This is a genomic window from Streptomyces globisporus C-1027, from assembly GCF_000261345.2.
GTDB classification, from domain to species: Bacteria; Actinomycetota; Actinomycetes; order Streptomycetales; family Streptomycetaceae; genus Streptomyces; species Streptomyces pakalii.
Genome location: NZ_CP013738.1, coordinates 7357680 through 7414987 on the forward strand (window position 1 = coordinate 7357680; position 57308 = coordinate 7414987).

The 57308-nt window shown below is 71.3% G+C and carries 54 protein-coding genes (2 of these 54 cut by a window edge); 30 read left to right on the top strand and 24 right to left on the bottom strand.

Going from position 1 to position 57308, the window contains the following annotated elements:
* From WQO_RS32500 to WQO_RS37095, 12 genes are all read left to right on the top strand, one after another.
* Positions 1–825 carry the 3' portion of a type III polyketide synthase gene (locus tag WQO_RS32500; protein ID WP_010059168.1) on the top strand. Its footprint begins 228 nt before the window's first position, so only the last 825 of its 1053 coding nucleotides appear in the window; the start codon falls outside the window, past its left edge; its stop codon occupies positions 823–825.
* 13 nt (positions 826–838) lie between these two features.
* Positions 839–1366 carry an isoprenylcysteine carboxyl methyltransferase family protein gene (locus WQO_RS32505; protein ID WP_010059169.1) on the top strand — a complete coding sequence of 176 codons (528 nt, stop codon included), beginning with the start codon at positions 839–841 and terminating at the stop codon, positions 1364–1366.
* A complete protein-coding gene (locus WQO_RS32510; protein WP_010059170.1) occupies positions 1363–2379 on the top strand; it encodes an NAD(P)/FAD-dependent oxidoreductase in 1017 nt (338 codons plus the stop codon). The genes WQO_RS32505 and WQO_RS32510 overlap by 4 nt, the downstream gene beginning before the upstream one ends.
* A gap of 129 nt (positions 2380–2508) precedes the next feature.
* Entirely contained in the window at positions 2509–4227 is a 1719-nt protein-coding gene (locus tag WQO_RS32515; RefSeq protein WP_010059171.1) for an MFS transporter, read from the top strand.
* A complete protein-coding gene (locus WQO_RS32520) occupies positions 4206–4670 on the top strand; it encodes a VOC family protein (protein WP_010059173.1) in 465 nt (154 codons plus the stop codon). The genes WQO_RS32515 and WQO_RS32520 overlap by 22 nt, the downstream gene beginning before the upstream one ends.
* A 95-nt stretch (positions 4671–4765) precedes the next feature.
* Complete coding sequence (locus WQO_RS32525; RefSeq protein ID WP_010059175.1) at positions 4766–5164, top strand: DUF6221 family protein; 399 nt, start codon at positions 4766–4768, stop codon at positions 5162–5164.
* A 102-nt stretch (positions 5165–5266) separates the two neighbouring features.
* Positions 5267–6133: a hypothetical protein gene (locus WQO_RS32530; protein ID WP_010059177.1), complete on the top strand. Its 867-nt coding sequence runs from the start codon at positions 5267–5269 to the stop codon at positions 6131–6133.
* A 1-nt stretch (position 6134) separates the two neighbouring features.
* Positions 6135–6575 carry a hypothetical protein gene (locus tag WQO_RS32535; protein WP_010059178.1) on the top strand — a complete coding sequence of 147 codons (441 nt, stop codon included), beginning with the start codon at positions 6135–6137 and terminating at the stop codon, positions 6573–6575.
* Complete coding sequence (locus tag WQO_RS32540) at positions 6572–6889, top strand: hypothetical protein (RefSeq protein ID WP_010059179.1); 318 nt, start codon at positions 6572–6574, stop codon at positions 6887–6889. The genes WQO_RS32535 and WQO_RS32540 overlap by 4 nt, the downstream gene beginning before the upstream one ends.
* A 66-nt stretch (positions 6890–6955) precedes the next feature.
* Positions 6956–7333, top strand: coding sequence for a DoxX family protein (locus WQO_RS32545; RefSeq protein ID WP_010059180.1), 378 nt, complete (start codon positions 6956–6958; stop codon positions 7331–7333).
* Positions 7334–7566: 233 nt separating this feature from the next.
* Entirely contained in the window at positions 7567–7770 is a 204-nt protein-coding gene (locus WQO_RS32550; RefSeq protein WP_003964323.1) for a cold-shock protein, read from the top strand.
* Between the two features lie 165 nt (positions 7771–7935).
* Entirely contained in the window at positions 7936–8064 is a 129-nt protein-coding gene (locus tag WQO_RS37095) for an LPFR motif small protein (RefSeq protein ID WP_003964321.1), read from the top strand.
* A gap of 77 nt (positions 8065–8141) precedes the next feature.
* On the opposite strand, the gene WQO_RS32555 is transcribed toward WQO_RS37095, so the two are convergent.
* Complete coding sequence (locus tag WQO_RS32555; protein WP_010059184.1) at positions 8142–8390, bottom strand: hypothetical protein; 249 nt, start codon at positions 8388–8390, stop codon at positions 8142–8144.
* 356 nt (positions 8391–8746) lie between these two features.
* Between WQO_RS32555 and WQO_RS32560 the strand changes: the two genes are divergently transcribed.
* The 3 genes from WQO_RS32560 to WQO_RS32570 are packed head-to-tail and all read left to right on the top strand — an operon-like array spanning position 8747 to position 10696.
* Positions 8747–8974, top strand: a complete 228-nt coding sequence (locus WQO_RS32560) for a DUF5133 domain-containing protein (protein ID WP_010059185.1) — start codon at positions 8747–8749, stop codon at positions 8972–8974.
* A 27-nt stretch (positions 8975–9001) separates the two neighbouring features.
* Entirely contained in the window at positions 9002–10093 is a 1092-nt protein-coding gene (locus WQO_RS32565) for a glutamate--cysteine ligase 2 (RefSeq protein WP_010059186.1), read from the top strand.
* A 39-nt stretch (positions 10094–10132) separates the two neighbouring features.
* Complete coding sequence (locus WQO_RS32570) at positions 10133–10696, top strand: type 1 glutamine amidotransferase domain-containing protein (RefSeq protein WP_010059188.1); 564 nt, start codon at positions 10133–10135, stop codon at positions 10694–10696.
* 62 nt (positions 10697–10758) lie between these two features.
* Here WQO_RS32570 and WQO_RS32575 read toward each other — a convergent pair whose 3' ends face one another.
* Positions 10759–11787: a S66 family peptidase gene (locus WQO_RS32575; protein WP_032748113.1), complete on the bottom strand. Its 1029-nt coding sequence runs from the start codon at positions 11785–11787 to the stop codon at positions 10759–10761.
* A 224-nt stretch (positions 11788–12011) separates the two neighbouring features.
* Between WQO_RS32575 and WQO_RS32580 the strand changes: the two genes are divergently transcribed.
* The 6 genes from WQO_RS32580 to WQO_RS37440 all read left to right on the top strand — a co-directional run bounded on the left by WQO_RS32580 (position 12012) and on the right by WQO_RS37440 (position 15171).
* Entirely contained in the window at positions 12012–12911 is a 900-nt protein-coding gene (locus WQO_RS32580; RefSeq protein WP_010059192.1) for a siderophore-interacting protein, read from the top strand.
* 138 nt (positions 12912–13049) lie between these two features.
* Positions 13050–13268, top strand: coding sequence for an MbtH family protein (locus WQO_RS32585; RefSeq protein ID WP_010059194.1), 219 nt, complete (start codon positions 13050–13052; stop codon positions 13266–13268).
* A 140-nt stretch (positions 13269–13408) separates the two neighbouring features.
* Entirely contained in the window at positions 13409–13972 is a 564-nt protein-coding gene (locus WQO_RS32590; protein WP_058954180.1) for a nitrobindin family protein, read from the top strand.
* Between the two features lie 87 nt (positions 13973–14059).
* On the top strand, positions 14060–14488 hold the full coding sequence (locus WQO_RS32595) for a DUF4190 domain-containing protein (RefSeq protein ID WP_010059196.1): 429 nt from the start codon (positions 14060–14062) through the stop codon (positions 14486–14488).
* A gap of 51 nt (positions 14489–14539) precedes the next feature.
* Positions 14540–14926: a VOC family protein gene (locus WQO_RS32600; RefSeq protein WP_010059197.1), complete on the top strand. Its 387-nt coding sequence runs from the start codon at positions 14540–14542 to the stop codon at positions 14924–14926.
* Positions 14927–15093: 167 nt separating this feature from the next.
* Positions 15094–15171, top strand: a complete 78-nt coding sequence (locus WQO_RS37440; protein WP_370454205.1) for a 50S ribosomal protein bL37 — start codon at positions 15094–15096, stop codon at positions 15169–15171.
* Between the two features lie 124 nt (positions 15172–15295).
* Here WQO_RS37440 and WQO_RS32605 read toward each other — a convergent pair whose 3' ends face one another.
* The 8 genes from WQO_RS32605 to WQO_RS32640 all read right to left on the bottom strand — a co-directional run bounded on the left by WQO_RS32605 (position 15296) and on the right by WQO_RS32640 (position 23785).
* Positions 15296–16240, bottom strand: coding sequence for a PfkB family carbohydrate kinase (locus WQO_RS32605; protein WP_010059198.1), 945 nt, complete (start codon positions 16238–16240; stop codon positions 15296–15298).
* Positions 16237–17226 (bottom strand): zinc-dependent alcohol dehydrogenase family protein, encoded by a 990-nt coding sequence (locus WQO_RS32610; RefSeq protein ID WP_010059199.1) that lies wholly within the window; start codon positions 17224–17226, stop codon positions 16237–16239. Before WQO_RS32610 ends, WQO_RS32605 begins: the two co-directional genes overlap by 4 nt.
* Positions 17223–18107 (bottom strand): carbohydrate ABC transporter permease, encoded by an 885-nt coding sequence (locus WQO_RS32615; RefSeq protein ID WP_010059202.1) that lies wholly within the window; start codon positions 18105–18107, stop codon positions 17223–17225. Before WQO_RS32615 ends, WQO_RS32610 begins: the two co-directional genes overlap by 4 nt.
* Positions 18104–19069 carry a carbohydrate ABC transporter permease gene (locus tag WQO_RS32620; protein ID WP_010059204.1) on the bottom strand — a complete coding sequence of 322 codons (966 nt, stop codon included), beginning with the start codon at positions 19067–19069 and terminating at the stop codon, positions 18104–18106. The genes WQO_RS32615 and WQO_RS32620 overlap by 4 nt, the downstream gene beginning before the upstream one ends.
* Positions 19066–20430, bottom strand: a complete 1365-nt coding sequence (locus WQO_RS32625) for an ABC transporter substrate-binding protein (RefSeq protein WP_029182157.1) — start codon at positions 20428–20430, stop codon at positions 19066–19068. The genes WQO_RS32620 and WQO_RS32625 overlap by 4 nt, the downstream gene beginning before the upstream one ends.
* Positions 20431–20554: 124 nt before the next feature.
* Positions 20555–21316 carry a DeoR/GlpR family DNA-binding transcription regulator gene (locus WQO_RS32630; RefSeq protein WP_010059206.1) on the bottom strand — a complete coding sequence of 254 codons (762 nt, stop codon included), beginning with the start codon at positions 21314–21316 and terminating at the stop codon, positions 20555–20557.
* A 264-nt stretch (positions 21317–21580) separates the two neighbouring features.
* Complete coding sequence (locus WQO_RS32635; protein WP_029182158.1) at positions 21581–22480, bottom strand: TIGR03620 family F420-dependent LLM class oxidoreductase; 900 nt, start codon at positions 22478–22480, stop codon at positions 21581–21583.
* Between the two features lie 102 nt (positions 22481–22582).
* Positions 22583–23785 (bottom strand): erythromycin esterase family protein, encoded by a 1203-nt coding sequence (locus tag WQO_RS32640; protein WP_010059208.1) that lies wholly within the window; start codon positions 23783–23785, stop codon positions 22583–22585.
* Between the two features lie 58 nt (positions 23786–23843).
* Here WQO_RS32640 and WQO_RS32645 point away from each other — a divergent pair, with 58 nt between their 5' ends.
* A complete protein-coding gene (locus WQO_RS32645) occupies positions 23844–24620 on the top strand; it encodes a TioE family transcriptional regulator (protein ID WP_010059209.1) in 777 nt (258 codons plus the stop codon).
* 10 nt (positions 24621–24630) lie between these two features.
* Here WQO_RS32645 and WQO_RS32650 read toward each other — a convergent pair whose 3' ends face one another.
* From WQO_RS32650 to WQO_RS32660, 3 genes are all read right to left on the bottom strand, one after another.
* Positions 24631–26289 carry an acyl-CoA dehydrogenase family protein gene (locus WQO_RS32650; protein ID WP_010059210.1) on the bottom strand — a complete coding sequence of 553 codons (1659 nt, stop codon included), beginning with the start codon at positions 26287–26289 and terminating at the stop codon, positions 24631–24633.
* A 68-nt stretch (positions 26290–26357) separates the two neighbouring features.
* On the bottom strand, positions 26358–26963 hold the full coding sequence (locus WQO_RS32655) for a TetR/AcrR family transcriptional regulator (RefSeq protein ID WP_058954181.1): 606 nt from the start codon (positions 26961–26963) through the stop codon (positions 26358–26360).
* Between the two features lie 55 nt (positions 26964–27018).
* On the bottom strand, positions 27019–28251 hold the full coding sequence (locus tag WQO_RS32660; protein ID WP_010059214.1) for a metallophosphoesterase: 1233 nt from the start codon (positions 28249–28251) through the stop codon (positions 27019–27021).
* 192 nt (positions 28252–28443) lie between these two features.
* On the opposite strand from WQO_RS32660, the gene WQO_RS32665 reads away from it, so the two are divergent.
* From WQO_RS32665 to WQO_RS32680, 4 genes are all read left to right on the top strand, one after another.
* Positions 28444–28743, top strand: a complete 300-nt coding sequence (locus WQO_RS32665) for a hypothetical protein (RefSeq protein WP_010059216.1) — start codon at positions 28444–28446, stop codon at positions 28741–28743.
* Positions 28744–28971: 228 nt separating this feature from the next.
* Entirely contained in the window at positions 28972–30585 is a 1614-nt protein-coding gene (locus WQO_RS32670) for a S8 family peptidase (protein ID WP_010059218.1), read from the top strand.
* Between the two features lie 212 nt (positions 30586–30797).
* Positions 30798–33668: an ATP-binding protein gene (locus WQO_RS32675; RefSeq protein WP_010059219.1), complete on the top strand. Its 2871-nt coding sequence runs from the start codon at positions 30798–30800 to the stop codon at positions 33666–33668.
* A 276-nt stretch (positions 33669–33944) separates the two neighbouring features.
* Complete coding sequence (locus WQO_RS32680; RefSeq protein ID WP_010059220.1) at positions 33945–34835, top strand: S1 family peptidase; 891 nt, start codon at positions 33945–33947, stop codon at positions 34833–34835.
* A gap of 239 nt (positions 34836–35074) precedes the next feature.
* Here WQO_RS32680 and WQO_RS32685 read toward each other — a convergent pair whose 3' ends face one another.
* Both WQO_RS32685 and WQO_RS32690 read right to left on the bottom strand, forming a co-directional pair.
* Positions 35075–36100: a chitinase gene (locus tag WQO_RS32685; protein WP_010059221.1), complete on the bottom strand. Its 1026-nt coding sequence runs from the start codon at positions 36098–36100 to the stop codon at positions 35075–35077.
* 208 nt (positions 36101–36308) lie between these two features.
* Positions 36309–39443, bottom strand: a complete 3135-nt coding sequence (locus WQO_RS32690) for a discoidin domain-containing protein (protein WP_010059222.1) — start codon at positions 39441–39443, stop codon at positions 36309–36311.
* A gap of 194 nt (positions 39444–39637) precedes the next feature.
* Between WQO_RS32690 and WQO_RS32695 the strand changes: the two genes are divergently transcribed.
* A complete protein-coding gene (locus WQO_RS32695) occupies positions 39638–40339 on the top strand; it encodes an aspartate/glutamate racemase family protein (RefSeq protein WP_010059223.1) in 702 nt (233 codons plus the stop codon).
* Between the two features lie 402 nt (positions 40340–40741).
* Complete coding sequence (locus tag WQO_RS32700; RefSeq protein WP_029182159.1) at positions 40742–41407, top strand: DUF3159 domain-containing protein; 666 nt, start codon at positions 40742–40744, stop codon at positions 41405–41407.
* Positions 41408–41711: 304 nt separating this feature from the next.
* Here the strand turns inward: WQO_RS32700 and WQO_RS32705 are convergent, their stop codons facing one another.
* Positions 41712–42155, bottom strand: a complete 444-nt coding sequence (locus WQO_RS32705) for a DUF2267 domain-containing protein (protein ID WP_010059226.1) — start codon at positions 42153–42155, stop codon at positions 41712–41714.
* Between the two features lie 470 nt (positions 42156–42625).
* On the bottom strand, positions 42626–43060 hold the full coding sequence (locus WQO_RS32710) for an Hsp20/alpha crystallin family protein (protein WP_010059227.1): 435 nt from the start codon (positions 43058–43060) through the stop codon (positions 42626–42628).
* A gap of 126 nt (positions 43061–43186) precedes the next feature.
* Between WQO_RS32710 and WQO_RS32715 the strand changes: the two genes are divergently transcribed.
* Together WQO_RS32715 and htpG are read left to right on the top strand one after the other, a co-directional pair.
* The gene (locus WQO_RS32715) at positions 43187–43837 is read left to right on the top strand and encodes a hypothetical protein (protein WP_010059230.1); all 651 of its coding nucleotides are present in this window, start codon (positions 43187–43189) and stop codon (positions 43835–43837) included.
* Between the two features lie 113 nt (positions 43838–43950).
* A complete protein-coding gene (htpG, locus tag WQO_RS32720; RefSeq protein ID WP_010059232.1) occupies positions 43951–45867 on the top strand; it encodes a molecular chaperone HtpG in 1917 nt (638 codons plus the stop codon).
* 199 nt (positions 45868–46066) lie between these two features.
* Here htpG and WQO_RS32725 read toward each other — a convergent pair whose 3' ends face one another.
* The 7 genes from WQO_RS32725 to clpB form a co-directional block, all read right to left on the bottom strand.
* Positions 46067–48238 carry an FUSC family protein gene (locus WQO_RS32725; protein WP_010059234.1) on the bottom strand — a complete coding sequence of 724 codons (2172 nt, stop codon included), beginning with the start codon at positions 48236–48238 and terminating at the stop codon, positions 46067–46069.
* 145 nt (positions 48239–48383) lie between these two features.
* Positions 48384–49505, bottom strand: coding sequence for a hypothetical protein (locus WQO_RS32730; RefSeq protein ID WP_010059236.1), 1122 nt, complete (start codon positions 49503–49505; stop codon positions 48384–48386).
* Between the two features lie 189 nt (positions 49506–49694).
* The gene (uvrA, locus tag WQO_RS32735) at positions 49695–52157 is read right to left on the bottom strand and encodes an excinuclease ABC subunit UvrA (RefSeq protein ID WP_010059237.1); all 2463 of its coding nucleotides are present in this window, start codon (positions 52155–52157) and stop codon (positions 49695–49697) included.
* Between the two features lie 89 nt (positions 52158–52246).
* On the bottom strand, positions 52247–54007 hold the full coding sequence (locus tag WQO_RS32740; RefSeq protein WP_010059238.1) for an FAD-dependent oxidoreductase: 1761 nt from the start codon (positions 54005–54007) through the stop codon (positions 52247–52249).
* Positions 54007–54270 (bottom strand): UBP-type zinc finger domain-containing protein, encoded by a 264-nt coding sequence (locus tag WQO_RS35440; protein WP_010059239.1) that lies wholly within the window; start codon positions 54268–54270, stop codon positions 54007–54009. Before WQO_RS35440 ends, WQO_RS32740 begins: the two co-directional genes overlap by 1 nt.
* Before the next feature lie 65 nt (positions 54271–54335).
* Positions 54336–54794, bottom strand: a complete 459-nt coding sequence (gene trxA, locus WQO_RS32745) for a thioredoxin (protein WP_010059240.1) — start codon at positions 54792–54794, stop codon at positions 54336–54338.
* Positions 54791–57308, bottom strand: partial view of an ATP-dependent chaperone ClpB gene (gene clpB, locus WQO_RS32750; RefSeq protein WP_010059241.1) — the 3' portion only. It continues 122 nt past the right edge of the window; 2518 of the gene's 2640 nt are visible here — the last part of the coding sequence; its start codon lies off the right edge, out of view; its stop codon occupies positions 54791–54793. The genes trxA and clpB overlap by 4 nt, the downstream gene beginning before the upstream one ends.

Here is a 57308-nt window from a genome sequence, read left to right on the forward strand (position 1 = left end):
GCCGTCGACCTCGGCGCCCAAGCCGTACGCGGGGCGCTGCGGACGGCGGGACTGCGCCCCACCGATGTCGACCTGCTGATGTTCACCTCCGTCACCGGTATCGCCGCCCCCTCGATCGACGCCCGGCTCGTCACCCGGCTGGGCATGCGGTCCGACGTCAAACGGCTGCCTGTCTTCGGCCTCGGCTGTGTCGCCGGAGCCGCCGGAACGGCCCGGCTGCACGACTACCTCCTCGGCCGCCCCGACGACGTGGCCGTGCTCCTTTCGGTCGAGCTCTGCTCCCTCACCTTCCAGCGCCACGACACCTCGCCCGCCAACCTCGTGGCGACCGCGCTGTTCGGGGACGGGGCGGCCGCCGTCGTCGCCCTCGGCGGGCGCCGGGCCGTCGCCGGGCCCGAGATCGTGGCCACCCGCAGCCGGATGTACCCGGACACCGAGCACGTCATGGGCTGGGACATCGGATCCACCGGATTCCGCGTCGTCCTCGATCCCGGCGTGCCCGACGTCGTGCGGCACTACCTCGCCGACGACGTACGGGAGTTCCTCGGCGAACACGGACTCAAACCGAAGGACGTCGCCCACTGGGTCTGCCACCCGGGCGGCCCCAAGGTCCTGGAGGCGGTGACCGAGGTCCTCGCCCTGCGCGAGGGGGCGCTCGACGTCACCTGGCGCTCGCTGGCCGACATCGGCAACCTGTCCTCGTCCTCGGTCCTGCACGTCCTGCGGGACACCATCGAACAGCGCCGGCCGGAGCCGGGCACCCCCGGACTGCTGCTCGCCATGGGACCGGGATTCTGCTGCGAACTGGTGCTGCTGCGCTGGTAGGAAGGAACGGCCCATGACCTGGTACACCGCCCTCGTGCTCGCCGTCGCCGCCGAGCGCCTCGCCGAACTCGTGGTGGCCCGCCGCAACACCCGCTGGAGCCTCGCCCGGGGCGGCGTCGAGTCGGGCCGCGGACACTATCCGGCGATGGTCGCGCTGCACACCGCGCTCCTGGCCGGCTGCCTGGCGGAGGTCCGATTCGCCGAGCGTCCCTTCCCGCCCGTCCTGGGCTGGGTCATGGTCGCCGTCGTCGTGGCCGCGCAGGCGCTGCGCTGGTGGTGCATCCGTACGCTCGGCCCCCGCTGGAACACCCGCGTCATCGTCGTCCCCGGCCTGCTCCGGGTCACCGGCGGCCCCTACCGGTGGCTGAGCCACCCCAACTACGTCGCCGTCGCCGCCGAAGGCCACGCGCTGCCCCTGGTCCACGGGGCGTGGGTGACCGCCCTGGTGTTCACCGTCCTCAACGCCGCGCTCATGGTCGTCCGGATCCGCTGCGAGGACGGGGCGCTGGCCCGCCTCCCGGCCGTGGACGCACGGGCGTGATCGACGTCCTCGTCGCGGGCGGCGGACCGGCCGGCCTCGCCGCCGCGATCCGGGCCGCCTCCGCGGGCCTGGAAGCGGTGGTGGTCGAGCCGCGCACCGCCCCCGTCGACAAGGCGTGCGGCGAAGGCATCATGCCCGGCGGCGTCGCGGCCCTGCGCGATCTGGGCGTCCGGGTGAGAGGCCACGAATTGCGCGGCATCCGTTACACGGACGGCCTGCGCAGCGCGGAAGCGGCCTTCCGGGGCGGCCCGGGCGCGGGCGTCCGCCGCACGGAACTCCACGCGGCTCTGCACGAGCGGGCCGCAGCCCTCGGCATCCGCTTCGTCGCCGCCAAGGTGGGCGAGATCCGGCAGGACCAGCACACCGTCACCGCTGCCGGACTCACCGCACGCTGGCTCATCGCCGCCGACGGGCTCCACTCGCCGCTGCGCCGCGCCCTGGGCCTCGACCACCCGGTCCCCGGCCCCGGACGCTACGGGCTGCGCCGCCACTACCCGCTCGCCCCCTGGACGGACCACGTCGAGGTGTACTGGTCCCGGCACGGCGAGGCGTACGTGACCCCGGTCGGCGAGCGCCTGGTGGGCGTGGCGGTCCTGAGCCGCGACCGCCGCCCCTACGACCAGCACCTGGCCGCCTTCCCCGCCCTCGCGGCCCGGCTCGCGGACGGCCCGGGGGCCACTCCCGTACGCGGAGCCGGTCCGCTGCGTCAGCGGGCGCTGGGCCGACGGGCCGGGCGCGTCCTGCTGGTCGGCGACGCCGCGGGCTACGTGGACGCCCTCACCGGGGAGGGCATCGCCCTCGCGGTCGCCACAGCGACGGCCGCGGTCGACTGCCTGAGCGACGGGCGGCCCGAGGACTACCCCGGCCGGTGGGCGCGGGTCACCCGGCGCTACCGCCTGCTCACCGCGGCCCTGCTGAGCGCGGCGGGCCACCCGTCCTCGGGCCGGCTGATCGTCGCCGCGGCCCACCGGGCGCCCGCCGTCTTCCGCACCGCGGTCCGCGCGCTCCAGTGAGGTCGCGGTGGCGTGTGCGGCAGGCTGCTCGCTCGAATGGCGGACCTCTCATTTCCGGCATAACGTCGGTCGGGTGATCGCCCGCGCTCACGCCGGGCACTGCCCCCGGCACGAGAGACGAACTCCACCATGACGGGCTCCCGCGCGACACCCACCCCCACGGCCACAGCGCACGACCGGCACCGGAGCGGACTGGCGCTGCTGGTCATCGCCTCGTGCCAGCTGATGGTGGTGCTCGACGTCACCATCGTCAACATCGCGCTGCCTCACATGCAGAAGGACCTGGGGTTCTCCACGGAGAACCTCTCCTGGGTCGTCAACGCGTACACGTTGACCTTCGGCGGACTGCTGCTGCTCGGCGGACGCCTCGGCGACATCCTCGGCCGCCGCAGGGTCTTCATCTTCGGCGTGCTCCTCTTCGTCTTCGCCTCGCTGCTCGGCGGACTGTCCCAGGAGGGCTGGCAGTTGCTGGCCGCCCGCTCCCTCCAGGGCGTCGGCGGCGCGATCGCCTCGCCGACCGCCCTGTCGCTGATCACCACCACCTTCCGCGAAGGCCCCGAACGCAACCGCGCGTTCGGGGTGTTCGCCGGTGTCTCGGCGGGCGGCAGCGCGATCGGACTGCTCGCCGGCGGGATGCTGGTGGAGTGGCTGGACTGGCGCTGGGTCCTGTTCGTCAACGTCCCGATCGGCCTGCTGATCGCCTTCGCGACCCCGCGCTTCATCCCGGAGTCCGAACGCCGTCCCGGCCACTTCGACGTGGCGGGCGCACTCACCTCCACCGCCGGCATGGTGTTGCTGGTCTACGGCTTCATCCGCGCCTCCGAAGAGGGCTGGACCGACTCGGTCACGCTCGGATCGTTCGCCGCCGCCGTGGTCCTCCTCGGCACGTTCATCGCCATCGAGAGCCGCTCCAGACAGCCGATCACCCCGCTGGCGCTGTTCCGCGACCGCAACCGGGCCGGCACCTACACGATGATGCTGTGTCTCTCCGCGGCGATCTTCGGGATGTTCTTCTTCCTGACCCTCTTCGTCCAGGACGTCCTCGACTTCAGCCCGTTGCGGGCCGGACTCGCCTTCCTGCCGGTCAGCGCCGTCATCGCGATCAGCGCCGGCCTGGCCTCGCAGTTGCTTCCCCGCTGGGGACCCAAACCCTTCATGGTGGTCGGCGCGCTCCTGGCCGCTTCCGGGCTCGGCTGGCTGACGCTGACCGACGTCCACAGCTCCTACCTGGGGTCGATCCTCGGCCCGATGCTGGTGTTCGGCTTCGGGATGGGCATGCAGTTCGTATCGCTGACCCTGATGGCGGTCTCGGGGATCGCCCCGAAGGAGGCAGGCGCCGCCTCCGGAACGCTCAACGCCTCCCAGCAGGTCGGCGGGTCCCTGGGTCTGTCGATCCTCGTCACGACGTTCGGCACGGCCAGCCGGAACGAGGCGAGCGAACAGGCGCCGCAGTTCCTCCGGGAGGGCACCCCCGCCCAGCTCCAGGAGTTCCGCAGGACCGGCCAGCTGCCACCGCCCTGGGGCGACGAGGTGCTCACCTCGGGCGTCTCCAGCGCCTTCGTCGTCGCGGCCTGCTTCGCCGTGCTCGCCGCTCTGGTCGCCCTGTTCGTCATCCAGGTGCGGTCCTCCGACCTCGCCCGCCTTCAGGGAGGCGGGATGCCGCTCGCGCCCGAGGGCGGAGCGGACGGGGGCGGGGACGGGGACGGGGTGACGGTCGGGGGCCGTGAAGCGGGCCAGGCCCGGCCCGACCCGGACGCATCATCGCCCGACCCGGACGATCCACGGCCGGACCGGACACCGACCGACCCACGAAAGGGCTGTGACCCATGGACTGGACCCTCGAAGTGATCGTGCTTCCCGTGACCGACATCGACCGGGCCCGGGACTTCTACCGGGACAAGCTCGGCTTCCACGTCGACATCGACGACGAGGTGATGCCGGGCGCCCGCGTGGTCCAGCTGACGCCGCCGGGATCCGGCTGTTCGATCGCCCTCACCGACGGGCTGCCCAGCCCGACGGGAACCCCGCAGCCGGGCACGTACCACGGCCTCCAGCTCTGCGTCACCGACATCGCCGCCGCGCACGCCGAACTCGTCGGCCGGGGCGTCGAGGTCTCCGAACCGCAGCGGTACGCCCCCGACGACGGGGGGACCTTCATGCACTTCACCGACCCGGACGGCAACGGCTGGGCGGTGCAGGAGTACCGCCGCCGCGAGACCGAACCCCTGTACAAGCTCCTCGCCGACCAGGCCGCCGGGAACGGGGGGAACACGGGGGACACGGTGGGGTGAACCGGATACGAAGGTGGATCGCCCCGCGTCCGGTCCACCAGAATGCTCCCCGTATCGCGTGCAGAGATCCATCAGCGCAAGGGAGCGGCATCCACATGGGCGGCAACGCAGACATGGTGGCCTTCGTCCAGGCGCGGCTCGCCGACGAGGAACACGTCGCGCTGGCCGCAGGCGGGGACCGATGGCGGTGCCCGGCCGACGTGCCGGGCGAGGTCCACGACCGCACCGGCGGAGTGGCGTTCACGGTGCGGGGCCGGGGCTTCGACCAGCACATCGCGCTCCAGAACCCCGCGCGGACCCTGGAGCGCATCGAGACGAACCGCGTCATGGTCGGCGAGTACGTCGAGGTGGCCGACCTGGACACGGACCGCCCGGCCGAGGACTTCCGCTCCGGCCGTGCGGTGGGGCTCGGCTTCGCCGTACGGCAGCTCGCCGCCGAATACGCGGGCCACCCCGACTACCAGGCGCGCTGGCTGCCCCGGTTCATCCAGTAGCAGCCTCGGTTTCCGGCCGCCCTCGATTCCGCAAGTCCCCGTGTATCGACTTCAGTTGATCGCTAGCATCTCCCCATCGGCCTACCCGGGGGAGTTGCGCGCGTGCCCGACGTCTGGGAGAACACTCGATCGCGGTGGGAGAGCGTCCGGCACGCCGTCGACGGCGGCGGCCCGGGGGCCGCGGTGGGCGCGGCCACGCTGCACGGACGCCTCGGCCTCTCCGTCAACCCCATCGCCGTCACCGGCGAGGCGGGGGCGGGCAAGAGCGTCCTGTACGACGCGCTGACACAATCGATCCGCACGGGCGACGGCGACAGCTCCCGCAGCCCGGACATCGAGAAGCACGCCACGGTCCTGCGCTCCGGAAGCCGCCGCACCCGGGCAGCTGTCACCGTCATCCCGGGGCAGCTGTCCACCCAGCGCGAACGGGCTCTGCACGACACGATGCGGGGCGCGGCCTCCCCGCAGGGCATCGTGCACGTCGTCTGCTGGGGGCACAACAGGATCTGGCAGCGTGGCGCACAGCGCGACGTCCACGACGCGCTCACCGCCGACGGCGTCGTCGACCAGGAAGCCGTCCGCGGCTGGCACCTGCGCAAGGAGGCGGCCGACTTCCGGCTCCTGGTGGACGCGATCATCGACGGGCAGCTGGCCACACGGCTGCGCTGGCTGGTCGTCGTGGTGTCCAAGACCGATCTGTACTGGGACCGGCTGGACGAGGCGCGAGACCACTACATCCCCGGCCCCCCAGGCCGCGAGTCCGCGTTCGCCGCCCTCCTGCGGGACCTGGAGAACGAGACGTCATTGCGCCTGTCCGTCCTCCCGATGGCCTCACGGTTGATCCGCCACCAGTTCCTCCCCGGACTGCCCGCACGGACGTCCCAGCTCGACGACACACAGATCGGTGCGCTGCGCACCCACCTCGGCCAGGAACTCCAGACGCTCATCACGCAGCGGAACGGGGATTGACATGGGCGCGATCGACGGCGGAGCGGCGTTCCTGCGCACGCTGGCAGCCGCCGAACGGCGGTTGGCCGGGCTCCGGGCCCTGACCGCGCGGCGGCGGCGGGTCCGCCGGCCCCGCATCGCCTCGGCCGCGCTGGCGGTGCTGATCCCGGCGGTGCTGGCGCTGGCCGCCGCCACGGGCGACGGTCCCGGGGGTGCGCTCCTGGCCGTCGGCCTGACCGTTGCGGTGCTCTCGCTCGCGGCCTGCGCCGCCCTCCTGCTGTTGGTCGAACGGCCGCTGAACCGCCGGTTCGCGGTGGAAGAGCACGCCATGATCGAAGAAGTGAACCGGATGCGGGAGCTGTTCACCCATGTCGCCGAGCGGGACCGGTGGGAGGAGCGGCTGAAAGGGTCGGTCCGCGAACGTCTCTCCCGCTTTCCCGTGGAAGGAGGGTCGCTGCGGTGATCCGACGCCTGACCGTCCTCTTCGGCCTGGTGGCCTTCCCCGCCGCCCTGTTCACCTCGGGCGGATACGTCCTGGCCACGCGGGAGCCAGGGCCGTACCAGAGGGCGTTCGAGAGCCAGTGGGACGCCATCGTCATCGGAGTCGCCATCACTCTGAGCGGGGCGCTGTTCCTCGGCCACGGGGCGCGGCTGTGCTTCAGCGTTCTCGGCGGATTCCAGCCCGACAACGTACGCCGGGGTGCGCTGGCCCTGGCCGCGGGAGTCTTCGTCACCACGGTCGGACTGCTGCTGCTCTGGCGGCTGCTGGCGCTCTGAGGGGTGCGCCAAGCGAGGGATGCCCGTAGCTTACTCGCAAGTAAGTCCTGTGGCCGAAGGAGAAGCATGTCCCGCCAGAAGCGTTCCGCCGTCCTGCTCGCCGGGTTCGTGGGCGGGGCGGCCGTGCTCCACTTCGCCGTACCGAAAGCCTTTGATTCCATGGTTCCTCGGATCCTGCCCGGAGCGCCGCGTGCCTGGACCTATGGCAGCGGCGTGGTCGAACTCGTCCTGGCCGCGGGTCTTGCCCACCCCCGGACCCGGGCGCCTGCCGCCCGGATGACCGCGGGCCTCTTCGTCGGGGTATTTCCGGCCAATGTGCAGATGGCCCTCGACTGGCGTCACCGGCCCGGGCCGCAGCAGGTTGCGGCCTGGGCCCGCCTGCCCGTCCAGGTGCCGCTGGTCCTGTGGGCGCGGAACGTCGCCAGGGGTGCCGACAGGACCTGAACGGAGTCCGATCGGCAGGGCGCGGACCGGTCACCGTGAAGAGGATCGACACCAAAATGGCGTTGCTCTCTGGTGAGGAGTGATCTCGCCGTGTAGCGTCGCGGTCAGATGTCGTGGTTCGCAGTACCTGCCCGCGCCTGGCGCGGGCGTTTTGCTGTGCAGTGCCTGAGAACCAGGGCGATCACCTCCGGGTCCGCGCGGTGCGGATCCGTTTACTGCTGAGAGGTACAGGCATGGCCAGCGGAACCGTCAAGTGGTTCAACTCGGAAAAGGGCTTCGGCTTCATCGCGCAGGACGGCGGCGGCCCCGACGTCTTCGCGCACTACTCCAACATCAACTCCACCGGCTTCCGTGAGCTCCAGGAAGGCCAGGCGGTGACCTTCGACATCACCCAGGGCCAGAAGGGCCCGCAGGCGGAGAACATCACCACCGCCTGATCCCGGGTTGACCGACCCTGGAGCCCCGGAGCGCGACGCGCTCCGGGGCTCCAGGGCGTTCTGGACCGTGATCCGGCGGATTGGAGTGCCGCTCCACGGGTACGCGGTGGCTCGCGAACCCAACGCCCCTGGAAACCTCTGGGAGCGAGAACGGAGGGCAGATCCATGCTGAAGGCCATCGCGGACGTGCTTCGCTCCATCGGAGGAGCCATCGCCACCGTGGTCACGTTGCCCTTCCGGGCGCTGGCCCGGCTGTTCGGCGGCGCGTCGAGCAGCGCGCGCGGGCACCACTGAACCCACGACATGCCGGTGCCCCAGCCCCTCGGAAGGGGCTGGGGCACCGGCATGTCGCGCGGGACGGAGGCGGCGGGTCAGCCCGTCGCCTCGTCGGGGACGGGGTGCTCCTCGGGGTGCGCGCTCGCGTTGCGCGGCTCGTTCCGGCCGGCGCCCGCCTCGTCCAGATCGGGTTCGTCCTTCTGGCGGGCCACCCGGTCCGGCACCGGTATGTCGAGGGCGTCCTCGCCCTCCTGGTTCTGCTGGTCAGGCATGTCCGCCGGCACGGGGGGCGGGCTGCCGGAAGCCCCGGTGTAGGCGGTGCCTTCCGGCCTGCGGTCGGTCATGAGAGCTTCCTTCCGTACGGCCCCGGAGCGCCCGGGGAGGAGTGATCCGCCCAGGTGGGTACCCGCTGCCGGGCGAAGCAGTCACCCGGCCCGATGAGGCGGGGGACACAGGGGCGCGGCCTCCCGCGCCACGCTCCGGAGAGGCGGATGAGAAGGTGCGGGGCCCGTGTGGTCCGGCCATATTGGGAGCTCCGGGCCACCGGCCCGGCACGTGCCGCGGGAGCCGGCGGTGGAAGCGCCGTCCGCGGAGTGTGACCTGCCCGGGCGTGGGTACCCGGGGCGATGCCCCACCCGGGCACCATGTCGCACCACTCGGTCGCGACGTCACCCGACCGACCCCGCGGAAGGATCCCCGCATGCTGATGGCCCACCCCACGGTGCTGCGCAATCTGATCGAGCAGTACGAGGCCCTGCGCCTGCTGCACGCGGAGAACGGCGGCCAGGAGGCCAGGCAGCGCATGGACGACGTGGCGTACACGCTGTGCGTGTCGACCGGCACGAGGGACGTGGACAGCGCGCTGGTCGCCGCCCGCCATCGGTTGCCCGGCGCCCGCCCCGCGGACGACTCCGTCCTGTCCGCCTGATCTGCCGAGCGTCGAAGGGGAGGCCCCGTGATCCGCACGGTGGGTGTCGAGGAAGAGCTGCTGCTGGTCGACGAGGACAGCGGGGAGGCCCGCGCGCTGTCATCGGCTGTGCTGGCGATCGCCGAGAAGGAGACAGCCGGGGAGTCGCCCTTCGAGGCGGAGCTGCACCGCCAGCAACTGGAGTTCTCCACGCACCCTTGCGCGGACATGGGAGAACTCGCCGACTCGGTCCGCCGGTGGCGTGCGCAGGCGGTCCAACACGCCGCCGACGCCGGCGCGTCGGTCGTGGCCTTGGCGACCTCTCCCCTCCCGGTCAGCCCGAAGATCGGCACGGGGGAGCGGTACCGGTGGATGGCGGAGCGCTTCGGTCTCACCGCCCAGGAGCAGCTGACCTGCGGCTGCCACGTCCATGTCTCGGTGGCCTCGGACGAGGAGGGCGTCGCCGTCCTCGACCGGATGCGCTGCTGGCTGCCCGTGCTGCTCGCCCTGAGCGCCAACTCGCCGTTCTGGCAGGGGCAGGACAGCCAGTACAGCAGTTACCGCAGCCAGGTGTGGGGGCGGTGGCCCTCGGCCGGCCCGGCGGACGTCCACGGCTCCGCCGAGGCGTACCACGCCGGGGTGCGGTCCCTGGTCGCCACCGGAGTGCTCAAGGACGAGGGGATGGTCTACTTCGACGCGCGCCTCTCGCACCGCTACCCCACGGTGGAGGTCAGGATCGCCGACGTCTGTCTGGACCCGGCCGACACCGTGCTGCTGGCCACCCTCGTACGAGGACTGGTGGAGACGGCCGCCCGGGAGTGGCGGGCCGGTGAGCCGCCGTCGGGCGCCGGTACGTCCCTGCTGCGCGCGGCCTCCTGGCAGGCGGGCCGCTCGGGTCTGGAGGGCAGTCTTGTCCACCCCCGGACCTGGCGGCCGGAGCCCGCGCCCGATGTTCTCGCGGCCCTGCTGGACCATGTGCGGGACGCGCTCAAGGACAGCGGTGACCTGGAAGCCGCGGAGAAGGCCCTGGCCGCCGTGGTCCGGCGCGGGAACGGGGCACGGATCCAGCGCGAGACCCTGGCGCGGACCGGGAGCCTGCGCGACACGGTGGCCGAATGCGTCCGTATCACGGCCGGATGAACCACCCACCCATCAACCATCACAGGAACGGAGCAGTCCATGTCCACCACCGCTCTCGACGACCGCCGGATCCTGGCCGTCGTCACCAACTACGGCGTCGAGCAGGACGAACTCGTCGTCCCCGTGAAGCACCTGCGTGACCACGGGGCGCAGGTCACCGTGGCGGCGGTCTCCACCGACGAGATCCGCACTCTCGTAGGCGACCGCGATCCCGGCGAGACCGTGCGGCCCGACACCACCCTCGACGAGGTCGACCCCGCCGCGTACGACCTCCTCCTGGTCCCGGGCGGCACACTCAACGCCGACTCGCTGCGCCTGGAGGACGCGACCACCCGGATCGTCAGCTCGTTCGCCGCTTCCGGCCGGCCGGTGGCCGCCATCTGCCACGGGCCGTGGGCGCTGATCGAGGGCGGCTACGTGCGCGGCAAGACGCTGACGTCGTACGCCTCCCTGCGGACGGACATCACCAACGCGGGCGGCACCTGGGTCGACAAACCGGTGGTCCGCGACGACGCCGAGGGCTGGCCGTTGATCACCTCCAGGAACCCCGGCGACCTCGACGACTTCCTGGGCGAGATCGATGCGGTGCTCGCCGAGGACTGATACGGCGCCGCCACCTAGTGCGGCGCGGTCCGGCCGGACCGCGCCGCCTCCGCCGACGGCCGTCAGCCGAGCGTCTGTGTGACTTCGCTCCGCGTGGCGGTGTGCACGACCCGGCACCGGGCCCCGTTGACGAGCGGCAGGTACGGCGGCACATGGCCGCATTCGACGTCGGCGACGATCGGCACGTGCAGCGGTCCGAGCGCGTCCAGCACGGCCTGGTGCTGGGAGAGCGAGGCGGTGTCCGGGGCCGCCGTCCGGCCGACGAGCACGGCGTTCGCGGCCTCGAAGAATCCGGCCATGCGCATCCCGTGCAGATAGCGGCAGATGGCGAGCGCGTCGTCGCCGGCAGCCTCCACGTACACGAGAAGGCCCTCCGGGGCGTGCGTCCGGGCGAACGCCGAGGTGTCGAGGTACGGCGTTCCGGTGAGGTTGCACATCATCTCGATGCAGCCACCGATCAGCCGCCCCTCGACGTCCACGTCGCCGCTGCTGTCCAGCCGGGTCCACCGGCCCGGGACGCCGAGCGTGAGCGTACGGGCGTCGGGGTGTGCCGCCCAGTCGTCCCAGCCCGAGGCCCGGTGCCGTTCCGGCGGAATCTGGGTGAAACGGTGGCCCGGCGGGGCGGCGACGACGTCGAACCAGGACACCAGTCCCTCCGGCGTCCGGTACGGGGTGTCCATGAGGTTGTTCCCGTGCACGGTCGCCACCCCGGTGAGCAGGGTCAGCGGCGTCATCACCGTCGACATGTCCGAGTAGCCCACCACCCAGGTCGGTTCCGCTGCCCCCACCGCTTCCCAGTCGATCAGCGGCAGCAGGTCGATGGCGGTCTCCCCGCCCCACGGCGGCACCACGGCCCGGATGCCGGGATCCGTCAGCATCGCCGTCAGCTCGCCCGCCCGGTCGGCCACGGGCGCGCTGACATGACCGGAGCCGTCCATGCACCGGCCGACGACGACCTCGTACCCCCGCGCCTCCACATCGCGCACCGCCACGGCGAGCCGCTCACGCAACTCCTCGGGCACTCCGCTCGAAGGGGAGGTGACGCCGACGCGGTCACCGGGGCGCAGGGGGCGCGGGTATCGAACGGGCATGCGGTGGATTCTGGCACGGCGCCCCCGTGCCCCGTCAGGGCACTTCGCCCGGGGCGTGAGCCGGGCGCCACCTGAGCCCCGACTGCGAAGCGGATGCTGCCGTCAGGGCAGTGCGGTCTCGAACCGCTGCGCGCAGAAGGTTAGGCTGACCTAAGTCCAATCGGTTCCCTCGTCCCCGCGGGCGAGGCGCTCAGGCCGACCACGCGTACGAAGGGGCAGTGTCCATGACGATCCACCGAGCCGTCGTCGCCCGAGTGCAGCCGCTCACCCCGAGCATGACCCGCGTCACCCTCCACGGAGAGGGTCTTGCGGGCTTCCGGACCACCGGGGTCGGCGACGAGTACGTGCGGATCTTCCTCCCGCACGGCCCGGACCGCACCGACGTCTCCCTGCCCCGGACCACCGAGCAGGGCGGCTGGGAGACCCCCGAGGGGCAGCCCGTCGCGCCGATGCGCACCTACACGATCCGTGCCGTCCGCCCGGAGGCGGGCGAGGTCGACATCGACTTCGTGCTGCACGAGGGCGGTGTGGCGTCCGGCTGGGCCGCCGAGGCGCGACCCGGTGACGTCGTGGGCGTCAACGACCCCACCGGGCTCTACAGCCCTCCGGACGATCTCTCCTGGCAGGTGCTGGTCGCCGACCAGACCGGTCTGCCCGCCGCCGCCCGGCTGCTGGAGAACACTCCCGAGCATGTCCGGACCCGGGTGGTCCTGGAAGCGCCCGACCCCTCGGCCGTGCTGTCTCTGCGCGAAGCGGCCGACTCCAAGGTGACCTGGACCTACGGCGGAAACGGCCACGGACCGAGCCGCCTGGCCGACCTGGTCGCCGCCGCCGTTCCGCCCGGCACGGACCTCGCGGGCGGGTACGTCTGGGTGGCCGGGGAGACCAACGCCCTGCGTGCCGTGCGCCGATACCTCCGGCGCGAGCTGGGGCTCCCCGCGGACCGCTTCAAGGTCGTCGGCTACTGGATACCGAACTCCGACACCTGGTCCGAGCGGTACGAAGCCCTGCCCGACGCCGTGCGCTCCGAGCTGGAGGCGCTCTGGGACAACCCTGCGCCGGGCGGCGAGGCCGAGGACCTCACCATCCGCTACGAAGCCCGCCTCAGCGACCTCGGGCTCTGACCGGCCAGGCCCCCCGATGGGGCAGTGAAATCCCCAGACGTGCAGGTGAGTTGGGGAATCCGGTGGGGAGATCTCTTAGGGATGGGTAGGGTCGCTTCGCCAAGTAAGGCAGCCTTACCTGAAGTTGTGGAGGAAGCGGTGACCAATCCGTTCGATGACGAGGACGGCACCTACCTGGTGCTCGTCAACGACGAGGGGCAGCACTCCTTGTGGCCGGCGTTCGCCGAGGTGCCTTCCGGATGGACCGTGGCGCACCCGGAGAGTACCCGTCAGGCCTGCCTGGACTACGTGGAACAGAACTGGACCGACCTTCGGCCCAAGAGCCTGATCGAGAGCACGGCGGCCGACTCCGCCTGAGAGCCGGTAGGGGACGCGCCCTCTGTCCGATGGCCCGCACCCCGTGTGCGGGGCCATCGGCGTGCTCGCCGCACCGTGACCCCGCACCCCCTAGGCTGCGACCGGCACCGGCCCCGACGGATTCAGGAGCGCACCCCCGCATGAACCACCCCGTCCGCGACGTCCCCTTTCCCTTCCCCGACGCGCTGAGCACCGACGCGTCCCCCGCGCCGCACCCCCTGCTCGCCCCGGTGACCGGATTCCTCGGCACCTGGCGGGGCACGGGGAGCGGCGGGTATCCGACGCTGGAGGCGGACTTCACGTACGCGCAGGAGGTCACGTTCAGCCACGACGGGCGGCCCTTCCTCGCGTACGAGGCCCGGGCCTGGCTGCTCGACGCGGACGGGAAACCCCTGCGCCCGTCCGCCCGGGAGACCGGCTGGTGGCGGCTGCAGCCGGACGGCCGGGTGGAAGCCCTGATCACCCAGCCCACCGGCATCGCGGAGATCCTGTCCGGCCACGCCCGCGACGGTGCCGTCGGCCTCGCCACCGAACAGGTCTCCGTCGCCCCCACCGCCAAACAGGTCGACGCCACCCGCCGCCACTACACCCTGACGGGTCCGGACACGCTCGCCTTCGTCCACGACCTCGCCGCGGCAGGCCGGCCGCTCCAGCACCACCTGTCGGCCGACCTCCGCCGAACAGCGCCCGGCCAGGGCGGGTAGTCGCCGGAGCGTGACCGAAACGGCGGCATGGCAGAGGGGCTACGGGGCAGGTGGACGGGAAGCCAGGAGAACAGGAGCACCCTCCCGATGTCCCTTCCCTCGTACCCGGATTCCCCGTACTCGGCGCCGCCCGTATCCGACCACGACCCCTACGGCGGTCAGCAGCCCGCCCGGACGAACGGCTTCGCCGTAGCCGCCCTGGTGCTCGGTCTTCTCGCCTGCCTGTTCTTCTGGACCGTCGTCGGCGGACTGCTCCTCGGCCTGCTCGCCGTCGTCTTCGGCATCATCGCCGCGCTCCGCACCCGTCAGGGCCGCGCACCGCGCCGCGTGATGGCCATAGTCGGCGCCGTGTTCGGTGCCCTCGGGCTCATCGGGTCGGCGATCGTCCTCGTGGTGGCCGTCTCCGTGTTCGACTCCCAGGAGTTCAAGGACTTCGAGAAGTGCGTGGACCAGGCCAACGGGCAGACCGCCGAGGACCGGTGCACGGAGGACTTCATCGACGAACTGAGCAACTGACGGATCCCGGAGGAACCGCCGCCCCTCGGGGCGGCGGCGTACGCTCGGCCCATGGTGCATGTACTGGGCAGCAGGATCCTGCTCCACCCCACCGACCCCGACCGTTCCCGCGCCTTCTACGGCGAGGCCCTGGGCCTCGCCGTCTACCGTGAATTCGGTACGGGCCCCGAGCGCGGCACGGTCTACTTCCTCGGCGGTGGATTCCTGGAGGTCTCCGGCCGGGCCGAGGAGCCGCCCTCGTCGGCCGTGCGGATCTGGCTCCAGGTCGACGACGCCGAGGCCGCCCACGAGGAACTGCGGGCGAAGGGCGTCACCGTCCTGCGACCCCCGAAACGCGAGCCCTGGGGACTGGTCGAGATGTGGATCGAGGACCCCGACGGTGTGCGGATCGCCGTCGTCGAGGTGCCCGACGACCACCCCCTGCGCTACCGGCCCTGACCGCCGGTCGCCGCACATCAGTCCACCCCTGCCCGGCACCGCATCGCCGGTTGCACGCGCACCGGGTGTTTGCCACGGTGTGGGTGGGTAGGCGGCCCGGTGATCACCGGGTGACCTCACCCGCCTGACCGTCCGCACCAAGGCACCGAGCAGATAAGGAGGGTTCGATGTCCTCGAAGCGACGTCGTAAGAAGAAGGCCCGCCGCAAGAACGGCGCGAACCACGGCAAGCGTCCCCAGAGCTGAAGGGCCGGGACGCGCAGCGGCCCCGCCGGACCGATCGTCCGGCGGGGCCGCTGCGGTTTCCGTGGGCCGGGGGAGGGCCGTGCGGAACTCGGGTCCACCTCCTGATGCCCGGTGGGCGCCCGATTCACACCCCAAGCGGGGCCGTGGGTTCCGTTCCCGCCCTGGCGCAGACCGAGGCGGCCGTGGCGGCGGCGTACTCCAGCATCGCCCGGGCCTCGGCGCCGGTCAGCCCGGTCCGCCACCCGGTCTCCGCCCCGAGCCAGGCCAGCATCCCCGCCATGAACGCGTCACCCGCGCCGATGGTGTTCACCACCCGCACCGCAAGGGCGGGGACGGAGACCGCCGGAGCGTCCCGGACGTACGCGGTGGCGCCCCGGGCACCCCGGGTCAGCACCACCAGCCGCCCCTGCCCGGCGAGCCTCCGGCAGCTCGCCTCCGGCTCCGCGTCCGGCCACAGCCGCACCAGATCCTCGTCGCTCGCCTTCACGACCCCCGCGAGCGCGCACAGCTCACGCAGCCGCTCCAGGCTCCGTACGGGGTCCAGGGTGCGGTCCTCGCGCACATTGGGGTCCACCGCGAGCACACCGCTCCGTGCGGCCGCCCGCGCGGTGGCGGCCACGACCTCCGCCGCCGACTCGACGACCGCGGCGAGCCCGCCCACGTACACCGCGCCGAAACGCGACACCTCCGCCGTGCGGTCGGGCAGGGCGAAGGTCGCCGTGTCGCCGAGATGGAAGCGGTACGTGTTCCCGTGGTCACCCGGGTCGGCCACCGCGAGCGCGGTGGGCAGCGGCGGGCGGGCGCTCAGCGAGAGATCGACGCCTGCCCCGGTCAGCCACGCCTCGATGCGGCTCCCGAAGGCGTCGTCGCCGAGCCCGCCCACGAAGGACGGTCGCCCGCCGAGCCGGGCCAGACCCACCGCGACGTTCGCCGGCGCACCGCCCGGCTGGGCCACCCGGACCGCGGCGTCCTCCCCGGCCGGCACCAGATCCACCAGCGCCTCGCCGAGCACCAGGACCGAGCGGGGGTCCCGGCGGGGGCCGGGACCCGTGGAGGCGGTGTCCGTCACGGCTCCACCACGATCTTGCGGCCGATCCCCGCCTGGAACCGCTCGATCGCCTGCGGGTACTGCTCCAGCGGCAGCCGGTCGCTGATGAACACCGACGCGTCCAGCACCCCGCTCGCGAAGAGCGCGGCGGCCCGCTCGTAACTGTGCAGGACCGCCATCGACCCGGTGATGGTGATCTCCTGGTTGTAGATCTTGTACGGCTCGATCACCGCCGTCGTGGCGTAGTCGGAGACCCCGAACTGGAGGAACGTCCCGCCCTTGGCGACCCTCCCCAGTCCGTCCTGGATCGCCCCCGCGTTGCCGGTGGCGTCGATGACGACGTCCCAGCCGCCCGGGCGGTCCAGCTCCTCGGCGCGGGCCGCGGCCCCGGTGCAGCCGAGCGTCGTCGCGGTCGCCAGCCGCTGTGCGTTGATGTCCAGCACGTCCACCGAAGCCGCGCCGGTGCGCTTGGCCAGCTCCAGCATCATCAGCCCCATGGTCCCGGATCCGTAGATCAGGACTTGGGCCCCGAGGTTGCCGTTCAGGACGTCGTAGCCGCGCACCGCGCAGGACAGCGGCTCGATCAGCGCCGCGTCGCGGACGTCGATGTGCTCCGGCAGGCGTACGCAGTTGGCGACCGGCGCCACCGCGTACTCGGCCGCGCCCCCGGGCACGGTGACGCCGATCGCCGCCCAGTTGTCGCAGAGGTTGCCCCGGCCGGAACGGCAGTAGCGGCACTCGTGACAGTGCAGCGAGGGGTCCACGGCCACCTTGTCGCCGACGGACAGCTCGGTGACGTCCGCACCGAGACCCACGACCTCCCCGGCGAACTCATGACCCGGCACGATCGGCAGCGTCGGGGCGAACTCGCCCTGGAGGATGTGGAGGTCGGTGCCGCACAGCCCGCACGACGCCACCTTGACGACCACGTCACGCGGGCCGGGGGTGGGGTCCGGGACGGTGGTCACGGAGACCTTGCCGACGGCTTCGACGATGGCTGCCCTCATTTGACTGCTCCCAGCGAGAGGCCCTGGACGAGTTTGTCCTGGGCGGCGTAGCCGGCGACGAGCACCGGCAGGGACACGACCACGGACGCCGCGCACAGCTGGGCGAGGAAGAGCCCCTGGCTGGTGACGAAGGTGGTCAGGTGGACGGGGGCGGTACCGGCGACCACGCCGGTCAGCACCCGTGCGAACAACAGCTCGTTCCAGCTGAAGATGAAGCAGATCAGGGCGGTCGCGGCGATTCCGGGACCGGCGACCGGGGCGACGACCCGGCGCAGCACCGTCGGCAGCCGGGCCCCGTCGACCTGCGCCGCCTCGATGATGGAGACGGGCACGTCCGCGAGGAAGGACTGCATCATCCACACCGCGATCGGCAGGTTCATCGAGGTGTAGAGCAGCACCAGCAGCCAGATGTTGTCCAGCAGCCCCGTGTTCTTCGCGAACAGGTACACCGGCAGCAGGCCGGCGACGACGGGGAGCATCTTGGTGGACAGGAAGAAGAACATCACGTCCGTCCACTTGCGCACCCGCCGGATCGACAGCGCGTACGCGGCGGGCAGCGCGAGCAGCAGCACCAGCACGGTCGAGAAGAACGAGGCCGCCAGCGAGTTGACCAGCGGGGGCCACGGCGTCGGGCCGCCCCCGCCGCCGAAGAACGTGCGGTAGCCGTCCAGGGTCAGCGCGGCGGCGAGCGACGGCGGGTTGGTCGCCGCGTCGGCCTCCGCGTGGAAGGACGTCAGCACCATCCACAGGGCCGGCAGACAGAAGCCGATGCCCACGACCCAGGCGACCACACCCAGGGCCGCCGAGCGGCGACGGGCCTTGCGCTCGGGCCCGGTGGCGGACGACGTGACGGACGGGGAAGTCGCGGTCGAGGCGCTCATGCGCGGCTCGCCTCCTCACGGAAGAGGGAGGAGACCACCCGGAGCGCGAAGGTGGCGATGATGATCGTGCCGATCACCACGACCACGCCCGCCGCCGACGCCAGCCCGTACTCGTGGGCCCGGTAGAAGGTCTCGTAGACGGTGTACGGGAGGTTGGCGGTGCCGAGGCCGCCGGAGGTGATCGTGAACACCGCGTCGAAGTTCTGCACGATGTACACCGACCCGAGCAGGATGCCGAGTTCGAGGTAGCGCCGCAGATGCGGCAGGGTCAGATGGCGGAAGATCTGCCAGGGTCCGGCCCCGTCCAGCCGCGCGGCCTCGATGATCTCGGCGGGGCGGCTCTGCAGCCCGGCCAGCAGGATCAGCATCATGAACGGCGTCCACTGCCACACGAGCGACGCCTCGATGGCGATCAGCGGCATCTCGGACGTCCACTCCGGCTGCGCGATCGACTCGATGCCGAACAGCTCGCCGAACCAGGTGAGGACGCCGTTGAACAGCCCGTACTCGGGGTTGTAGAGCGCGTGCTTCCACAGCAGCGCGGCGGAGACCGGCACCAGCAGGAACGGGGTGATCAGCAGCGTGCGCACGAACCCCCGGCCGAAGAACGTGCGGTCCAGGAGCAGGGCGAAGACCAGCCCCAGCACGACGCTGACGATCACGACCGTCGCGGTCAGGACGACGGTCGTCACGACCGACTCGCGCAACGCCTCGTCGGTGAAGACGGACCCGTAGTTGGAAAGGCCGGTGAAGTGGCGCTTCTCCGGCTTGAGGGAGTTCCAGTCGAAGAGCGAGATCACCAGCGTTGCCACGAAGGGCAGTTGGGTGACGGCGATCAGGAAGATCAGTGCGGGCAGGAGAGGCGCGCGGGTCGCCCAGGCGCGCCGCCGGTCACCGCTGCCAGGCTTCTTCGCCGGAGCCTGCGGGGAGGCCGTGGTCTCTCTCGTTGCGGTGACGGTCATCGGTACTCCTCCGCGACCTTCTCGGCCAGCTTCTGGGAGGCGGCGAGCGCGGCGTCCACCGACTGGCGGCCCGCGATGGCGGCGCTGATCTCCTGCGCCACCCGGGTGCCCAGATCGGTGAACTCCGGTACGCCGACGAACTGGATGCCCGCCGTCGGGCGGGGCTGGGTGCCCGGGTTCTTCGGGTCGGCCTCGGAGATCGCCCGCTCGGTGACATCGGCGAACGCCCCTGCCTCCGCCCGGTAGTCGGGGTTGGCGTAGGTGGAAGCCCGTTTGCCCGCGGGGACGTTGGGCCAGCCGCTGGTGGCGCCGACGAGCTCCTCGTACTCCTTGCTGGAGGCCCAGGAGACGAACTTCCAGGCGTCGTCGGACTTCTTGGACGCCTTCTGCAGGCCCCAGGCCCAGGTGTAGAGCCAGCCGGAGCTCTTGGTCTCCTCGACGGGGGCGGGGACGTACCCGATCTTCCCCTTGACGGGGGAGCCCTTCGCCTCCAGGGATCCGGCGCCCGCCGTGGCGTCGTACCACATGGCGGTCTTGCCCTGCGTCATGTTGTTCAGGCACTCCGCGTACCCGGACTGCGGGGCGCCCAGCTCCCCGTGTTCGCGCACGAGGTCGACGTAGAACTTCGTCGCCTTCTTGAACTCCGGTGCGGTCAGGCGCGGTTCCCAGTCCTCGGTGAACCAGGTCCCGCCCATCGTGTTGACGACGGTGGTCAGCGGGGCGATGACCTCGCCCCAGCCGGGCAGCCCGCGCAGGCAGATGCCCTTCATCCCGCGCTCCGCGCCGTCCGTCCGCTCGGCGAGCTTCGCCACCTCCTCCCAGGTCGGCTTCTCGGGCATGGTGAGGCCCTGCTTCTCGAAGACGTCCTTGCGGTACATCAGGAAGGACGACTCGCCGTAGAAGGGCTGGGCGTAGAGCTTGCCGTCCTCGGCGGTCAGCGACTCCCGCAGCGGCGCCAGGATGTCCTCCTGGTCGAAGGCCGTGTCGGCCTCGGCGTAGTCGTCTAGGGGGTGCAGCCAGCCGTTCTTCGCGAAGAACGGCAGCTCGAAGTTGCTGATGGTGGCGACGTCGTACTGACCGGCCTGGTTGGAGAAGTCCTGGCTGATCTTGTCGCGTACGTCGTTCTCGGGCAGCACCGTGAAGTGGACCTTGATGCCGGTCTCCTTCGTGAAGTGCTTCGCGGTGAGTTTCTGCAGCTCGACCATCTGCGGGTTGTTCACCATCAGTACGTTCAGCGCGTCGCCGCCCCCGAAGGAGGTCCCGCCCGCTCCGGCGCAGCCGGTGGCGAGCAGGGCCAGTGCGGCGGTCACGGCGCACGTCCGCCCCCGCATACGTGGTCGGCGGCGTCCTGGATGAGGCATGGGGGCTCCTGATCAGTCGTAGCGGCTCGGTGATCGGGTGGAACAGGGCATGGCGAGCCACGCCCCGGCGGGTGGGGGAGTGGAGCGGTGGTACGGGCGCCCAGCGAGCGGGCGGTGGGGACGGTCAGACGCGGATGACCTGGGGGCCGAGCAGGGAGTAGCGCTGGGCCTCGGCCGAGGGGAGTCCGGCGTCGGTGACGATCGCCTCGAAGTCACCGACCCCGGCGAAGCGGCAGAAGCTCACCGCGCCGAACTTGCTGTGGATCCCGGCGAAGATCCTGCGCCGGGAGCTGCGCAGAGCCTGCGCCTTGACCTCGGCGACGGCGGGGTCCGGGGTGGTGAGACCGTACTCGCGGGAGATGCCGTTGGCCCCGACGTACGCCAGGTCGATCACGAATTCCGAAAGCATCCGGGAGGCCCAGTGGTCGACGGTCGCCATCGTCGAGCCGCGGACCCGGCCCCCCAGCAGCAGCACCGAGGTCTTCTCGACCGCGGCGAGGGAGGTGGCGACGGCCAGGGACGCGGTGACCACGGTCAGCGGCCGGTCCTGGGGGAGCGCCTCGGCGACGAGCTGCGGGGTGAAGCCCTCGTCGACGAAGACCGTCTCGGCGTCACCGAGCAGATCGGCCGCCGCGGCCGCGATACGCGACTTCTGCGGAACGTTACGGGTGGTGCGGACGGCGAGCGTGGTCTCGAAGCCGGCCGACTCCACCGGATAGGCGCCGCCGTGGGTCCGGCGGACGAGCCCGTGCTCCTCCAGTACGTGCAGATCGCGGCGGACGGTCTCCTTGGCCACCTTGAACAGGTCCGCGAGGGCGTTCACCCCGACGGACCCCTCGCGCCGGGCCGTGTCCAGAATTCCCCGACGGCGTTCCTCGGTGTCCACGGCGCACTTCCCTGGTCGCTGCTGCGCCCGTTTCGGGCGGAGCCCGTCAGTCCGTTCGGGCTCATGTGTCGTTTCTACAAGCAGTGCAGGGGCCACGACCAGCCGCTTCACCGAATCCCCTCGGCCCGTTCGTGCCCGCTTTCCGAGGGTGATCGTGCTGGTCAGGCCCGGACAGCCGCCGTGTCGGCTGTCCGGGCCGCCCGATTTCGCTCGTTCACCGTCCGAATGGTGCCCGAATCGTGGGACGGCGGTGTACGCGGGCTGTCAGAGTTCGGAGCCGAACGCCTCGGCCAGCGCGCGCCATTCGGCGCGCGGCAGGCCGGCGCCGCCCGCGTCGGCGGTGAGGATCTGCAACGCGACATGGTCCGCGCCCGCGTCGAGGTACTCCCGCGTCCGGCGCGTCACCACCTCCGCGTCGCCCAGCGCGAAGAGGGCGTCGAGGAGACGGACGCTGCCGCCACCCTCGAAGTCGCCTTCCGTGAACCCGAGGCGCAGCAGATTGGCCGTGTAGTTGGGCAGTTGGAGATACATCCCCAGCATGGTCCGCGCGGTGGTGCGGGCCCGGTCGAGGTCCGTGTCCAGGACGACGGTCAGCTCCGGGGCGAGCAGGGCGTCGGGTCCGAGCGCCGCACGGGCCTCCGCGGTGTGCTCGGAGGTGACGAGGTAGGGGTGTGCCCCGAGCGACCGGTCGGCCGCGAGCGCCAGCATCTTCGGCCCGAGAGCCGCCAGGACGCGATGGCCGGTGCCCACGAACGGCTCTGCGGCGTCGAGCGCGTCGAGATAGTCCACCATCGCGCTGTACGGCTTCGCGTACTGGGGCACCATCGGGCCGTGGCTGACGCCCAGCCCGAGGACGAAGCGGCGGCGCGCGTCCGGACCGATCGCCGAGACCGCGGCCGCCACCTCCTCCGCTGTGTGGTTCCAGATGCTCAGGATGCCGGTGGCGACGGTGATCGAGCGGGTGGCGGCCACGACGGCGGCGGCGTCGCCGGGCGTCGGACTGCCCCCGACCCAGACGGTGCCGTACCCCAGTTCATCGAGTTCGGCGAGCGCCTCCGCGATCGCCTTCCCGCCCGCGTCGTCCACGCGTGACGCGTGGAGGGCGCTGCTCCAGATTCCCACGCGTCCGAAGGTGCTGCCCGTTCCGGTCGTCTCAGAAGTCATGGTGTGATCAACAACGGCCCGGCCCGACTATTCCTGGGCGGGAGGGCCTTTCACCCGACCGGATGTGCGGGCCCGATCCCGCCGGGGCCGTGAGGCGCAGCCTCAGTCCTCGGGCACGTCCTTCATGAAGACGACCCCGTCGATGCGGGCCAGGTGCGCCGGGTCGAGCGGGGCATAGCCGAAGTACGGGGACGTGCGCCGTGCGGGGCCGGTGGCGGCGAGGGCGGCGCCCGACGCGGAGGCGTCCACCAGACAGGCCTCGGCAGGGAGCGCGTACAGGGCGCCTTCGAGGGTGTCCGGCGGCGGGACGTCGACGCCCTGGTGCCGCATCGTGCCGAAGGCGGTGGCCAGGAAGCCGTACTCCTCAGCCAGGCGGGTGTGCACGATGGCGCCCGCGCTCCACCACTCCAGCCGCTGCCCGCCCATCCGCATCGAGCTGATGTCGCGCTGGAGATGGCTGTTGTGCGCGTGGACCAGGACCGGCCCCCGCTCCGCGAGCGCGAGGAGATTGTCGGCCATCATCTGATCCCGCAGGCCCGTCAGCCGCGCCAGCCGGCTCGGCGAGGCGTCGGCCATCCCGTGGTGGTACCGCAGCAGCCCCGACGCGGCCCGCGCCCACAGCCGCGCCCGGTCGAACGCGTCTCGTGACGTCGCCGCGATCAGGTGGGGCGCCCAGGCGTGGAGGAGCGCCCCCAGATCGTCGGCGAGCAGCCGCAGTTCCCCGGCCTCGGCCGACCGCCCGGAGGACGCGGACGGATCCCACATCGCCGCGGGGTCGGTCCACCGGTCGTCGGGGCCGAGCAGGCGGTCGAGCGTCCCGGCGGTGCAGGGAAGCAGCCCCGGGTCGACCTGGTCGGCGAGGGTGCGGTGGAGCGCGGTGAGGGTCTCCCGGGGGCTCGCGGCCCAGGCCATCTCCAGCGGACCGTCGAAGCCGGCGAACCGGACCTGGTCGGACGCGGGCCGGCCGTCGTTGAACGCGCGCATCCAGCACACCAGTTCACGACTCGCTGCGGATTTCCCGAATCCGTGGCTGAACCCCCGCTCCAGTACGACGTCCAGCGCGCCCGCGCCCGACGTCACGTAGTCGTCCACCAGCAGCCCCGCCACGCAGTCGCTCTCGACGGCGATGGTCCGGTACCCCTCCTGTTCGACGAGTTGCCGGAAGAGGGAGTTGCGCAGCCGGAGCGGGGCGTCCACCCCGTGGGTGGGTTCGCCGAGGGCCAGCATCCGGGGCGGGGAGGCGAACAGCCGCATGACGGAGGCCGCATCGACGGCGTGGGCGATGTCCTTGATGTCGTCTGCCATGGCTTCAACCGTATCGTTGAACCTTCGCTGAAAACTTCTGCGCGATATCCTCGACCGCATGCGGCAGAACCTTCAAACGGCAGGTCGCCTGCGCCCCGTCGACCTGGCCCGTCGGCACGGTCTGTCGACCCAGGCGGTGAGGAACTACGAAGCGGCGGGCATCCTCCCGCCCGCCGGGCGCACCGCCCACGGCTACCGCACCTACGCACCGCTGCACGCCGACGCCCTGGGGACATTTCTCGCCCTGATCCCCGGCCATGGGCACGCGACCGCGACCGCGATCATGCGGGCGGTGAACCGCGACGAGCCGGCCGAGGCGTTCCGGCTCATCGACGGGAGCCACGCACAGCTCCTGGAGGACCGCAGGACGCTGGACGCCGTCGAAAGGGCCCTCCGCGACCTGGGGCCCGGAGCCGTGCCCGCACCCGACGACGACGGGGCGGGCCCCGGCGCGATGTACGTCGGACCGCTGGCGGGAAGGCTGGGCATCCGGCCCGCCACGCTGCGGAAGTGGGAGCGCGCCGGGATCGTGACCCCGCGCCGCGACCCGCGGACCGGATACCGGGTGTACGAAGCGGCCGACGTACGGGACGCCGCCCTGGCCCACCAGCTCCGGCGGGGCGGCTACGGCCTGGAGCGGATCGCACCGCTCATCGCTCAGGTGCGGGCGGCCGGCGGTCCGGAGCCGCTGGCCGCCGCCCTGGACGACTGGCACGCCCGGCTGGCCGCCCGCGGGCGCGCGATGCTGACCGGGGCCGCCGAGCTGGACAACTACCTCCGCGAACGTGAAAGGCCGGTGCGGGCTCAGGGCCCGCACCGGCCACAGGACACATGAGCAGGTCCGGTCAGGCGGGCAGCCGCCCCAGCAGGCCCGCGAAGTCCGTGCCCGCCGGAAGGGTGCCGAACGCGAGCCCCTGGTCCCCGGCGAGGCGGGACGCGCAGAACGCGTCGGCCACCGCCGCCGGAGCATGGCGCACCAGCAGCGAGCCCTGCAGGACGAGAGCGGCCCGTTCGACGACCCGGCGGGCCCGGAGCTGCGCGTCCTCGGGGCGCGCCAGCTCGGCCCGCAGCTCCCGCCAGGCCGCGTCGAGCCGCGCGTCCGCCCCGGCGGCCGCCCCGATCTCGGCGCTCAGGGCCTCCAGGGACTCGGGCTCCCGCGTCAAAGCCCGCAGCATGTCGAGGGCGTTGACATTGCCGGAGCCCTCCCAGATGCCGTTGAGCGGGGCCTCGCGGTACAGCCGGGGCATCCCGGACGCCTCGTCGTAGCCGTTGCCGCCGAGGCACTCCAGGGCCTCGGCGACCGCGACGGGCTGCCGCTTGCACACCCAGTACTTGCCGACGGCGGTGGCCAGCCGGAGGAACGCGCGCTCCCCGGCGTCGCCCCGGTGGGCGCGGTCGGCGGCCCCCGCCAGGCGCAGGGCCAGGGTCGTGGCAGCCTCGGACTCCAGGGACAGATCCGCCAGGACGTTGCGCATCAGGGGCTGGTCGATCAGCTCGACGCCGAACACCGAGCGGTGGCGCGCGTGGTGGGCCGCCTGCGCGAGAGCGGCACGGATACCGGCGGCGGACCCGAGCACACAGTCGAGCCGGGTCATCGTCACCATGTCGATGATCGTGCGCACGCCCTTGCCCTCGTCCCCGACGAGCCAGGCCACGGTGTCGTCGAACTCCGGCTCGCTGGACGCGTTGGACCGGTTGCCGAGCTTGTCCTTGAGCCGCTGGATGCGGAAGGTGTTCCGGCTCCCGTCCGGCAGCACGCGCGGCACCAGGAAGCACGACAGACCGCCGGGCGACTGGGCGAGCACCAGGAAGAGGTCGTTCATCGGCGCACTCGTGAACCACTTGTGCCCGCGCAGCCGCCAGGTGCCGTCGGCCCGCTCGACGGCGGCCGTGGTGTTGGCGCGCACATCGGTGCCGCCCTGCTTCTCCGTCATCCCCATCCCGGCGAGCAGACCGCGCTTGGCCGTGGGGGTGCTCAGCCCCGGCTCGTACACCCGGCTGGTCAGCAGCGGCTCGTACGTCTTCGCGAGATCGGGGGAGCGGCGCAGCGCCGGGACGACGGCGTACGTCATCGAGACCGGGCACAGATGCCCCTGCTCCAGCATCGTGGCCAGCATGAAGCCGCCGGCCCGGGCGACATGGGCCCCGGGGCGCTCGTCGGCCCAGGCGGCGCCCGCCAGTCCCGCCCGTACCGAGGCGTCCATCAGCGAGTGATAGGCGGGGTGGAACTCGACCTCGTCGATCCGGTGGCCGAAACGGTCGTGGGTGCGCAGCTCCGGCTCGTGCCGGTTGGCCTGGTCGGCCCAGTGCTGCGCCTCCTCGCCGCCGACGTACCGCCCGAAGCGGTGCAGCTCCTCCAGATGCCACTCGGCGCCCTCACGGCGCACCCCTTCGATCAGCACCGCGTCGTCGGCTGCGTCATGACCGGTGAGCGGCGGCGCCTGATTGGTCACCTCGTGCGTCACGGCGGTCGGGTTGCTGCGTGGTGCGGTGGGCGTGGACATCGGATCTCCTCCGGGAGGCGGGACGGCGGGGCACACCAGGTGCGGAGCAGGGCGAGGCGCGGACCGGGTCAGGGGGCCGCGCCGGCGCAGCGCAGGGCCACGGCGGTCAGGCCGGCGACGAGCAGGTCCGCGTCCTCGGCGGCCGAGGTGCTCAGCGGATACACGAGAACCTCGCCGATCGCGCCCGTGAGCGCGGCGGCGGTGATCTCCGCGTCCTGACGGGGCAGTTGGTCCCCGGCGACCCCTTCCTCGATCACCGAGGCGAACAGCGCCCGGTAGCGGCGCCGGAACGCCAGGCGTTCCGCGCCGACCGCCGGCTCGGCGGGCGCCGCGAGCAGCGCGTACGCCAGACCGTGGTTCTCCAGGGCGCGGCGGGTGAACACCTCCACCCCCCGGCGCAACCGGTCGGCCGCTTCACCCTCGCCCTCCAGCACCTCGCCCAGCACGTCCACCTCACGCTGCGCGGCGCGCCGGAAGACCTCCACGGCCAGCGCCGACTTGGACGAGAAGTGCTGGTAGACGGAGCCGGCGGCGATGCCGGCCGCGTCGGCGACGGCGGTGACGGACGCCTGCGCCCAGCCGACGTCCGCCACCACTTCGGTGGCGCAGACGACGAGATGTTCCCGGGCGGCTTCGAGGCGCCGCATTTCGGTCGGGGTCTTGCGGTAGGCCATAGAAGAAGTGAATCATCATTCAGAGCTTCCCGCCATGGCCGGTCCACCGCCCGTTTCAGGCCGCGGCGGATCCCTGCGGTGACCGGAGGACGAGCAGGGTGATCTCGCTGGGGGCGAAGACGCGGAAGGGCGGGCCCCAGAAGCCGGTGCCGCGGCTGGTGTAGAGCAGGGTGCGCGCACCGTGGCGGCTGAGCCCGGCGACGGCCGGCTGGTCGACGCGGACCAGGTAGTGGAACGGCCAGATCTGGCCGCCGTGGGTGTGGCCGGAGAGCTGGAGGTCGATGCCGTGGGCCGCCGCGCGGTCGATGAACTTGGGCTGATGGGCGAGGAGCAGGACCGGGAGATCGGGATCGGCGCCGTCGAGGGCTCCCGCGAGATGGGCGCGGTGGCCCGCCAGCCCGGAGGACTCGGCGGTGACGTCGTCGACGCCGGCGACCACGAGGCTGTCACCGCCGCGTTCGAGCAGCAGATGGCGGTTGCGCAGCGGCTCCCACCCCAGCTCGTCCATCAGGTCGACCCAGCCCTGGGCCTCGCTGTAGTACTCGTGGTTGCCGGTGACGTAGACCCGGGCCCGGGTGGCCTGCACCGTGCCCAGGGGAGCGGCCTGGGTACGACGGCGTTGGGCCGTGCCGTCCGCGATGTCGCCGGTGTGGCAGACGAGATCGGCCTCCAGGGTGTTCACCGTCTCGCAGACGCGTGCGGACCAGCGGGCGCGGTCGAGCGGACCGTAGTGGGTGTCGGTGATCAGGACGACCCGGGTGCCGTCCAACCCGGCTCCCAGACGAGGGAGTTCCACATCGAGCCGACGGACGCGCGGCACGCGTCGGGCCTCGGCGTACCCCCAGGCGAGCAGCACGGCGGCGACACCGAGGACGGCCCAGGTGACGATGCGCGCCCGGTCCTGCCCGTCGCCGACGCCGGCCACGGTCAGGGCGAGCCGCAACAGGACGCCGAGCAGTACGGACCAGGTGAACAGGACCCAGATGCCGCCGAGCAGGGTGTCCCCGACGATCGCCGCCCGGTCCTGCTGACGCCGACCGTGGCCCCGCGCCATCGCGAACGGCATACCGACCAGACCGAGGACGAACAGCGCGGTGCCGGCCAGTGCGACGGGCAGCGGCCAGCGCTGACCGGTGTGCAGGAGAACCCAGCACGGCACGGCCCACAGCAGGACGGGGGCGACCAGGGGGATGTAGCGCATCAGACGCTGCAGACGGCTCCGCGGCGCTTCTTCCGCCGCACCGCCTGCCGCGCCGTCCGCGGATCGGGTATCGCTGGACTCGGTCACGCTTGCCCTCCTGAGGTTCTGCCCGGGCGGCTCCCGCCGCCGATGCCCTGCTTCTGCTCCGGGCTCACTGCCGGATTCTCTCGCAGGACGCGGGATCGGCTTCAGGGGGTCGGCTTCCGCGCCGCGACGATCCCCGGTCGCGCGGTCCGTGATTCGGGTCCGAGCCCGTCCCGGCGCTCGTAGGATGCGGGGATGTCCAAGCCGATACGGATGAGGCGCCGCACCTGGGTCGGCGCGTGGGCGGTGCTGTGCGCGGCCGGTCTCGCCGCCACCGCCGTACTGCAGGGCTCCCCGGCGTCGGACCCGCAGCCCGCCCATTCCGTCAGCGCTGAGTCCGACGAACTCATCGCCGAGGTCGAGAAGCAACTGGCCAAGTCCGGGCAGCAGCGCGGGGAAGAGGCCATCGTGGCCTTCTCGCGAGTCTCGGCCGGCACCCTCGAAGACTGCGACGACGAGCTTCGCAGTCATCTCGCCGGCGTTCGGAAGCCGTAGCGCGGCGCCGCAGCCGTCGCACCCGCCCTTCCTTTAGGTAGGGCTACGTATTGATAGGCGCCGTCCGAGCGCCGCAAACTCTGGGCGGCAAAGCCCATCACAGGTCATCCCCGCGGCCGCCCGGCCCGATCTCCCGTCACCACGGCTCGTCTTCCGTGGTGCCCGCATGCCGGGCGGTCCACCCCCACCAGGCCCGACAGGGCCTGTGACGCATCAAGAGGAGAAGCTGTGGATCGTCCCGTTCGCACCTTGCGGAGACTGCTCGCCGTCGGCGCCGGTGCCGCCCTGCTCGTCGGCGCCGCCTCGACCGCCGCGGTCACCGCCGCGCCCGTACCGCCGGGCGGTGGCGAAGGCCGCATCGTCGGTGCGGACCGCCCCGACGCGGTCGAAGGCTCCTACATCGTCACGCTCAAGGACTCCGTGGCCCGTACGGAGATACCCTCCGTCGCGCGGTCCCTGTCCCAGCGCCACGCGGGCCAGGTGCGGAGCACCTATACCACCGCCCTGCGCGGCTTCTCGGTGAAGATGAGCGAGGAGAAGGCGAAGCGCCTGGCCGCCGACCCCTCGGTGGCCCGGGTGGAAGCCGACGGCGCGGCGTACGCCACCGGCACCCAGCCCAATCCGCCCAGTTACGGCCTGGACCGCATCGACCAGCGCAGCCTCCCGCTGGACAGGAGCTTCACCTACCCGAGCGACGCCTCCAACGTCACGGTCTACGTCGTCGACTCCGGTGTCCGGATGAGCCACGGCGACTTCGGCGGCCGGGCCACCAGCGGCTACGACTTCATCGACAACGACTCCAACGCATCAGACTGTCATGGGCATGGCACTCATGTGGCCGGGACCGCCGCGGGCAGCTCCTACGGCGTCGCCAAGGGTGCCAAGATCGTCAGCGTTCGCGTGCTGAACTGCCAGGGCAGCTCCGGCACCAGCTGGGACCCGGTCCTCCGCGGTATCGACTGGGTCACCAAGAACGCCAAGAAGCCCGCCGTGGTCAACATGAGCGTCGGCGGCGGCAAGACCCAGTCCATCAACGACGCGATCAACAACTCCATCGCCTCCGGCATCACCTGGGTCGTCGCGGCGGGGAACAACAACGCCGACTCCTGCCAGTACTCGCCCTCGTCCACCCCGGCGGCGATCACGGTCGGCGCCACGAACAGCTCGGACGCCCGCGCCACCGGCTGGAGCAACGGCCAGGCCTCCAACTACGGCACCTGCCTGGACATCTTCGCCCCCGGCGACAAGATCATCTCCTCGTCCAACGCGGGCGACAGCGCCAACCAGTCCATGAGCGGCACCTCCATGGCATCCCCGCACACCGCCGGCGCCGCCGCGCTGCTCCTGGCCGCCAACCCGTCGCTCACCCCCGCCCAGGTCCGCGACAAGCTGGTCGCCGACGCCACCCCGGACAAGATCAGCGACGCCCGCCCCGGCTCACCCAACCGCTTGCTCTTCACCGGCACCGGCGGCGGCGAGGACCCCACCGACCCGCCCGGCAAGAAGTTCGAGAGCGCCGGTCAGGTCCAGATCCGCGACAACGCCACGGTCGAGTCCCCCATCACCGTGACCGGCATCGACGGCAACGCCCCCGCCAACCTGTCGGTCACCCTCGACATCCGCCACACCTTCCGCGGTGACCTCAAGGTCGAACTGGTGCCCCCGGGCGGAGGCGCGGCCGTCCTGAAGAACTTCAACTCCAACGACAGCGCCGACAACGTCCAGGGCACGTTCACGGTCAATGCCTCCAACAGCCCCGCCAACGGCGTCTGGAAGCTCCGCGTCACCGACAACTGGGTCAACGACACCGGCTCGATCAACTCCTGGTCCCTCCAGTTCTGATCCGGCCTGCGCCTCCCGCCCGGTGAGCCTCTCCGCGGACCTCACCGGCCCGGGACGGAGGCGTCTGCGGCGCCCGCACACGCGCCGCAGACGCCACTCCTCTTTCCAGCGCCGTCGGAACGGGCCATCATGAGGCCGTTCCGACGGTCCGGTCGCATCGCCCGCCCGCACATCCGTCCTGCCGATGCCGCTCAGGAGCGCGGAAGGAAGCCGTGAACGCCGAGCCGTCGCCGCCCTCCGCCCCCGGTCTCCTGATCGGACGCTCCGCCCTCCTGGCCGACGTGTACGCGGAGCTCGACCGGCGACCCGCCGTCGCGGTGATCACCGGGGAGCCCGGGGTCGGGAAGAGCCGATTCGTCCACGAACTCCTGCGACGGACCACGTCATCGGATGCCGTCACCCTGGTCGCCCGCTGCCAGGAGGCGGACACTCCTTTCCCCTTCGCACCGCTCGTCGAGGCGTTGAACCGCCTCCGCTCCGGGCCCCTCCCGGCGGACCTGCCGCCGGTGACCGGGGCCCTGCACGCTCTGCTGCCCGACCTCGCGGACCGCCTCCCGCCCGCGCCGCCTCCCCTGGGTGACCCGGGTGCCGAACACCACCGCGTCCTGCGTGCCCTGCACGCGTACACGGCAGCGCTGGGGGAGGCCGTCCTGGTCGTCGAGGATCTCCAGTGGGCCGACGCATCGACCTGTGCCTTTCTCCGTACGGTCATCGCCGACCCGCCACCTCGCCTGGGCCTCGTTCTCACCGCGCGCAGCCGTACCGACCCCCACCGCGACGCCGAAGGCAGCGACGGCGTCCCGTTCCCGCTGCGCACACCGGCCCACGTGACGGTCGTCGAGCGGCACCTCGCACCGCTGTCGGCGACGGAGACCGGTGAGCTGGCCGCCGGGCTGCTCGGCGCGCAGGCGGTACCGGACGGGTTCGCCGACCGACTGCACCGGTGGACGGGCGGCCTGCCGTACGTGGTCGAGGAGGTGATACGCGCATGGCGGGGCTCCGCGGAGTTCCCCACCGACACGGCGGGGGAGCCGCTCCTGCCCGCGTCCGTGCGCCGGGTGGCGGTCGAGCGGCTGCGTGGCCTCCCTCCGGCGGCGCGGCAGGTGGTCGCCGCAGCAGCGGTCCTCGGCGAACCCGCGCCCGTGGAACTGCTCTGCTCCGTCGCGGGGTTGGGCGCCCCGGAGACGCGTCGAGCACTCGCGGCCGCGCTGAGGGAAGGCGTCCTGTGCGCCTCCCCCCACGACGGCGGGTACGCCTTCCCCTACGACCTGGCGCACCGGGCCGCGTACGAGGCGGTCGCCGAACCGGAGCGGCCTGTTCTGCACCTGCGTGCGGCCCGCGCTCTGGCCCGGCACACGAGCCCGTTCCCGCTGGCGGGGATGGCCGACCACTACCGGCGCGCCGGCCGCCCCGCGCAGGCGGCGCGCTGCCTGGAGGCGGCAGCGGACCGGGCGGCGGGGGACGGGGACGCGGGCATGGCCGCGGCTCAGTACCTCGGCGCCCTGCGCAACGGCCCCTCGCCCGTGGCCCGCGACCGGGTCGCGCTGAAGCTGGCCCGCGTCGCGCTGAACGCCCGGCCAGGACCCCAGGTGCCCGCCGCGCTGCGGCAGGTCCTCGACCAGCACTCCCTGGGCCCCGGGCCGAGCGGTGAGATCCGGCTGCTGCTGGGCCTGTTGCTGCGCAACCAGTCGGGTTCCGGCCTTGAGGCGCTGGAGGAGATAGCGCGAGCGGTCCCCGACCTCCTCGTCGTCTCCACCGGCCAGGCCGCACGCGCGCTCGCGATCACGGCCATCCCCTCCCTCAAGGGCTGGCCGGTCGGCGAGCACCGCCGCCTGCTGGCCGAGGCGGAGCGGCTGCTGCCCGGGGTCGAGGAGGCGGACCTGCGCTCCGCCGTGCTGGCCAACCGTGCCACCGCCCTGGCCCTGATGGGCGACCCGTCGGCGTGGGAGGCGGTGGCCGATCTGCCCGACACCCTCACCGGGGAGGGGGCGGCGAGGGTGTACGCCAATCTGGCGGGCGCCGCGAACTCCCTGGGCCACCCGGAGCGCGCCCGGGCTTTTCAGGCCCGGGCGTGGCAGGAGGTGCGGACGAACCACGCCCCTTATCTGGAAGCCTTCGTCGAGACGACCGACGTGGTCGCGGCCTTCACGAGCGGCCGGTGGAAAGGACTGCTGGGGCGGGCCGAGCGTGCCGAAGCGCAGTACCAGGACGTGCCCGACTTCCACGCGGAGGCCCTGCTGGTCTGCGGACTGCTACGTCTGCACACCAAGGGGCAGACGGATGTGGCACGGCGTCTCCTGGAACGGGCCGTGGAGACGACCGCGCTGGACACCGGCGTGGTGCTGACCGCTGCCGCGGCTGCCGTGGCTCGGGTCCATCTGGCGGCCGGCCGGCCGTCTCAGGCCGTCCAGGCGGTGGAGGGAGCGCTGCATCATGTCCGCCGTACGGGGGCGTGGGTGTGGGCGACCGCCCTCGTACCACCGGCGATCGAGGCCCTCGTCCGGGACGACCGTCCCGGGGAGGCACATCGCCTGGTCGCGGAGTTCGCCGCAGGCATCGCCGACCGGGACGCACCGGCGGCCCGGGCCGCCCTGCTGACCTGCCGGGCCCTGCTCACCGCGACGGACGGCCCGCAGTCCGGGCCTGCACCGTCCGATGCGCCGTACGCGTCGGCGGCGGACGCCTGGACGCGGCTGGAGCGACCGTACGAAGCCGCGTACGTGAAGGAGGCCCGCGGCCTCCACCTGCTGGCCTCGGGTGTGCCGGGCGGGCGCACGGTGCTTCATGAGGCGATCGCCGCCTACCAGGACATCGACGCCGTATGGGATGTGCTGCGGTGTCAGCGCGAACTGCGGGAGCACGGCCAGACCACCGTCCGCAGACCCGGCGCGCTGGGGTACGGCGACCACCTCTCGCCCCGGGAGCGGGCGGTGGCCCGGCTCGCCTCGCTCGGCCTGTCGAACCGTGAGATCGCGAGCGAGCTGGTCCTCTCGCACCGGACGGTCGAGCACCACGTGGCACGCGCCCTCCGGAAACTGGGGGTCTCCTCCCGCACCGAGATCGGCCCGCACCTCGGACCGTGACCGAATACCCGAGGGAAGGCGGCGCACTCCACAGTCTATTTCCCGCCATCCCCTTCCCTTCCAAGGTCGTTAATCTACCCATTTGTTGAGGTCTGGAGCTCGCCGCAAGAGCTACTTATCGGCCAGTCCCGTTCCGGGGGTCTTGTGCGGGTCCACCGGCCTCTCCAGCATGAATAACGTTGTCAGGGACACGACGGATTGATCGTCTTCCCGATGACGAGTCATGGGCGTCCACCCAAACGCCCCGAGTTTCCCCCCACGATCTGGAGGAACACAGTGCGACTCTCTCGCCCCCACAGCCTCACGAGACGAGCACGACTCATCGCAGGGGCCACCGGCCTCGCCGCCGCGGCGGCGCTCGCGGTTCCCGCCACCGCCGCATCCGCCCAGCCGGCCCCGCAGACGTTCAGCGCCACCGAGCTCAACCAGACCGCCGCCTCTGTCCGCACCGCCGACGTCGGCGGCACGGCCTGGTACGTCGACGGCGCGTCGGGCAAGGTCGTCGTCACCGCCGACAGCACGGTCAGCAAGGCCGAGATCGCCAAACTGAGGAGCGAGGCCGGCGCCAACGCCGACGCTCTCGTGGTCAAGCGCACCCCCGGTAAGTTCTCCAAGCTCATCGCGGGTGGCGAAGCCATCACCACCGGCGGAGCACGCTGCTCCCTGGGCTTCAACGTGCAGGACGGCTCGGGAACCAAGTTCGCCCTGACCGCCGGCCACTGCACCAACATCGGCAGCTCGTGGTCCATCGGTACCACCACCGGATCGAGCTTCCCCGGCGACGACTACGGCATCATCCGGCACTCCGATCCGGGCGCGGCCGACGGCCGTGTCTCCCTCTACAACGGCAGCTACCAGGAGATCGACGGCGCGGCCGACGCCACGGTCGGCCAGTCCGTCCAGCGCAGCGGCAGCACCACCGGCCTGCACGGCGGCTCCGTCACCGGTCTCAACGCCACCGTCAACTACGGCGCCGACGGCATCGTCTCCGGTCTCATCCAGACCAACGTCTGCGCCGAGCCCGGCGACAGCGGCGGCGCACTCTTCTCCGGGAGCACCGCGCTCGGCCTCACCTCCGGCGGCAGCGGCAACTGCTCCTCCGGCGGTACCACGTTCTACCAGCCCGTCACCGAGGCGCTCAGCGTCTACGGAGTGAGCATCATCTGATCCCGCACTAACCAGGGTTCGCCATCGGCCCTGAGTGCTGTCCCCGCCGGTTCACCGGCGGGGGCAGCGCTCGTTGTCCGTGTCGGCGCGGCCTGTCCGGGCGCCACGGGCTCGGCCGCGAAGCGATTTCCAGCTGCCTGACCGATGAAAGACGAGGTCAGGCACCTTCCATCAGGCCGCGAGCCTGGCCGCCGGAGCTCCGGAGGCCAGGCTCGAAGGGTGAGGAGTGAGGGGGCGGGTTACGGGAGTTCGTGGACGTGCGGCGCCACGCTGTTGACCCAGTTGTCGCCGTTCGCCGCGTCCCAGTTGGTGGACCAGGTCATGGCGCCGCGCAGCCCCGGGTACGTCTTCTCGGGCTTGAACTCGCCGCAGTTCTCACCCTTGGTCAGGCAGTCGAGGGCGTCGTTGACGATCGCCGGGTCGACGTAGCCGGAGCCGGCGCCCTTGGAGGAGGCAGGGGTGCCGATGCCGACCTGGTCGGCATCGAGGCCGTTCTCCAACTGGATGCAGGCGAGCGCGGTCAGGAAGTCGACCGAGCCCTGGGCGTACACGTTGCCGTCGCAGCCGGCCATCGAACCGCTGTTGTAGTACTGCATGTTGACGACGGTCAGAATGTCCTTCACGTCGAGCGCCAGCTTGAAGTACTCGGTGCTGGTGCTCTGCATGTCGATCGTCTGCGGCGCCATGGTGAGGACCAGGTCGCTGCCTGCCTTCTCGGACAGCGACTTCAGTGCCTCGCCCATGTACTGGGCGTTGATGCCGTGCTCCAGGTCGATGTCGACGCCGTCGAAGCCGTACTCCTCCATGAGGGCGTACGTGCTGTCGGCGAACTGCCGGGCCGACTCCGAGTCGTCGACCGTCACGTTCCCGAGCTCGCCGCCGACCGAGATGACGACGGACTTGCCGGCTTCCTGCTTCGCGGCGATGTCGGCCTTGAAGTCGTCCTCGGAGGCATAGCCGACCGCCGGGTCGAGGTTGAACTCGATCTGGCCTTCGGTGCCGGTGGCGTCGGCGAAGGCGACCGCGATGATGTCGTAGCCGTCCTGGACGTCGCCCAGCTTCTGGACTGTCGCGCCGTTGTCGAAGTTCTGCCAGTAGCCGGTGACGGCGTGTGCGGGTACGGCAGCACGGGCCTGACCGCTCTCGGCAGCGCCTGCGCTACTGCCCAGAGTGGTGGCCGCCATGAGCCCGCCGGTGGCGAGGACGAGGGCGACACTGCCGCCCAGGAGCTTGTTGCTGCGCTTCTTGCGATGCGTCCGGTCCACGGGGAATCTCCAGGTGCGTGGGGGGAGTTCGCGAACGAGGGGGACATCGGTGGCCACCGACCTGGTGCAGGAGATTGGTTCATACCAATGCCCATGTCAACCCTTGTGACAAAAGCCGTCACCTCTGAGCACTCCTGATGTCGGGATTTGTTCAGAACGCTCACGGAAGGGCGATCGGCCGGCTGCGGTGCTCGGTGAAGCCGGTCCGTCAGCGGACTGACAGCCGCACGAGACCACCGCGCTCCTCCGGGGTGCCCGACACCCGCAGCGCCACATAACGCGGGGAGCCCGTGGCCCGCAGACTCCGCACCCGGCCATGACCGGTGAGCGCGCCCGCCCGGCGGTAGCTGATCCCGTCGTCGCTGAACTCCACGGACAGGCCCGGGACCCGCCCGGCCGACCACTCGGCCTCCACCCGGCCCACCGCCCGCCGCGCCCCGAGGTCCACGACCAGGCGGCCGTCGCGTCCCGGCCGCCACACCGTGTCCGGGTCGCCGTCGACGGCTGCCGAGGGCTCCGACATCCCCGTCGGCAGCGGCGCGTTCGGGAAGACGGCTCGGCCCAGGGCGAGGTCCGTCGTCGGATAGGCCTGCGCCCCGCGCACCGTGACCTCGATGCCCCGGCCCGGCCGCACCACCGCCACCGTGCTGCGCCCCTGTGCCTCGACCCGCACCCGGCAGACCGGCCCGGTCAGGCGCACCGTGGCGGCGTCCACGACCTCCACCCACAGCCCGTTCGGCAGCGACCGGCCCGACAGCGGGACCAGCGTGAACCGGGGCGGCAGCAGCAGCGCCGAAGCCGCCTCCAGCCGCGCCTCGTACCGCAGGCCGTCCCGGGTCACCACCTGCTCGCCCTCGTAGACCTCCCGGCGGCGGCCCTCCTGCACCAGGGTGACCGGGGTACGCGCCGCCCGGTCCGACAAGTTGAACAGGCTCAGGTGACCGTCTGTCACCGCCGCCCGCACCTTCTCGTCCCCGGCCGTGGGCACCGGCCGGCGCACGAGTTCGCGCAGGCCGTCGGCTGACACCCCGCAGTGGCCCTCCACGAGCAGCGGGCCCGTACCGCCGCCCTCCGCCAGGACGATCGTGTCCCCGTACACCGCCAGCGGACCGCGCACGCCGCGTACGACCAGACCCGCACGGCCGTCCACGTCCAGCCAGCCGCCCTCGCTGCGCAGCGCCGGTACGGGGCCGCTCGCCAGGTCCGTCCACCTCTCCCCGTCGTCCGAGCCCTGCACCAGGTAGCTCCGGCCCGCCGCGCTCTCCCAGCGCAGGGTGACCCGGTCCAGGGCGCGGGGCTCCCCGAGGTCCACGGCGAGCCAGCTGTCGGGGCGCGGCCGGTCGGCGGCGGAGACAGCCCAGCGGGTCGTGCCGTCCCCGTCCACGGCCAGCTCCGGACCCCTGCCCGGTGCGGACGAGGACGCGGTGGCCCGGCCACCGCGCGCGAGGTCGGGCCCGTCGGCCCCGTCCCGCGCCTCCGCGGCGAACAGCGAGTAGCCGTACGCCGGATCGGGCGTCACGCCCTGGACCCGCAGGTGCCGGACCGTCGTACGGTCGAACGACAGCTCGTCGACGCGGCCCGTCGAGCCACCGGAGGAGTCCCGGGACGCGACCGTGGCCGACCCCTCGGCGAAGCGGTACGTCCGCTCGCCGTCCAGGCCCGCCACGCCCGGCATGGTGAGGTTGTGCACCTCCAGCCGGCCGCCCGCGGTGTCCGGTCCTTCGGCGGCGTGGACCACCGCGCCGCTGGGCAGCGTGGTGAAGCCCGCGAAGCCGTCCTTCAGCCGCAGCAGCGTCGCGCTCCCGTCGAAGCCGTCGCGCAGCCGGGTGTGCGTGCGCACCGAGCGGCCGGTGACCTCCACGCCCGTGGACGGCAGGAACATCGGCGTGGCGCCGCTGATCCGGAACAGCCAGTCGTCGTGGCCCGGCTGCCAGGCGAACTTCACGAACTTCGGCTTGGACACCACACCGGCCCAGGCGGCGGGGGACTGGTGCGACACCAGGCCGGGCCCCTCCCCGAAGTCCGTCACCCCGGAGGCGTACGCGAACAGCTCCCGCTGCGACAGCGGCACGGCGGGCCGGCCCGCCCCGGGCCACACGTGCAGCAGGTAGCTGATGGCCAGTTCGGCGCGGGCCTCCGGCTCGTACTTCGGCTCACCGGAGAACTTCGCCAGCCGGTGCTCCGGCGGGTACGCCTGGTACGCCTCCAGCCGCGCCGCCAGCTCCACTTCCGCGCGGGCCGCCGCCCGGTCGCCCATCACCCGGGACAGGAACGCCAGCGGGATCACGTCCCGGCCGTAGAGGTGTTCACGGTCGTTGACCATCGGCATCAGCGGCTCACCCGCGTCCGACATCACCCCCAGCAGGGTCCGCCACAGCGGCCCGGCGTTCGGCTGCCGGGTCAGTACCTCGGGCAGTGGCTCCCCTGCCGCCAGGAAGTGCGCCGCGTTGCGCCCCGAGGTCCGCCACAGCTCCGCCTGGTAGTGCGGGCCGAAGGAGCCGTGGTTCTCGACGATGAACGTGTCATAGACGTTCCGGGCGGTGTTCCGGGCCACCGGCACGCCGTCCACGCGGGCCGGGTTGGCGAGGTCGGCCTCCGGCAGTCCGGCCTCGTTGCGCGACCAAGTGCCGTAGTCGGCCGCCCACTCGGAGCGTCGGCGGTCGTCCGGGGCCCAGGCCAGCGCGGGGGCCAGCGCCTGGGCGTAGATGCCCATCTCCTCCAGCTTGGTGTCACCGACGTGGCCGCCCGTCAGCCCGTTCGGCGTCCAGGACCCGGAGGCCGGGTCGTCGCCGGTGCCCAGGGCATGCGTGTACGCGGCCTGCTCCCGGACGATGGTGTCCACCAGGGAGCGGGTCCGCTCGTCCAGCTCGTCCCAGAGCAGCCGGGCGGCCAGCACGAAGTACGACTGGAACGTGGTGTCGAAGAACAGGGTGCGGCCCCACTGGGTGCCGCCGGTCAGCCGGTTGGAGGCGGCGAAGTGCCGCACCGTCGCCAGCGTCCGCCGCTTGAGCGTGTTGCGGTCCACCCCCGCCAGCTCCGCGTCGTAGCTGCCACGTGTCAGCAGCACGGCATGGCCGAGGACCACCGCGAACCCGAAGAACTTGTCCGTGTAGATGCCCCGGGCCTCGTCCCACTGTGTCTCGGACCAGCGGGTGTGCCGCAGCAGGACCCGGTAGTACGTGGCGGCGACATCGTCCTCCGCGCCGCTCCCGCCGGCCCCGGCGAGCGGGGACGCGGCCGCCGACGGCGAACCCGCGCCGAGCGGCAGCGCGGCCACGGCTCCGGACGCGCCGAGGATCTGGAGCAGTCGGCGGCGGCCGAGGGGAAGAGAGGTGGGGCCCACGGTGGTTCTCCTCTGGGGGTGCGCGCGGCGGTCGTCGGACGGCTCAGGGGGAACGGCCGTACGATGAAGCCATAATGGACAACGTTGTCAACGGGTTGAGGGCCACCCTTGGCCGCCCCGGTATGTTCCGTCAAGGGAAAACGCACGATTGAACGGGACGATGACGGAACGACGGACCGAGGAGGGACGCGGCAGTGAGGACGATCGGGCTCATCGGCGGCATGAGCTGGGAGTCGACGGCGGAGTACTACCGGCTCATCAACGAGTACACCCGGGACCGGCTGGGCGGGCTGCACTCGGCGCGGTGCGTGCTCTACTCGGTCGACTTCGCCGAGATCGAGCGGCTCCAGACGGAGGGGCGCTGGGAGGAGGCCGGTGAGGTCCTGGCCGACGCCGCCCGTGCGGTGCAGAGCGCCGGGGCCGACATGGTGCTGATCTGCACTAACACCATGCACAAGGTGGCCGACACGGTGGCGTCGGCGGTCTCGGTGCCGCTGGTGCACCTCGCCGACGCCACGGCGGACGCGGTCCGCGCGGCGGGGGTGCGGAAGGTCGGTCTGCTCGGCACGGCGTTCACCATGGAGCAGGACTTCTACCGGGGCCGGCTCCGGGACCGGGGGCTCGACGTACGCGTCCCGGACGCGGCGGGCCGGGCCCTGGTGCACGAGGTAATCTACGGCGAACTGTGCCTGGGAGAGGTGCGTGCCGCATCCCGTGAGGCGTACCGGGAGATCATCCGGGGCCTGGTGGCGGACGGCGCGGAGGGGGTGATCCTCGGCTGCACGGAGATCGAACTGCTCATCGGCCCCGAGGACAGCCCGGTGCCGGTCTTCCCCACCGCCCGGCTGCACGCCCTGGCGGCGGTCGACGCGGCCCTGTCCGGTGGCGAGGAGTAGGCAGAGGGCCTCGCGGAGAGAACCGGGCTGGCGGAGCGACCCGCGGCCGACGGAACGGGCCGGATCCCGCCGGCTGTCCCGATCCGGAACGGGCCCTGAACGGGCCTCTGTTCGCATCATTCCGGGGTGCCGTCGCGCCCGATCGGGCACGACGGCACCCCGGCTTCGACCTGGTCCGAACCTTCCGGCATGACGCCCGGCTTTCGGGACAGACGCTGACCCACAGCGCCCCCGCAACCGCGCGCGGAACGGCGGTTCCCCCGCCGGACCCGTCCGCGCGGCGACGCGACGGGGCGCACGACGTCCCCCACAGCCGGAAGAAGGTCCCCCGTGGCGATCAACCAGACGCAGCAACCGCTGGACGGCGGACTGCCTGTCCCGGAAGCGGACGATCGGCGGTCCGTGGCCGAGTCTCGTCCTGACGCAGGGCCCGGAGCGCAGCACCACTCGGAGGAGGCTCCCCGGCAGCGGCCCTCCGCCCTGGAACAAGCAGGCGGCGTACGCGGGTTGATCTACTCCGCTCTGCCGGTCCTCGCCTTCGTCATCGGCAACAACATCGGCGGGCTGAAGACGGCGATCATCGCCGCCCTGGCCCTCTCCGTGGTGATCGCGGCGGAGCGCCTGCTCCGCAAGGAATCGATCATGCCCGCGGTCGGCGGCGTCTTCGGCGTGGCCATCGCCGCAGGGATCTCCTGGTGGACCGGATCCGCCAAGGACTACTTCCTCATCGGCATCTGGTCCAACCTGGCCGCCGCCCTGGTCTTCGGGATCTCCGTCCTGGCGCGCCGCCCGCTGGCGGGCGTTCTGTGGAACTCCATGACCGGCAAGGGCACGGCCTGGCAGGAGGACCGGCGCTCGCGGCGCGACTTCTCCATCGCCACGATCGTGCTCACCGTCATCTTCGCCGCCCGTTTCGCCGTCCAGCAGTACCTCTACGAGGCCGACGAGGTCGGCACGCTGGGCACCGCGAAGATCATCATGGGCTACCCGCTGCTGGCCGTCGGGCTGCTCGCCGTCGCCTGGGCCGCCCGCGCGTCGCACCGCCGACTGCGTGCCGGGGACCGCTGAGAGGGGCTGACGCGCGGTCCCGGCCGTGCTGAGGGCCGCCGCCGCCACGGCGACCGGCACCTGTATCGCGGCCATGCAGGCGCCGGTCGCCGTGGACCGAAGGCGGCGGACACCGAGTTGCCCGACCTGACCACCACGGCGCTTGCCGCGCCCCTTGGTGGTGACGCCGTCGCCGCCCACCTGCAGGAGCGAGGCGGCTTGCCGCAAGGCCCTGCTTCCTTCGGTTCGTATCCGGACGGAGCAGGGCCTTCGTGGTCTTCCGCTTCGGGTCTTCGGGATGTCCGCTGGGCGTGTGTCTCGGCGGCTATGCGGCGGGGGTGAGTTCTGCTCGGCCGAACAGCAGAGCCCAGCCGCTGGGGAGCTGGTGGAGGATGCGGCTGGTCAGGTCGGCACCGGCGTGCGCTGCGACGTCGGCGAGGACGGCGCCGGTGTCCCACCGGGTGGTTGCCAGGGAGGCGCCGGAGCGGGTGGCCAAGTCTTGGATGAAGTCCTTGCCGGTCAGTGGGCGGGTGTCGGGGACCTGCGCGGTCAGCACACGCGCTGCCTCTACGGGCAGGCAGCGGGCCAGATCGACGCGTTCGGCGCCGGTGAGTTGACGTCCGAGCCCGGCGAGCACCACACGGACCACTTCTTCCGCCCGTTCACGGGTGGGGTAGGCGCCTTCGTATCGGACCTTCTCCAGCATCTGCTCGTACGCCTTCGAGCTCGGCTGGTGTTGCGTGAGAGGTACGCGCGCGTCGGTGATCACTGCGGGGCATGCCTTTCAGGAGTCATGGGAGCGCCGGACGCGGCACTTCCGTTTTGATCAGATGGACTGGGGGCGGCCTGAGAGGGAGCAGGATCTGCCCAGTCAGGTCTTCGTCTGCCGTGCCGGCGAAGGCGGATGGCGCGGCACTGGGGTGCCGCGTCGCGATCTGCTCGGTGGCCCCTCCTGTCCCGGCGGCGGCCCGCGCGGGCCGATCCCTCGAAGGAGTGGATCGGCCCACGCGCGCCGCGAACTGGGCGCGTACCCCGTCGACACGTGGGGGCAGAGCACGGCGAGCGCGAGGTGCACCGCACGCTCGGTTTCCTGCGCTGTGTCGTGTCGACCCGTTTCGTCGCACCGCCGGCACATACTTCGCGTCGCAAAGTCACCAGCCGCCACCCGTTGGTGGTGTCGGTTGCCTCGCGGTGCGGAGGGGGACCAGAGATCCCCCTCCGCACCGGATGCAGGCTGGGTCAGCCGGGAATCATCTTCTTGCGGCCGGAGCCGGCGCCGATGGAGACCTTCCGGGGCTTGGCGCGCTCCGCGATCGGGATGCGCAGGGTGAGAACGCCGGCGTCGTAGTCAGCCTGAATGCGCTCGGTGTCGAGGGTGTCGGCGAGCACGATCTGGCGGGAGAAGACGCCCAGCGGTCGCTCCGACAGTTCCATCTTGACGTTGTCGACCTCGGCCGTCGGCCGTCGCTCGGCCTTGACGGTCAGCATGTTCCGCTCGACATCGATGTCGAGCGCATCCGCGGTGACGCCGGGGATGTCGAAAGCCACCACGTACTCGTCACCCTCGCGGTAGGCGTCCATCGGCATCACCGAAGGCTTCGACCAGGTTCCCGGGCCCATCAACTGCTGTGCCATCCGGTCCAGTTCACGGAAGGGGTCAGTGCGCATCAACATCGTGAAACACCTCCAGCAGGTTCGAACGGTTGCTGCCAATGCGCTGCACGGGCACTGTTGTAGCATGTCATCCAAGCGATGACAAATGTTCTGTCATCCAGTCGATGACATTCCGAGGAGGTGTCCGTGACCGCAGCCGATCAGCCGCCCGCGACCAGCACCGAGGCCCACAGCCCGGCATCCTTCCTGGCCGCCGTGTCAGCCCTGGCCGCCATGGACGAAGCCTTGCGCGGTGCCCATGACGACACTCCCGACGCCGCCGTGCCCGGCCCTGAGCAGGCCCTGGCCTCCCTGATGCTGCTGCGGCAGGTGCGCGAGCAGCTCGCCGGCTGGGAGACCGGTCTGATCGAGACCGCCCGCCACGCAGGTGCCAGCTGGGCCGACCTGGCCCACCCCCTCGGCGTGGCCAGCCGCCAAGCAGCCGAACGCCGCTACCTGCGCGGCCGGCCCGGCCCGGCGGGCGCCACCGGAGAGCAGCGCGTGCAGGCGACCCGCCGGCGCCGCGCCGCCGACCGCTCCGCCGCCACCTGGGCCCGCGCCAACTCAGCCGACCTGCGCCGTGTCGCCGGACAGATCACCGCGCTTGCCCATCTCACGCCCGAAGCCCGCTCGGCCCAGGCCGCTGTGCACACCGCTCTGGGCTCCGGTGACGCCGCAGAACTCATCGCACCCCTGACCGACATGCGGCCTCATCTGGACGCCCGCCACTCCGGTCTCGTCGACTCCCTGGACGCCCTCGAAGCCCAGCGCATCACGACAGCCTCTGACGAAGACTGACCCGCTCCCGCAGAGCCGCCATCCGCCGCGGGGCCTCCCGCCAGCGCAGCACCCGACGACGGCCCCGTGCCCGAGTCCCATCCGTATCCGACCTTCCGCTGAAAGGACCCTGCATGCCCAGCAGCGTTGAGACGCTCGAATTCCAGGCAGAGACCCGCCAATTGCTCCGCCTGGTGATCCACTCCATCTACTCGAACAAAGACATCTTCCTGCGCGAGCTGATCTCGAACGCCTCCGACGCCCTGGACAAGCTGAGGCTGGAGTCGCTGACCGGCAGCCTCGCCGAAGTCGACGCCGGTGACCTGCACATCTCGCTCGAGGTCGACAGGGACGCCCGCACTTTGACCGTCCGCGACAACGGTATCGGCATGACCCGCGACGACCTCGTGGAGCTGATCGGCACGATCGCCAAGTCCGGCACCGCCGGGCTCCTGCAAAAGATCAAGGAGTCCAATGACGCCGTAACCGCGGAGAGCCTGATCGGGCAGTTCGGTGTCGGCTTCTACTCGGCCTTCATGGTCGCCGACAAGGTCACCATGCGCACGCGTCGCGCCGGCACCGACTCCGGTACCCGGTGGGAGTCCGACGGCGAGGGCTCCTACACCATCCAGGAGGACGAGGGCCTCCCTGTCGGCACCTCGGTCACCCTGCACCTCAAGCCCGCCGACAGCGAGGACGGACTCGCCGACTACCTTTCCGAATCGAAGATCCGGCAGATCGTCAAACGCTACTCGGACTTCATCCGCTGGCCCATCCGCATGGCCCCCGACCGGACCGACGCCGACGGCGAAACCACCTCCGAACTCGACACCCTCAACTCGATGAAGGCGCTGTGGGCCCGGTCCCGCAGCGAGGTGACCGAGGACGAGTACAACGAGTTCTACCAGCAGATCAGCCACGACTGGCTGCCCCCGGCCGAGACGATCCACATGCGCGCCGAAGGCACCTTCGAATACGAAGCGCTGCTGTTCATCCCCTCACAGGCCCCCCTCGACCTGTACTCCCGCGAGTCCAAGTCCGGCGTGCAGCTCTATGTCAAGCGCGTGTTCATCATGGACGACTGCGAAGCGCTCATGCCCAACTACCTGCGCTTCGTCAAGGGTGTCGTGGACGCCCACGACCTGTCGCTGAACGTCTCCCGCGAGCTCCTCCAGCACGACCGCCAGATCCAAGGCGTACGCCGACGCCTGGTCAAGAAGGTCCTCGCAGCAGTGAAGGACATGCAGGCCAAGGACGCCGAGCGCTACACGAAGGTCTGGGCCCAGTTCGGCCGGGCGTTGAAGGAGGGCCTGCTCGAGGACACGGACAACACCGAGACCCTGCTGGAGCTGGTGTCGGCCGCTTCCACCAACGACCCGGAGCGGACCACCACACTGCGCCAGTACGTCGAGCGCATGAAGGACGGCCAGGACACCATTTACTACCTGACCGGGGAGACCCGCGCCATGGTGGAGAACTCCCCGCACATGGAAGCCTTCGCCGCAAAGGGCTTCGAGGTGCTCATCTTCACCGACCCCATCGACGAGGTATGGGTCGACCAGGTCCCCGCTTTCGACGGCCATCGTCTGCAGTCCATCGCGAAGGGTCAGATCGACCTCGACGGAACCTCCGACGGAGAGGGGGAAACCGACACCCACAGGGCCCAGCGCGAGCAGGACTTGGCCGGACTGCTGACCTGGCTGAGCACCGCCCTGTCCGACCACGTCAAGCAGGTCCGCCTGTCATCCCGCCTGACCACCTCGGCAGCCTGCATCGTTGGTGACGCCCACGACGTGACGCCCACCCTGGAGAAGATGTACCGGGCCATGGGCCAGCAGATGCCCACTACCAGGAGGATCCTGGAACTCAACCCCGCACACCCTCTGATCACCAGCCTGCGCACCGCGCACGAAACCAACGCCGACGACACCGCCTTGACGGAGATCGCCGAGCTGATCTACGGCAGCGCGCTGCTCGCCGAAGGAGGGGACCTGCCCGATCCGGCCCGCTTCACCCGACTGCTCACCGAGCACCTGACCCGCACCCTGTAACCACGGAAGCATCCAAGGCCGGACGGGGCGGAGGCGCGCCCCGGCCGGCGACCGACCGGTCCAACGACGTGAGCCGGGTATCGCAAAAGCGGCCGCGGTACCCGCGCACCCGGCGAAGTTCAGGTCGGGTCGGGTCGGCGGAAATACACGGCCGACGCAGCTCGATGCGCTCGAGACCAAGGCTCGGTCGGCGCAGCGGTCACCCATCCCGGTGCCCGGCTTCCGGACCATCGCCTTGAGACTCCACCGCTTCGCGCACTCGCTGGTCCTCGCGCAAAGAGCTGACATCGCGCTCCAAGGGCGTGCGGCTCACCGCTGTCGCAAGCTCTTCCAAGGCATGCTTCTGCAGAGCTGCCTCTCCCCGTAGCGCTGGGCTCCGGACACCGGCTCTTCCCCATGCGCGGAGGGCCTTCTCCACGCGTGCCCAGTTCGGGTCCCTGCTCTCGCGCACAGCGGCTGCCGCCTGCTCCGTGTCCGATTCCATAGCTTCGGCCAACTCCTCCAACTCGGGAGCGGACGGGTTCTCGTCGTGCGGGACGCGGCCCTCCATGAGCGTTGCTGCTCTGCCGAAACCTTCGAGCGCCTTCTCAGCGTCCTTCGCCTCTTGCGCGGTCAGGCCCCTGGGGCGGACCGGTTCCCGTAGTGCCCGGTCGTATGCCTCCTGCCAGGCCGTGCGGGCTCTTCTGCTCGCCAGTTGGGCGCTGCGCATGTCGGCCCGGCGGGCCGTGGTCGGTTCGGCGAAGTGGCGGAGCACGGCCGCCGCATGGCGGCCGTTGGCGGCAAGCCAGTCCGCCAGCCGCTCCCGTAGCCGGGGCGTCTCCCACGCGGGAAAGACCGCGTAGGCCAGCATGGCCAGTGCTCCACCGAGGAGAGTGAGGATCATCCGCTCCGGAACCGTCTGTTCCCATGCCTGGCCGCCCATGCCGAGCAAGAAGACGACGTAGGCGGCGGTGAAGCACTGGGAGTAGGCGTAACCCGTACGGGTCAGGGTGTACGAGAGGCCCGCCGAGACCACCGCCAGCGCACCGAAGAGACGGGCATCCGGGCCCAGGGCTTCAACGGCTCCGGTGGCGAGCACGACACCCACCAGAGTCCCGGCGAGACGAGCGACCGCGCGCGCGTACGTCCGGTGGAAGTCCGGGCGCATCACCATGACCGAGGCGATGGGCGCCCAGTAGCCGTGCCCCAGGGGCAGCTGTGCGGCGATGAGGTAGCCGAGCGTGGCCACCGCCGCCAGCCGAACGGCATGCCGGAGGACGGGCGAGTCGCGTCGGAGCTCACGGCGGACCGCCCGTGCGACGACCGGGAAAAGCCGGAACATGGTCGGGCGCTCGAGGAAATCGATGCCTGCGCCTCCGTGGTACACAGGCGTCCTTCCGCGCGCGTTGCCGCACTCGGCGATCTCCAGAGCCTCGCAGAGCAGTGTCCTGAGCGTTTCGGCGGCCTGCCTGGCCGGACCGTCGAGCACCTCGTGCTCCGTGCCTTCTCGCAGGAGCTCCGAGGTTCTGGGCGGCACCTCGACGGCGGTGCCTCGCCGGATCGACCGGGCGGCCGCATCCAACACCTCAGCGGCCGCGTCGAGTAGTTCCCGCGCGCGGTCCCGCCCGGGACCCTCGGCAGGGGCGCCGATGTCGGGGTCGGCCAGCGCGGCAATGGCCGGCACCATGCGTTCGGCAACTCCTCGCGGACCGTGCAGGGCGACGGGGCGCGTACGTGCCTGAGAGGGCGTCACCGCCGCCGCGTCCCGGGCTGTCATCAAGGGCTCGGGGTCGAACCCGGCCGTCGGGTCGTGCCGGAGCCGACGGGCATAGTCCGCCACGGCGGCCAGAGCGTCGGCGAGCGCGTCCCGATGCGCCCCCCATCGGCGGACCGGGAACAGCAGGATCAGTACTGCCTGCACCACTCCGCCGAGCGCGATGATCCCGGCGTGCTCCAGGGCCCGTCCGGCGCTCGTGGGCAGGGTGATGGTCACCAGCATGCTGCCGACGGTCGTCGCCGCGACGATCCCAGCGGTCGATCCGACGGCCCACGCCAGCCCCGCCCCGAAGGCCCAGAGGGCCAGCAGCGGAAGGAACGTCACGAGGTGCCCCGCCGCCAGGTACCCCGCCAGGGTGCTGAGCGCCAGCCCCGCGCCCGCGCCGAGCGCGATCACCTTGCGTGGGCGCCAGGCACGCTGGAAGGTGGCCCCGCCCGCGGAGAAGGCGCCGAGGGCCGCGGATGCGGCGTACGCGGGGGAGCCGAGCCACAGCGCCGGCCCGACGAGGAGCGCCACGCCGGCGGCCGCGCGCAGAGCGAGCAGGGGCTCCAGGCGCGTCTCCTCGATGCTGAGCCCGGATCGGAGGACATCCCTCAAGGCCCTCGGCCACGTCATGGGTGCGGGCCCAGCCGGAAGGTCGTTTCAGCTCGCGTCGGCCGGATCGCCGGAGCCACCATCATGTTCATCTCATCATCGCCGAGGAGAGGGGCGGGGCAGGCCGTGTGCCGTCGCCACCGGTGCGTGTGCATCGTGCCTGCGGCTAGCCATCATGCTCGCCCTGGAGCATGTGTCGACGTTCCTGTTCGCGCGTCGAATAGGCCGCTGCTCGGATCGCCTCGTCGCTCTCCAGCCCCGACCCCAGTGCGCCGCCCACTGTGGCAATCGAAGCCACGAACCATGACAGCGTGCAGTAGTTCTGCGCGTTCAGCGGATGCCGGGTCGCGGAGGCGAACACGTGGCCGTTGAGTACGAAGAGCGCCCACACGAAGCTGACGGCCATCAGGCCGACGTAGCAGACGAGCGCCCCGATGGTCACGGTCACCAGGGTCGACGTGTTGTAGAGAACCGATCGCTGTCTCGCTTCCGGCGATCCTTCCGTTGTGCGATGCCACAGGTTCGCGTCCACGATCAGCCAGCCGATCATGAGCCCGACGGAACCGACCGTGGCGACGATCAGGCGTGGCGTGCCCAGGGAGGTGGCCAGGCTCCAGACGGTGTCGTCCACCGTGGCGATGGCTCCCGTGGCGAGTGCGGCGGCCAGGGCTTTGGACAGCCCCGGGACCAGCCGCCACGGCCGGTTGGCGCGGACCATGCCGACGAGCAATTTGAGGTAGCCGCGCGGGCCGTCGGCGACGTAGCGCAGATCGGCGAGCTCCTCCTCGTCGACAGTGCCCGGGCGGATGGGCGCGAGGAGACCGGCGAAGGGGCCGAGCGGCGGTCGGTTACAGGCAGCTCGTTCACCTCCGAGGGACCGCGACCCGGCCAGGCTGAGCACGGCTTCTTCCACGACCCGCCGTGCCTTTCCCTGCAACCGCCAGCCCCCCAGGGACGGAAGGGACAGCAACGCCGTCCCGTGTTCGTGGCTCAGATCCACGACAAGCCTTCGCCTGTGCGAGTGCAGCGGAAGGTCGGTGAGGGCCACGACGATGTCCCAGCTCTCCGCACTTCCGTCCTCCACGATCCGGCGCATCAACGTGGACGGGTCCTCGGCGTCCGCGGTGAAGGGTCTGCTGACCACCTCGACAGCGAACCGTCTCTGCCGGCCGGACTTCTCGGCGAGCCGGGCGGGAAGGGTCCGTGCCAGGCGCTTCGCGACCACGGTCGGCGCGTCCGGGTCCGCGAGGAGAACGACCACCGTGACGACCTGCGACGACGCTTGCATGACTGCATCCTTCTCGTTGTCCGTCCCCGCGACCGCAAATGCCCACAGAATGCCTCCGGCGTGGCGTCGGCCACGCGATGACACGCTGGCCCCGGCCGGGCGGTACGGGCGGAGCGGCCGGATTTCCGTCGTTCTGCCCCCTACGGGGCCTGCTATCCGTGACGGGTGATCAGCCCTCTCGGACCATCGTCAGGAGCGCGCGAGCCGGGCCGCTAGATAGGGCGCGGTGGCGCTGCGGCGGGCCTTCGCGACCTTGGCCGGCGGGCCCGCCGCGACCACCCGCCCGCCGGTGTCGCCGCCGCCCGGCCCGAGGTCGATGACCCAGTCGGCCGTGACGATCGTGTCCAGGTCGTGCTCGACGAGGACGACCGTGTTGCCCGCGTCGACGAGCCGGTGCAGCTGCCGCAGCAGCAGTGCGATGTCCGAGGGGTGCAGGCCCGCCGTCGGTTCGTCGAGCAGGTAGAGCGCGTGGCCACGGCGGGCGCGTTGCAGTTCGGTGGCCAGTTTGATGCGTTGGGCCTCACCGCCGCTGAGCTCCGTTGCGGGCTGCCCCAACCGCAGGTACCCCAGGCCCACCTCGCGCAACGTATCCAGACTGCGGGCGGCGGCCGGTACGGCGGAAAGGAACTCGGCGGCGTCGTCGACGGACATCGCCAGTACGTCCGCGATGTTCTTGCCGCGGTAGGTGACTTCCAGTGTTTCGGCGTTGTACCGGGCGCCCTGGCAGGTCGGGCAGGGTGCGTAGGTACCGGGCAGGAACAGCAGTTCCACCGCGACGAACCCTTCGCCCTGGCAGGTCTCGCACCGGCCCTCGGGCACGTTGAAGGAGAACCTGCCGGCCGTGTAGCCGCGCGCCCTGGCCACATCGGTCGACGCGTACAGCTTGCGCACCGCGTCGAACATCCCCGTGTACGTGGCCAGATTGGACCGGGGAGTACGCCCGATGGGCCGTTGGTCGACCCGGACCAGCCGGTCGAACGACTCGACGCCCGACGCGTCCTGGACGTCGACCTCCAGTCGCGCCTCGTCCGTCTCCTCGGGGGTTAGTCCGAGGTGATCCCGGACGACCTCGGCGAGCACCTGCGTGACCAGCGTCGACTTTCCGGAACCGGACACACCCGTCACCGCCGTCAGTACGCACAGCGGTACGTCCACGGACATGTCACGCAGATTGTGGCGGGACACGCCGCTCAGGTGCAGCCAGCCGTGCGGTGTGCGCGGCCGGTGTTCGAGTGGCTCGGCGCGCCCGAACAGATACCGGCTCGTGGCCGACTCCTCCACCTGCTCAAGACCGGCGACGGGGCCGCTGTACAGCACGCGCCCGCCGCCCTCACCGGCGCCGGGGCCGATGTCGACCACCCAGTCGGCCCGCCGTACGACGTCCATGTCGTGCTCCACGACGAACAGAGAGTTGCCCGCTGCCTTGAGGCGCTCCAGCACGTCCAGCAGCGGTTCCGCGTCAGCCGGGTGCAGGCCCGCGGAGGGTTCGTCGAGGACGTACACGACGCCGAACAGCCCCGAGCGCAGTTGTGTGGCGATCCGTAGGCGTTGCGCCTCGCCGGGCGACAGGGTCGTCGAGCGGCGCCCGAGGCTGAGATATCCCAGGCCCAGGTCGAGCAGTACGGCCACCCGCGCGACCAGATCGCCGCAGATCCGGACCGCGACCTCGGTCGTTTCCCCGGACCGGGCGGTTGAAGTGGTGGCGTCGGCCTCGGGCCGCCGTGCGACGGGCCGCAGCAGCGCCGCGACCTCGGTGAGCGGCATCGCGTTGACTTCGGCGATGGACCGTCCGGCGAAGGTCACGGCGAGCGCCTCGGGACGCAGTCCGCTGCCGTGGCACTCGGGGCAGGGCACGCTTCTGACGAACCGGAGCGCCCGTTCGCGCATCTTCTCGCTCTTGGAGTCGGCAAGGACGTGCATGATGTGCTTGCGGGCGCTCCAGAACTTGCCCTGGTAGCCGTAGTCGACGCGGTCCTCCTCCGGCTCGATGTAGACGGAGGGCTGTTCGTCCGTGTAGAGCAACCAGTCCCGGTCCTTCTTCTTCAGCCTGCGCCACGGTCGGTCGATGTCGATCCCCAGGCCATTGACGATGCTGCGCAGGTTGGCCCCCTGCCAGGCGCCCGGCCAAGCGGCGATCGCCCCCTCGCGGATACTCAGCGAGAGGTCCGGGACAAGGAGGTCCTCGGCGACATCGTGGACAACGCCCAGTCCGTGGCACTCCGGGCAGGCCCCGGCCGCGGTGTTCGGTGAGAACGACTCGGCGTCCAGCCGCGCGGCCCCGGGCGGATAGGTGCCGGCGCGGGAGTACAGCATGCGCAGCAGATTGGACAGTGTGGTGATGGTGCCGACCGTTGAGCGCGAACTGGGAGCCCCACGGCGCTGTTGCAGGGCCACAGCCGGTGGCAGTCCGGTGATTTCCTGCACGTGCGGCGCACCGACCTGCTGCAACAGCCTCCGGACGTACGGTGCCACGGACTCGAAGTAGCGCCGCTGCGCCTCGGCGTAGAGCGTGCCGAACGCGAGCGAGGACTTGCCGGACCCGGAGACACCCGTGAAGGCGACCATCGCGTCCCGCGGAAGATCGACATCGATGTTCCGCAGGTTGTTCTCACTGGCACCCCGGACCTGCACGAAGGGGTCGATCGCGTCCATGTCCACCCTTCCTGAGTACCTGATCGCGCAGGGAACCGCGCGACGGGAGTCGGCGAGCGGTTTCCTTTCCGACTCTGAGGATCCAAGGATCAGCGCCGAGGCGGGGACCGGTCCGCCTCCGGTCGAGGCCGCTCCGGACCTGTGGTGCCGCCGCGGACGAGGTTGCCGGCATTCTCCCGGTGCTCGTGCACGAGGCGGATCGCCATGGCGCCTTCACCGGCGGCCGAGACAACTCGTTTGACCGAGCCGTTCCTCACATCCCCGGCTGCGAAGACCCCGGGAAGGCTGGTCTCCAGCAGCAAGGGAGCACGGCCGAGTGAGTCCCACCGGGTCGCGTCGGCAGCAGCCTGGGCGTCAGCCCCCGTCAGGACGAAGCCCTTCTCGTCCAGGGCGAGGGCTCCCCGCAGCCACTCGGTGCGCGGGCGGGCCCCGATGAACACGAACAGCGCGGCGGCCCGCAGCGGGCGGCGCTCACCGCGGGTGTTGTCCTCGACGCTCAGCAACTCCAGTTTGTCCTTCCCGGAGACGCCCCGGACTTCGGTGTTGAGGAGCACCTCGATCCTCGGATGACGTTCGACCTGGTCCACCAGGTAACGGGACATGTCCGCGTTGAGGTCGCCGCCCCGGACGAGGAGGTGGACTCCGGAAGCGTGTTGGGCCAGGAACAGCGCCGCCTGGCCCGCGGAGTTGCCCCCGCCGACCACCGCGACCGGGTCCGCCTCGCAGAGACTCGCCTCGTGCACGGTCGCCGCGTAGTAGACGCTGATGCCCTCAAGCCGCTCGATGCCGGGCACCTCGAGCCTGCGGTACCGGACACCCGAGGCGAGCACCACGGCGCCCGCCCGGACGTGGGACCCGTCCGTGAAGGAGACCACGTACTCGTCGTCCTGCGGGACGAGTCGGTCGGCCTGGGCCGGCACCATGAGACGGGCGCCGAATTTGTGGGCCTGGAGCACCGCGCGTTCGGCGAGCTCGCCTCCGGAGATGCCGGAGGGGAAGCCGAGGTAGTTCTCGATGCGGGAGGAAGTGCCTGCCTGGCCTCCCGTGGCAACGGCGTCCACGGAGATCGTGGTCAGGCCGTCGGATGCGCCGTACACAGCTGCGGCGAGTCCCGCGGGGCCCGCGCCGACCACCATCACATCGCACTGGGAGACCCGCTCCGAGGGGGCGGTCAGTCCGATGAGGGCCGCGAGTTCGGCGTTGCTCGGATTGCGGAGAACTCGCTCGCCTTTCCACAGGACGACCGGAGTTTCTTCCGGGCGGACGGAGAACCGGCGCAGCAGCGCCTCAGCTTCCTTGTCCCTCTCCAGATCCAGCCAGCGGTGGGGGAGCCGGTTGCGGGCGGCGAACTCCCGCAGCCGCCTCGTGTCCCGTGAGTAGCACGATCCCAGGATGCGGAAACCCGCGCCGAGGCCGATGAGGAGATACCGGCGGCCCAGGTAGGCCCGGAGGATCAGGTCACCGAGTACGGGGTCGCGGCCGATCAAGGTGCGCTGGCGCTCCACCGGCACGGCGAGGATCTCGCCGGCCTCGCGGACCACCGCGGTGTCGAAGGCGGCCTGCCCTTCCAGCATCCCCAGCTCACCCAGGAACCGGCCGGACCCGTGCCGTGCCACCGTGCGCTCCTCCGGGCCACCGTGGTCCTGCAGGATCTCGACGGTGCCGCCGAGGATCGCCAGGAACTCCCGGAACGGCTCTCCCTCCCGGTACAGCACCTCGCCTTCCGTGGTCCTTCGGCGCTCGCCGTGCGCGGTCAGGTTCTGAAGCTGTTCCGGTGTCAGGCGGGGGAACGCTCCGTACCGGTCCGGTGTCTCACGGACCGCACCATTCTCGTGCTGCGCCGTGCTCATCAGACCAGAGCCTCGTGAACGTAGCACCAGCGCCAGTCCTCTCCCGGTTGGAAGGACTGCACGATGGGGTGCCCGGCACCGCCGGCGTGTCCCCGAGCGTGTTTGAGGGGTGAGGAATCGCAACAACCGACGTGCCCGCAGGTGAGACAGAGGCGAAGGTGCACCCACGGGGAGTGCACCTTCAGGCACTCCTCACAACCCTGCGGGGTGCGCGGTATGACTGGTCGCACCATTGCGAGGTGCGGATCCGGGATCGTGGTCATGACGTTCTCCTCTCGTGTACTGCGCTACCCCGGGGTTCGGGGACCCCCGTGGTAACCGGGCGCACTCAATGACTCGCAGTGGTCCGCCGGTCTTCCAGGGCTTGTTCGATCCACTGCCGCAGGGCGTGGGCCGGTGCCGCACCGGCCTGTCGGGCGACCGTCTCCCCGTGGTCCTGGACGAGCAGCGTGGGCACTGCCTGCACCTCGAACCGCTGACTGACTCCCGGGTTCTGGTCGATGTCGACCTTGACGAGCTTGATCCGTCCGGCGAGGTCGCGGGCTACCTGTTCGAGGGCGGGGCTGACCATGCGACAGGGGCCGCACCAGGTGGCCCACAGATCCACGACGACAGGTTGGACCGCGTTGTCGGCGACTTCGGCGAAGTCGTCGTCACCCGCGTCGACGACCCAGGGCAGCGGCTGCTTGCAGTGGCCGCATGTGGGGCGTCCCTCGGCGGCGACAGGAATGCGGTTGTCACGCCCGCAGTGCGGGCAGGTCACCGTTGTCGTACGTGTGGTGTTCACGCTGCCCTCGCTTCCCGGTCTTCTTCGGGCCGGTCGTAGGTGACCAGCAGCTCTCCGTGTTCGGCGTCGACACGGATGGTCGCGCCGTCCTGGACGTCCCCCCGCAGCAGAGCTCGTCCGACCAGCGTCTCCACCTCGTGGGAGATGTACCGTCGCAGCGGCCTGGCCCCGTACACCGGGTCGTAGCCCTGGTGGGAGATCACCTTTCGCGCTGCATCGGTGAGCTCCACGTCGATGCGGCGCTCCGCCAGCCGCTGCCGCAGTTCGTCGAACTGCAGCTCAACGATCCGCTCGATCTGACGCTCGCCCAACGGCCTGAACAACACGATGTCGTCGACGCGGTTGAGGAACTCCGGGCGGAAGTGCCCACGCAGCTCGCCCATCACCAGGGCGCGGGCCTCGGGTTTGATCTCGCCCTCCACGGTGGCGCCGTCGAGGAGGTGCTCGGAGCCGATGTTGGACGTCATGATGATCACGGTGTTGCGGAAGTCGACGGTGCGGCCCTGCGCATCGGTGATGCGGCCGTCGTCGAGGATCTGCAGCAGGGTGTTGAAGACGTCGCTGTGTGCCTTCTCGATCTCGTCGAACAGCACGACCGAGTACGGCTTGCGGCGTACGGCCTCGGTGAGCTGGCCGCCTTCCTCGTAGCCGACGTATCCGGGCGGTGCGCCCATGAGCCGGCTGACGGTGTGCCGCTCCTGGTACTCACTCATGTCGAGGCGGACCATGTTGTCCTCGGAGTCGAACAGCGCCCGGGCGAGAGTCTTGGTCAGCTCGGTCTTCCCGACGCCGGTGGGGCCGAGGAAGATGAAGGAACCGATGGGCCGGCGAGGGTCGCGAATGCCGGAGCGGGCGCGGATGATGGCGTCGGCGACGAGCTTGACGGCCTCGTCCTGGCCGACGACGCGCTCGCGGAGGATCTCGTCGAGGCGCAGCAGCTTGTCGCGTTCGCCTTCCTGCAGGCGGGCGACCGGGATACCGGTCCAGGCGGCGACGATCTCCGCGATCTCCTCTTCGGTGACCACCTCGCGCAGCAGACGGTTCTGTCCCTGCCGGGTGGCCAGCTGCTCCTCCTCCGCTGCGAGTCGGCGCTCCAGGTCCTGGAGGCGGCCGTACCGCAGCTCGGCGGCACGGTTGAGGTCGTAGGCCCGTTCGGCCTCCTCCGCGTCGTGGCGGACCTGCTCCAGGTCCTTGCGCAGTTCCTGCACCCGCCGGATCGCCTGCCGTTCGGCCTCCCACTGAGCGTGCTTCGCGTCGGCCTCACCGCGCAGGTCGGCCAGTTCCTTGCGCAGCTCCTCCAGGCGGGCTTGGCTCGCTGGGTCGGATTCCTTGGAGAGGGCGGCTTCCTCGATCTCCAGGCGGGTGACGCGGCGGGTGATCTCGTCGAGTTCGGCAGGCATGGAGTCGATCTCGGTACGCAGCCGGGCGCAGGCCTCGTCGACGAGGTCGATGGCCTTGTCGGGCAGGAATCGATCGGTGATGTAGCGGTGGCTGAGGGTGGCGGCGGAGACCAGTGCGGTGTCCTGGATCTTGACGCCGTGGAAGACCTCCAGGCGCTCACGCAACCCACGCAGAATGGAGATGGTGTCCTCGACGCTGGGCTCGTCGACCAGGACCTGCTGGAACCGTCGTTCCAGCGCGGCGTCCTTTTCGATGTGTTTGCGGTACTCGTCGAGGGTGGTGGCGCCGATCATGTGCAGTTCGCCGCGGGCAAGCATCGGCTTGAGCATGTTCCCCGCGTCCATGGCCCCTTCGGCGGCGCCCGCACCGACGACGGTGTGCAGTTCGTCGACGAAGAGCAGGATGCCGCCCTGTGCGGCCTTGACCTCGCTGAGCACGGCCTTGAGGCGTTCCTCGAACTCGCCTCGGTACTTGGCGCCGGCGACCAGGGATCCCATGTCGAGGGCGAACACGATCTTGTCGCGGAGTCCCTCGGGGACGTCGCCGCGGACGATGCGCTGGGCGAGGCCCTCGATGATGGCGGTCTTGCCGACACCGGGGTCTCCGATGAGAACCGGGTTGTTCTTGGACTTCCGGCTCAGGATCTGGGTGACGCGGCGGATCTCCGCGTCCCGGCCGATGACCGGGTCGAGCCTGCCCTCCTTGGCCTCGGCCACGAGATCGCGACCGTACTTCTCCAGCGCCTCGTAGGCCACTTCGGGGTTGGCGGAGGTGACCCGCTGATTGCCGCGGACCTGGGTGAGTGCGCCCAGGAACGAGTCCCTGGTGATCCCCGCCTGGTTGAGCAGACGTCCAGCGGCTGTTGATGCCCCCTCTTCGGCCAGGGCGAGCAGGAGGTGCTCCACGGACACGTACTCGTCCTTGAGTCGTTTGGCCTCCCGTTCGGCGGCGTCCAGCAGGCCGGCAAGGCGCTGAGTGACGAAAACCTGGCCGGGTGCCGCACCGGAGCCGGTGACTTTCGGGCGGCGGGAGATCTCCTCGCGCACGGCCGTGCGCAGTTCCGCCGGATCGCTTCCGGCCTGCTGCAGCAGACGTGGGATCAGACCGTCCTCC

Bases quoted from the DNA above. Each gene is read 5' to 3' on its own strand.
- WQO_RS37440 (WP_370454205.1), top strand. From the start codon at position 15,094: ATGTCCTCGAAGCGACGTCGTAAGAAGAAGGCCCGCCGCAAGAACGGC.
- WQO_RS32730 (WP_010059236.1), bottom strand. From the start codon at position 49,505: ATGCAAGCGTCGTCGCAGGTCGTCACGGTGGTCGTTCTCCTCGCGGAC.
- WQO_RS32665 (WP_010059216.1), top strand. From the start codon at position 28,444: ATGTCCAAGCCGATACGGATGAGGCGCCGCACCTGGGTCGGCGCGTGG.
- WQO_RS32550 (WP_003964323.1), top strand. From the start codon at position 7,567: ATGGCCAGCGGAACCGTCAAGTGGTTCAACTCGGAAAAGGGCTTCGGC.
- WQO_RS32655 (WP_058954181.1), bottom strand. From the start codon at position 26,963: ATGGCCTACCGCAAGACCCCGACCGAAATGCGGCGCCTCGAAGCCGCC.
- WQO_RS32535 (WP_010059178.1), top strand. From the start codon at position 6,135: ATGGGCGCGATCGACGGCGGAGCGGCGTTCCTGCGCACGCTGGCAGCC.
- WQO_RS32580 (WP_010059192.1), top strand. From the start codon at position 12,012: ATGACGATCCACCGAGCCGTCGTCGCCCGAGTGCAGCCGCTCACCCCG.
- WQO_RS35440 (WP_010059239.1), bottom strand. From the start codon at position 54,270: ATGACCACGATCCCGGATCCGCACCTCGCAATGGTGCGACCAGTCATA.
- WQO_RS32590 (WP_058954180.1), top strand. From the start codon at position 13,409: ATGAACCACCCCGTCCGCGACGTCCCCTTTCCCTTCCCCGACGCGCTG.
- WQO_RS32725 (WP_010059234.1), bottom strand. From the start codon at position 48,238: ATGACGTGGCCGAGGGCCTTGAGGGATGTCCTCCGATCCGGGCTCAGC.
- WQO_RS32615 (WP_010059202.1), bottom strand. From the start codon at position 18,107: ATGAGCGCCTCGACCGCGACTTCCCCGTCCGTCACGTCGTCCGCCACC.
- WQO_RS32635 (WP_029182158.1), bottom strand. From the start codon at position 22,480: ATGACTTCTGAGACGACCGGAACGGGCAGCACCTTCGGACGCGTGGGA.
- WQO_RS32640 (WP_010059208.1), bottom strand. From the start codon at position 23,785: ATGGCAGACGACATCAAGGACATCGCCCACGCCGTCGATGCGGCCTCC.
- WQO_RS32545 (WP_010059180.1), top strand. From the start codon at position 6,956: ATGTCCCGCCAGAAGCGTTCCGCCGTCCTGCTCGCCGGGTTCGTGGGC.
- WQO_RS32620 (WP_010059204.1), bottom strand. From the start codon at position 19,069: ATGACCGTCACCGCAACGAGAGAGACCACGGCCTCCCCGCAGGCTCCG.
- htpG (WP_010059232.1), top strand. From the start codon at position 43,951: ATGCCCAGCAGCGTTGAGACGCTCGAATTCCAGGCAGAGACCCGCCAA.
- WQO_RS37095 (WP_003964321.1), top strand. From the start codon at position 7,936: ATGCTGAAGGCCATCGCGGACGTGCTTCGCTCCATCGGAGGAGCCATC.
- WQO_RS32740 (WP_010059238.1), bottom strand. From the start codon at position 54,007: ATGAGCACGGCGCAGCACGAGAATGGTGCGGTCCGTGAGACACCGGAC.
- uvrA (WP_010059237.1), bottom strand. From the start codon at position 52,157: ATGGACGCGATCGACCCCTTCGTGCAGGTCCGGGGTGCCAGTGAGAAC.
- WQO_RS32520 (WP_010059173.1), top strand. From the start codon at position 4,206: ATGGACTGGACCCTCGAAGTGATCGTGCTTCCCGTGACCGACATCGAC.
- WQO_RS32525 (WP_010059175.1), top strand. From the start codon at position 4,766: ATGGGCGGCAACGCAGACATGGTGGCCTTCGTCCAGGCGCGGCTCGCC.
- WQO_RS32515 (WP_010059171.1), top strand. From the start codon at position 2,509: ATGACGGGCTCCCGCGCGACACCCACCCCCACGGCCACAGCGCACGAC.
- WQO_RS32575 (WP_032748113.1), bottom strand. From the start codon at position 11,787: ATGCCCGTTCGATACCCGCGCCCCCTGCGCCCCGGTGACCGCGTCGGC.
- WQO_RS32645 (WP_010059209.1), top strand. From the start codon at position 23,844: ATGCGGCAGAACCTTCAAACGGCAGGTCGCCTGCGCCCCGTCGACCTG.
- WQO_RS32710 (WP_010059227.1), bottom strand. From the start codon at position 43,060: ATGTTGATGCGCACTGACCCCTTCCGTGAACTGGACCGGATGGCACAG.
- WQO_RS32610 (WP_010059199.1), bottom strand. From the start codon at position 17,226: ATGAGGGCAGCCATCGTCGAAGCCGTCGGCAAGGTCTCCGTGACCACC.
- WQO_RS32555 (WP_010059184.1), bottom strand. From the start codon at position 8,390: ATGACCGACCGCAGGCCGGAAGGCACCGCCTACACCGGGGCTTCCGGC.
- WQO_RS32600 (WP_010059197.1), top strand. From the start codon at position 14,540: ATGGTGCATGTACTGGGCAGCAGGATCCTGCTCCACCCCACCGACCCC.
- WQO_RS32625 (WP_029182157.1), bottom strand. From the start codon at position 20,430: ATGCCTCATCCAGGACGCCGCCGACCACGTATGCGGGGGCGGACGTGC.
- WQO_RS32570 (WP_010059188.1), top strand. From the start codon at position 10,133: ATGTCCACCACCGCTCTCGACGACCGCCGGATCCTGGCCGTCGTCACC.
- WQO_RS32505 (WP_010059169.1), top strand. From the start codon at position 839: ATGACCTGGTACACCGCCCTCGTGCTCGCCGTCGCCGCCGAGCGCCTC.
- WQO_RS32560 (WP_010059185.1), top strand. From the start codon at position 8,747: ATGCTGATGGCCCACCCCACGGTGCTGCGCAATCTGATCGAGCAGTAC.
- WQO_RS32650 (WP_010059210.1), bottom strand. From the start codon at position 26,289: ATGTCCACGCCCACCGCACCACGCAGCAACCCGACCGCCGTGACGCAC.
- WQO_RS32595 (WP_010059196.1), top strand. From the start codon at position 14,060: ATGTCCCTTCCCTCGTACCCGGATTCCCCGTACTCGGCGCCGCCCGTA.